The sequence below is a fragment of the Brachyspira suanatina genome, from assembly GCF_001049755.1.
Taxonomy (GTDB): Bacteria; Spirochaetota; Brachyspiria; order Brachyspirales; family Brachyspiraceae; genus Brachyspira; species Brachyspira suanatina.
The window spans coordinates 1-57671 of sequence record NZ_CVLB01000003.1 but is presented as its reverse complement, the minus strand read 5'-3'; the positions used below and the strand labels follow the sequence as shown (position 1 = coordinate 57671).

At 26.2% G+C, this 57671-nt stretch carries 43 protein-coding genes; 20 read left to right on the top strand and 23 right to left on the bottom strand.

Annotated elements, in window-relative coordinates; all coding sequences use genetic code 11:
- The first annotated feature begins 115 nt into the window (after nucleotides 1-115).
- Together BRSU_RS11990 and BRSU_RS11985 are read left to right on the top strand one after the other, a co-directional pair.
- Entirely contained in the window at nucleotides 116-1129 is a 1014-nt protein-coding gene (locus BRSU_RS11990; protein ID WP_425339095.1) for a DUF3298 domain-containing protein, read from the top strand.
- Between the two features lie 85 nt (nucleotides 1130-1214).
- A complete protein-coding gene (locus tag BRSU_RS11985) occupies nucleotides 1215-1631 on the top strand; it encodes a single-stranded DNA-binding protein (RefSeq protein WP_048595754.1) in 417 nt (138 codons plus the stop codon).
- On the opposite strand, the gene tmk is transcribed toward BRSU_RS11985, so the two are convergent.
- The 3 genes from tmk to mnmG form a co-directional block, all read right to left on the bottom strand.
- Nucleotides 1600-2211 (bottom strand): dTMP kinase, encoded by a 612-nt coding sequence (gene tmk / locus BRSU_RS11980; RefSeq protein WP_048595753.1) that lies wholly within the window; start codon nucleotides 2209-2211, stop codon nucleotides 1600-1602. The genes BRSU_RS11985 and tmk overlap by 32 nt on opposite strands.
- Before the next feature lie 277 nt (nucleotides 2212-2488).
- Complete coding sequence (mraY, locus tag BRSU_RS11975; RefSeq protein WP_048595752.1) at nucleotides 2489-3640, bottom strand: phospho-N-acetylmuramoyl-pentapeptide-transferase; 1152 nt, start codon at nucleotides 3638-3640, stop codon at nucleotides 2489-2491.
- A gap of 1076 nt (nucleotides 3641-4716) precedes the next feature.
- Nucleotides 4717-6570: a tRNA uridine-5-carboxymethylaminomethyl(34) synthesis enzyme MnmG gene (gene mnmG / locus BRSU_RS11970; protein ID WP_048595751.1), complete on the bottom strand. Its 1854-nt coding sequence runs from the start codon at nucleotides 6568-6570 to the stop codon at nucleotides 4717-4719.
- A gap of 299 nt (nucleotides 6571-6869) precedes the next feature.
- Here mnmG and BRSU_RS11965 point away from each other — a divergent pair, with 299 nt between their 5' ends.
- On the top strand, nucleotides 6870-7439 hold the full coding sequence (locus tag BRSU_RS11965) for a hypothetical protein (RefSeq protein WP_048595749.1): 570 nt from the start codon (nucleotides 6870-6872) through the stop codon (nucleotides 7437-7439).
- A 213-nt stretch (nucleotides 7440-7652) separates the two neighbouring features.
- A complete protein-coding gene (locus tag BRSU_RS11960) occupies nucleotides 7653-8372 on the top strand; it encodes a hypothetical protein (protein WP_245158100.1) in 720 nt (239 codons plus the stop codon).
- A 348-nt stretch (nucleotides 8373-8720) separates the two neighbouring features.
- Here the strand turns inward: BRSU_RS11960 and scpB are convergent, their stop codons facing one another.
- The 6 genes from scpB to BRSU_RS11930 all read right to left on the bottom strand — a co-directional run bounded on the left by scpB (nucleotide 8721) and on the right by BRSU_RS11930 (nucleotide 16383).
- A complete protein-coding gene (gene scpB, locus BRSU_RS11955; RefSeq protein ID WP_048595745.1) occupies nucleotides 8721-9392 on the bottom strand; it encodes an SMC-Scp complex subunit ScpB in 672 nt (223 codons plus the stop codon).
- 139 nt (nucleotides 9393-9531) lie between these two features.
- Complete coding sequence (locus BRSU_RS11950) at nucleotides 9532-11829, bottom strand: tetratricopeptide repeat protein (RefSeq protein ID WP_048595744.1); 2298 nt, start codon at nucleotides 11827-11829, stop codon at nucleotides 9532-9534.
- 75 nt (nucleotides 11830-11904) lie between these two features.
- Complete coding sequence (locus BRSU_RS11945) at nucleotides 11905-12156, bottom strand: DUF167 domain-containing protein (RefSeq protein WP_425339094.1); 252 nt, start codon at nucleotides 12154-12156, stop codon at nucleotides 11905-11907.
- On the bottom strand, nucleotides 12156-14213 hold the full coding sequence (locus BRSU_RS11940; protein WP_083997912.1) for a DUF262 domain-containing protein: 2058 nt from the start codon (nucleotides 14211-14213) through the stop codon (nucleotides 12156-12158). The genes BRSU_RS11945 and BRSU_RS11940 overlap by 1 nt, the downstream gene beginning before the upstream one ends.
- 1 nt (nucleotide 14214) lies before the next feature.
- Nucleotides 14215-15696, bottom strand: a complete 1482-nt coding sequence (locus tag BRSU_RS11935) for a DUF262 domain-containing protein (RefSeq protein WP_048595737.1) — start codon at nucleotides 15694-15696, stop codon at nucleotides 14215-14217.
- A 69-nt stretch (nucleotides 15697-15765) separates the two neighbouring features.
- Entirely contained in the window at nucleotides 15766-16383 is a 618-nt protein-coding gene (locus BRSU_RS11930) for a carboxymuconolactone decarboxylase family protein (RefSeq protein WP_048595735.1), read from the bottom strand.
- A gap of 185 nt (nucleotides 16384-16568) precedes the next feature.
- Between BRSU_RS11930 and BRSU_RS11925 the strand changes: the two genes are divergently transcribed.
- Entirely contained in the window at nucleotides 16569-18317 is a 1749-nt protein-coding gene (locus tag BRSU_RS11925; protein WP_048595733.1) for a tetratricopeptide repeat protein, read from the top strand.
- Between the two features lie 51 nt (nucleotides 18318-18368).
- On the opposite strand, the gene BRSU_RS11920 is transcribed toward BRSU_RS11925, so the two are convergent.
- Complete coding sequence (locus BRSU_RS11920) at nucleotides 18369-20219, bottom strand: methyl-accepting chemotaxis protein (RefSeq protein ID WP_048595731.1); 1851 nt, start codon at nucleotides 20217-20219, stop codon at nucleotides 18369-18371.
- A gap of 221 nt (nucleotides 20220-20440) precedes the next feature.
- Here BRSU_RS11920 and BRSU_RS11915 point away from each other — a divergent pair, with 221 nt between their 5' ends.
- Nucleotides 20441-21433, top strand: coding sequence for a hypothetical protein (locus tag BRSU_RS11915; RefSeq protein ID WP_048595730.1), 993 nt, complete (start codon nucleotides 20441-20443; stop codon nucleotides 21431-21433).
- A complete protein-coding gene (locus BRSU_RS11910) occupies nucleotides 21426-22721 on the top strand; it encodes an AAA family ATPase (RefSeq protein ID WP_048595727.1) in 1296 nt (431 codons plus the stop codon). Before BRSU_RS11915 ends, BRSU_RS11910 begins: the two co-directional genes overlap by 8 nt.
- A gap of 10 nt (nucleotides 22722-22731) precedes the next feature.
- Here the strand turns inward: BRSU_RS11910 and BRSU_RS14515 are convergent, their stop codons facing one another.
- Nucleotides 22732-22953, bottom strand: coding sequence for a hypothetical protein (locus BRSU_RS14515; protein ID WP_157031490.1), 222 nt, complete (start codon nucleotides 22951-22953; stop codon nucleotides 22732-22734).
- Nucleotides 22954-23128: 175 nt separating this feature from the next.
- Here BRSU_RS14515 and modA point away from each other — a divergent pair, with 175 nt between their 5' ends.
- The gene (modA, locus tag BRSU_RS11905) at nucleotides 23129-23905 is read left to right on the top strand and encodes a molybdate ABC transporter substrate-binding protein (protein WP_048595726.1); all 777 of its coding nucleotides are present in this window, start codon (nucleotides 23129-23131) and stop codon (nucleotides 23903-23905) included.
- A gap of 140 nt (nucleotides 23906-24045) precedes the next feature.
- Nucleotides 24046-25164: a leucine-rich repeat domain-containing protein gene (locus BRSU_RS11900; RefSeq protein WP_048595724.1), complete on the top strand. Its 1119-nt coding sequence runs from the start codon at nucleotides 24046-24048 to the stop codon at nucleotides 25162-25164.
- Nucleotides 25165-25526: 362 nt separating this feature from the next.
- Here the strand turns inward: BRSU_RS11900 and BRSU_RS11895 are convergent, their stop codons facing one another.
- From BRSU_RS11895 to BRSU_RS11870, 6 genes are all read right to left on the bottom strand, one after another.
- A complete protein-coding gene (locus BRSU_RS11895; RefSeq protein ID WP_048595722.1) occupies nucleotides 25527-26915 on the bottom strand; it encodes an MATE family efflux transporter in 1389 nt (462 codons plus the stop codon).
- Nucleotides 26916-27004: 89 nt separating this feature from the next.
- The gene (locus BRSU_RS11890; protein WP_048595720.1) at nucleotides 27005-28390 is read right to left on the bottom strand and encodes an MATE family efflux transporter; all 1386 of its coding nucleotides are present in this window, start codon (nucleotides 28388-28390) and stop codon (nucleotides 27005-27007) included.
- A gap of 462 nt (nucleotides 28391-28852) precedes the next feature.
- Complete coding sequence (locus tag BRSU_RS11885; RefSeq protein ID WP_048595719.1) at nucleotides 28853-29512, bottom strand: hypothetical protein; 660 nt, start codon at nucleotides 29510-29512, stop codon at nucleotides 28853-28855.
- A gap of 33 nt (nucleotides 29513-29545) precedes the next feature.
- Complete coding sequence (locus BRSU_RS11880; protein ID WP_048595717.1) at nucleotides 29546-29929, bottom strand: hypothetical protein; 384 nt, start codon at nucleotides 29927-29929, stop codon at nucleotides 29546-29548.
- A 63-nt stretch (nucleotides 29930-29992) separates the two neighbouring features.
- Complete coding sequence (locus BRSU_RS11875; RefSeq protein ID WP_048595714.1) at nucleotides 29993-30814, bottom strand: histidinol-phosphatase HisJ family protein; 822 nt, start codon at nucleotides 30812-30814, stop codon at nucleotides 29993-29995.
- A 130-nt stretch (nucleotides 30815-30944) separates the two neighbouring features.
- On the bottom strand, nucleotides 30945-32033 hold the full coding sequence (locus BRSU_RS11870; RefSeq protein ID WP_048595713.1) for an NAD(P)-dependent alcohol dehydrogenase: 1089 nt from the start codon (nucleotides 32031-32033) through the stop codon (nucleotides 30945-30947).
- 495 nt (nucleotides 32034-32528) lie between these two features.
- On the opposite strand from BRSU_RS11870, the gene serS reads away from it, so the two are divergent.
- The 3 genes from serS (at nucleotide 32529) to BRSU_RS14510 (ending at nucleotide 38183) form a co-directional block, all read left to right on the top strand.
- Nucleotides 32529-33809 (top strand): serine--tRNA ligase, encoded by a 1281-nt coding sequence (gene serS / locus BRSU_RS11865; protein ID WP_048595712.1) that lies wholly within the window; start codon nucleotides 32529-32531, stop codon nucleotides 33807-33809.
- Between the two features lie 144 nt (nucleotides 33810-33953).
- Entirely contained in the window at nucleotides 33954-36683 is a 2730-nt protein-coding gene (locus BRSU_RS11860; protein ID WP_048595710.1) for a class I SAM-dependent DNA methyltransferase, read from the top strand.
- 93 nt (nucleotides 36684-36776) lie between these two features.
- On the top strand, nucleotides 36777-38183 hold the full coding sequence (locus BRSU_RS14510; RefSeq protein WP_053082767.1) for a DUF2971 domain-containing protein: 1407 nt from the start codon (nucleotides 36777-36779) through the stop codon (nucleotides 38181-38183).
- A 364-nt stretch (nucleotides 38184-38547) separates the two neighbouring features.
- Here BRSU_RS14510 and BRSU_RS11850 read toward each other — a convergent pair whose 3' ends face one another.
- Entirely contained in the window at nucleotides 38548-39534 is a 987-nt protein-coding gene (locus BRSU_RS11850) for an aldo/keto reductase (protein WP_048595708.1), read from the bottom strand.
- Nucleotides 39535-39699: 165 nt separating this feature from the next.
- Between BRSU_RS11850 and BRSU_RS11845 the strand changes: the two genes are divergently transcribed.
- The gene (locus BRSU_RS11845; RefSeq protein WP_048595706.1) at nucleotides 39700-40230 is read left to right on the top strand and encodes a hypothetical protein; all 531 of its coding nucleotides are present in this window, start codon (nucleotides 39700-39702) and stop codon (nucleotides 40228-40230) included.
- A gap of 79 nt (nucleotides 40231-40309) precedes the next feature.
- Here the strand turns inward: BRSU_RS11845 and BRSU_RS11840 are convergent, their stop codons facing one another.
- Nucleotides 40310-40735: a hypothetical protein gene (locus BRSU_RS11840; protein ID WP_048595705.1), complete on the bottom strand. Its 426-nt coding sequence runs from the start codon at nucleotides 40733-40735 to the stop codon at nucleotides 40310-40312.
- A 279-nt stretch (nucleotides 40736-41014) separates the two neighbouring features.
- Here BRSU_RS11840 and BRSU_RS11835 point away from each other — a divergent pair, with 279 nt between their 5' ends.
- Nucleotides 41015-42220, top strand: a complete 1206-nt coding sequence (locus BRSU_RS11835; protein ID WP_048595704.1) for an MFS transporter — start codon at nucleotides 41015-41017, stop codon at nucleotides 42218-42220.
- Between the two features lie 4 nt (nucleotides 42221-42224).
- On the opposite strand, the gene BRSU_RS14890 is transcribed toward BRSU_RS11835, so the two are convergent.
- The gene (locus BRSU_RS14890) at nucleotides 42225-43937 is read right to left on the bottom strand and encodes a DUF2971 domain-containing protein (protein WP_048595702.1); all 1713 of its coding nucleotides are present in this window, start codon (nucleotides 43935-43937) and stop codon (nucleotides 42225-42227) included.
- Nucleotides 43938-44201: 264 nt separating this feature from the next.
- Between BRSU_RS14890 and BRSU_RS11825 the strand changes: the two genes are divergently transcribed.
- The 3 genes from BRSU_RS11825 (at nucleotide 44202) to BRSU_RS11815 (ending at nucleotide 47957) form a co-directional block, all read left to right on the top strand.
- Nucleotides 44202-45008 carry a M55 family metallopeptidase gene (locus BRSU_RS11825; protein ID WP_048595701.1) on the top strand — a complete coding sequence of 269 codons (807 nt, stop codon included), beginning with the start codon at nucleotides 44202-44204 and terminating at the stop codon, nucleotides 45006-45008.
- A 112-nt stretch (nucleotides 45009-45120) separates the two neighbouring features.
- The gene (locus BRSU_RS11820) at nucleotides 45121-45627 is read left to right on the top strand and encodes an NUDIX hydrolase (protein ID WP_048595700.1); all 507 of its coding nucleotides are present in this window, start codon (nucleotides 45121-45123) and stop codon (nucleotides 45625-45627) included.
- A 26-nt stretch (nucleotides 45628-45653) separates the two neighbouring features.
- Entirely contained in the window at nucleotides 45654-47957 is a 2304-nt protein-coding gene (locus BRSU_RS11815; RefSeq protein WP_048595699.1) for an RNA ligase, read from the top strand.
- A 332-nt stretch (nucleotides 47958-48289) separates the two neighbouring features.
- Here the strand turns inward: BRSU_RS11815 and BRSU_RS11810 are convergent, their stop codons facing one another.
- Nucleotides 48290-49468 (bottom strand): tetratricopeptide repeat protein, encoded by a 1179-nt coding sequence (locus tag BRSU_RS11810; RefSeq protein WP_048595697.1) that lies wholly within the window; start codon nucleotides 49466-49468, stop codon nucleotides 48290-48292.
- A gap of 175 nt (nucleotides 49469-49643) precedes the next feature.
- Here BRSU_RS11810 and recJ point away from each other — a divergent pair, with 175 nt between their 5' ends.
- Nucleotides 49644-51803, top strand: a complete 2160-nt coding sequence (recJ, locus tag BRSU_RS11805) for a single-stranded-DNA-specific exonuclease RecJ (protein ID WP_048595695.1) — start codon at nucleotides 49644-49646, stop codon at nucleotides 51801-51803.
- A gap of 176 nt (nucleotides 51804-51979) precedes the next feature.
- Here the strand turns inward: recJ and BRSU_RS11800 are convergent, their stop codons facing one another.
- Nucleotides 51980-53137, bottom strand: coding sequence for a variable surface family protein (locus tag BRSU_RS11800; protein ID WP_048595693.1), 1158 nt, complete (start codon nucleotides 53135-53137; stop codon nucleotides 51980-51982).
- Nucleotides 53138-53716: 579 nt separating this feature from the next.
- On the opposite strand from BRSU_RS11800, the gene BRSU_RS11795 reads away from it, so the two are divergent.
- Together BRSU_RS11795 and BRSU_RS11790 are read left to right on the top strand one after the other, a co-directional pair.
- Entirely contained in the window at nucleotides 53717-54811 is a 1095-nt protein-coding gene (locus BRSU_RS11795; RefSeq protein ID WP_048595692.1) for a cell surface protein, read from the top strand.
- Between the two features lie 405 nt (nucleotides 54812-55216).
- A complete protein-coding gene (locus BRSU_RS11790) occupies nucleotides 55217-56302 on the top strand; it encodes a variable surface family protein (protein WP_048595690.1) in 1086 nt (361 codons plus the stop codon).
- Between the two features lie 885 nt (nucleotides 56303-57187).
- On the opposite strand, the gene BRSU_RS11785 is transcribed toward BRSU_RS11790, so the two are convergent.
- The coding region (locus BRSU_RS11785) for a tyrosine-type recombinase/integrase (RefSeq protein WP_048595687.1) at nucleotides 57188-57671 on the bottom strand (484 nt) is incomplete at its 5' end.

Here is a 57671-nt window from a genome sequence, read left to right as displayed (position 1 = left end):
GATGATTTGTATTGATTTATTGGCATTAATTTATATATTAACTTATAGTATGATAGTAAAAAATTAAGGGTGAGTATATATGTTTAAGAAGTCTTTGTATGTATTTATTCTTATTATGTTGTTTATTTCATGTAAGAATAATAATCAAAATAGTTCATCAGAAAAAAATAAAAATAGTTCTGAAATACAAGAGTCTAAATTCTATTTGCTTGAAGGTAGCATATCCGGAGAAAAGGCCGATATGTATCTTTATGTAAATGAAAAAAATAAAAAAGTAAGCGGTTATTATTATACGAAAAATAAAAAATCAGTGATTACAGGTACTATTAATAATAAGAAATTGAATTTACAAGAAGTTGATGAAAACAATAATATGCATGCTTCTATAGTTGGTAATTTAAGCGATGATATAGTATTGAGTGCTGAAATAAGATATGAAGAATCAGAGGAAGTTAAAGATATGGAGTTTTCATTAAATAGAAATCTCCCTGTATATTATGCTGATATAGTTGATTATTATAAAAATGAAAGCATAAGTAATTCTATATTCTCTTATCATAGAACTTTACTTTTATTCAGTAAAAGCAGCGATATGAATTCTGTTGATATGGAATCATCTATTAATTATGTTAAAGAAGAATGTGATAATTATTATAATGAATGGAAAGGACTTTTATATGTAGGTGATAGCAATACCACTTATGAAATAGATAATACTGTTAATGTGGGATATATAGATAATAGGGTAATAGCACTTGATAATTATTCATCTATGTATACTGGCGGTGATCATGCAGCAAAGGCAAATATTCAGGAAGTATTTTCATTAGAAAGTTCTAACCTTATCACTATAAGAGATTTAATATTAGACTTTAATAATGCTGATCTAATATCATTAATGAGAGATAAAATATTAAAAACTGGTTCTGCCAAAGAAGACTATTATGAATTTAATTCTATAACATTGGAAAGCTCATCTTTTAGAATACTTCCTAATTCTATAAATTTTGTATGGCAGGCTAATGATATATCTCCATATACAGTAGGAATAACAGAGATAAGTTTTACATTTGAAGAATTAAAACCTTATGTCAAAGAAGATTCTCCTTTATATTATTTATTTTTATAATTTTTTTATTAAAATTAGGCTCAAATTGATAAAAAAATTTGTTTAACTATTAGCATAAAGACAATAAATTAATAGGAGTTTTTATATGTCAGGAAATGCTAATATTATAGTAATAGAAGGAAGATTAACAAAAGATCCAACTTATATGAAAACTAAAAGCGGAAAATCTCTATGCAAATTTTCTATAGCTAATAACAAATTCTATTATACAAACGGAACTTTGCAAAAGGAAGTATATTTCTTTGATTTAGTTACTTGGGGATATAATGCTGATAAGGCAGCAGTTAGTTTATTTAAAGGAAGACATGTACTTGTAAGCGGAGAATTAAGACAAAATATTTATACTGCAAAAGACGGTACTAAAAAAAATGATATTTATATACTAGCATTGGATATAAAAAATTTAGACAAGAAATCTATAGGAAATACTTCTTATACAAAAACTGCCAATAATCAAATAGTATCAGATTTTATAGAAGAGAATCTAGAGGAAGTATTTTAGATTCTTTTATAGTATTTAAAATTTCATCGCAGATTGATTTTTGATCTCTAGATGCATCTATATGATGTATGTATGGCGCATTAAAAGATGAGAATATTTTATCAACCTCTTCTAAATAATGCTTGTTTTCAAATCTATCTACGAATCCTCTTTTTTCCATGATTCTGTTTAAAGCAGTTTCTATATTAAGATGTAATATAAATACTAAATCAGCTTCTAATATAAAATCTTTATGCAGATTGTATATGTATTCTTTATCAATTCCTTTAGCACCCTGATATGCTATAGATGAATACATATATCTGTCTAATACTATTACATATCCGTCATTAATAGCAGGTCTTATCATATGTTTTATATGTTCTTTTCTATCGGCTATAAATAATGATAATTCCTCTTCAGGTTTTAAATCTTTAGAGAGCATACTTTCTCTTAATTTAGAACCATAATAAGCATGAGTCGGTTCAAAAGTATATATGGATTTTATTCCAATACTATTCAAAGCATCAGTGAGCATCATACCAATGCTTGATTTTCCTGAACCATCAATACCTTCTAATACTATTAATTTTCCTTCCATAATTATTTTTCCTAAATTATATTTACACCCTACCCGTATTATAAATATAACAATTATTAAAAATAAATCAAATTATTTAATAAAAAATTATTACATAGTTTTTCAAAATGTTTGTCCGATTTCGGTTAATTTGAAAAACAGTCAAAATTTTTATGTTATTGATAAAAAAATATTTATTTGTTATTTAAAATATTTATCCTAGTTCGGAATAATTTTTGTTTTATTGTTATGTTAGTCTAAAACAAATTGCCAATCGCTATGTTTTAATTATATATAATTATCTTATTTTAAGTGTAGCTATACCAATAAGAGCCATTATTATTCCTATAATATAGAATCTAAATACCACCTGAGTTTCTTTCCAGCCCGATTTCTCAAAATGGTGATGTAAAGGAGCCATTTTGAATATACGTTTTTTATTAAAGAATTTATAAGAAAATACTTGTAAAACTACACTTAAAGCCTCTGCCACATAAACGGCACCTATTATAACAAGAAGCAATTCATGTTTTATGAATAAGGCTATAATCCCCAAAACTCCGCCTAAAGATAAACTTCCAACATCCCCCATAAATACCTGAGCAGGGTGAGCATTAAACCATAAGAATCCTAAACCTGCACCTATTAAAGCACCTACAAAAACTGTAACCTCTCCTGCATCTGATATGAAAGGTATTTTTAAATAAGTTGCTATTAATGAGTTTCCTGATACATAAGAGAGAACAGCCAAAGCCATAGACATTATTATTAAAAGTCCTATAGCAAGTCCGTCAAGTCCATCAGTTAAATTTACAGCATTACTCATACTCACTACTACAAATGTAGCAAATGGTATATATAAGATTTTTAAGTCTATATATATTGTACTTGCAAATGGAAGGAATATTGTTGAAGAAGGAACTTGAGCCACTTTTACAGCTTCCAATACTCCTATGCCTTGATTTAGTTCAAATGTCATTAAAAAAGTTGATTTATCAAAATAGTATAAATAAACCCCTATTATAATTCCTACAAAAGTTTGAAAAAATATTTTGTATTTTCCAGGTAGCCCTTTTGAGTTTTTATATTTTATTTTTAGAAAATCATCTAAGAAACCTGCTATTGAAAGTATTACCAATGATAAAGTGAGGAGTATTATTTTTAAATTATCTAATTCAGCCCATAATAGTACGCTGATCAATATGCTTCCTACTATAAATATACCTCCCATAGTAGGTGTACCTGTTTTTACTAAATGTGTTTCAGGGCCATCATCTCTTACTACTTGTCCGAAATTTAATTTCCTTAATTTCTCTATGATATTAGGGGCGAATAAAAGTACTAATATCAATGCAGTAGCTACAGCACCTGCAGTTCTGAATGTAATATATCTAAATAGGTTAAAACCAAAAAATGATTCTCTTAGTGGGTAAAAAATTTGATACAACATAATTATTTACAACCTTTATATAATTAAAAAAGTTAAATATTTATTTTAAATATACTATTATATATATAAGGTTTTGTCAATTAAAAAATATTATGTTAATTAATAAAATTTTAATTATTATATTATTTTTTTACTATAAAAAATCAGACTGCCATTTATAATAACAATTCGATTTTATTTTTTATTATGTATATATCTCATTAATCAATTACTTTATCTATATGAAATGTTCTGTATGTTAAACTATACCTTTGATATTTAATAGAAGAGTTAAAGTTAGTAGCTTTATTTAAAGTAAGATCTACAATCTATGCTGCTGAAGCAATCACTCTTGCATTATTATTAGCAGTGCTATAAACTACTAATGACTTAGGCAATAAAGGTATTTTCAATTAATATTAAAGTTTCGATCAGTTGGATCTATAAGGCTATCGTTATTCATTGAACTTCACATTTATTTACTCCTTCTATCCAATCAAGCAAAACAGTATTCATATCATTTCCAAAACCATATTTTGATAAAATATTCATAAGTCTTTGTTCACTTTTTAATGAAGAATCAGAATGTGCTATTTCTTTATAAATATTAAAGTTTTCTCCTGTTTTAGTATAAATCTATTTCATAAACATTAATACAGGTGTATAACTTGCCTAATCCATAGGTCTTACAAATATATTACTATCACTACATCCTATTTGATATTTAAACTACCAAGAGTATAAAGAATAATATTGAACTTGATTTTAGTGATTTAAGTATTGAATCGCTAATCTATTTAGAAAATATATGAGATGTAGATTCTAAAAGACATTCATTAAGCCAAACATATATTACTTTTCCAGTGTTAAAATTATTTACATTGAAATTAATTATTTTATTACTGTATGAAACAATGAACATGAAAATAATGAATAAAAATATATAAGTTTTTCTCGTAATTGTTCTTTATAATTATATTTTACTATATAAAAAATCATGAAAATAGTAATAACAATATTAAATTTTTCAATATATATTTATTTAGTATAATATACATGTTTTCATAATTAATAAAATAGCATGACAATATAATAAATTATTTTTTCTTATTAGTAAGTGCAAGTATTAGTATATGCACAACTGATTTATCTACTTCAGGTATTCTCAAAGCCTGTGATATATTATAAGGCTTGTACTGTTTCAATTTATTAATAGCATCAATCTTAACGCTTTTTAAAGTAGAGTAGTCAAAATCTTCAGGTATAAGCATGTTTTCGTATTTTTCAATGTCTTTTATTTCATTTAAATATCTTGCAATATAGCCTTCATATTTAATAGCAATTTCTGCATTCTCCAAAACATTTTTATTATAATCGCCGTCTATTAAATGTTTAAGCATTTCAATACCGCATTCAGGACGCTTTATTATAGAGGCCAAACTCATAGTACGGTACTCTTTAGCCTCTTTTGTGAATCCTAAATCTTCTGTTTCCTTTTGTGTGAGCGTGCGTTTATTTAAATATTCCACAAGTATTTGAGTTTTCTGTTTTTTATCTCTTACCTTGTCTAGTCTTTCTTTGCTTGCAAGCCCTATATTATAAGAAAGTTCTGTTAATCTTTCATCGGCATTATCTTGTCTTAAAAGCATTCTATGTTCTGCCTGTGAAGTGAACATTCTATGAGGCTCTTTAGTTCCTTTAGTTGTTAAATCATCGATTAAAACGCCTATATATCCGTCGCTTCTTTTTAATATTAATGGAGCTTCTTTTTTAATTTTTAAACTTGCATTTATTCCTGCCATAAGTCCCTGACATGCAGCTTCTTCGTATCCGCTTGTGCCGTTAATTTGTCCTGCTAGAAATAAGCCTTCTATTTTTTTAGTTTCAAGTGTAGGCTTTAATTCTATAGGGTTCACATAATCATATTCTACTGCATAAGCTGGTTTTAATATTCTTACTTCCTCAAGTCCTTTCAATGATCTTATCATTTTTATTTGTACTTCTTCCGGCAAACTTGAAGAAAATCCGTTTATATAAACTTCATTAGTTCTGTAGCTTTCTCTCTCTAAATGTAATTGATGTCTTGGTTTATCTGCAAATCTTACAACCTTATCCTCAATGCTTGGGCAGTATCTTGGACCTATACCTGTTATAACTCCGCTGTACATTGGAGACAAATGTATATTATCCTGAATGATTTTATGAATATTTGCGTCTGTATAAGTTATATAGCAAGGCTCCTGAATTATATCAATTCTTTCATCTAAAAAAGAGAATGGTGTTATTTCATCATCACCTTTCTGCATTTCTAATATATCAAAGTTAATAGAATAATAATCAACTCTTGCTGGTGTTCCTGTTTTTAATCTTCCAACCTCAAGTCCTAAACTTCTTAAACTATCAGATAATCCTATTGCAGGCAGCTCTCCGATTCTTCCAGCTTGTTTTTGATATTGACCTATATGAATAAGTCCGTTTAAAAATGTTCCTGTTGTTAGTATAACTGCTTGGCATTCATACTCTCTGCCTCTTTCTGTTCTAATACCTTTAAGTACATTATTTTCTGTAATTATTTCTGTTACTATATCTTGATGAAGTGTGAGATTATTTTGTGCATATAATGTTTTAGCTGCTTCTTCTTTATATGCATATTTATCTGCTTGAGCTCTTGGTGCCCATACAGCTTTACCTTTACTTCTGTTAAGCATTCTAAACTGCATCATAGTTTTATCTATTAAAATTCCCATCTCTCCGCCGAGTGCATCAATCTCTTTAACTATTGTACCCTTAGCTACTCCTCCTATGGAAGGATTGCATGACATTTGTCCTATAGTATCCAAATTAATAGATATAATTAGAGTTTTCATTCCTAGTCTTGCAGATGATAGTGCTGCTTCTATTCCGGCATGTCCTGCACCTACTACTATAACATCGTATTTATTATTATTCATTAGGATTTCTCTCTATTTTATTGATTGTTTTATAATTACTAAAGATGATATATTAAAAATAGTATATTGTAAAGGTATATTTTAATAAGTTATTTTTATATAATTAAACTAATAATTAAAAAACTTTTATAGTAAGTTTGGTTTATAATACTATTTATACTAGCAAAAAATTATATTAATAATATCTTTTTTATTATATTCATTTATTTTGCATTATTTGCTGAAATAGTATATAAATTACATAATGTCAGTATTTTATTATTTTATAATATAAAAAAATATATATTTTAAGGTTTTTTATGATTAAAAATATATTATTAATAGCTTTTTTAATGCTCTTTATGACTTCTTGCAGTAATGTAAAAATACTAGACTCTAATGAAAGAGATGTTGAAGTTCAGTATGTAGAAAATGGATATATTTCCCAAAATGTAACTTCTACAATGCAATTTAAATTAAAAGATTTTTCCGATGATTTTACAAATATATGGTGTTTAGAATTGGGTACTAGTACATCATACGATTTATATATAAAAAATGATCTATTTACTATAAATTTTAACGGAAATGATTATAAAAATATAGACTATATACTTTATGCTTCTTATAGAGATATTTGGTTAACAGGTAATTTTAGAATTAATAATGTAAGTATAAACGGTAGTCAATTAACATTAACTTTTGACAAACAAGTTAATGGAAGTAATACTGTAATAATAGATTTGGGAACAGATTTAGACAGCTTAATGAACAGCATTAAAACTTACAGCTATTTATCAGATAAAGAAAATTATAATTATAAAGTTGTTATCCTTACAATACTTATATATTCTTCGCTTCAGGCAAATGGTATAATACCAGTTTATTAATTTTGATAAAGATGCAGAATAATTTTTTAAATTAAATAATTAAGGAGGATTAAATAAAAATTGTTAGCCTCGAATGCCATATGGTTATAAGTGAACAATTTTTATTAGCAATAACTATAAAATTATAGGCTTATAGAAATTTATTTACTATAGATTTTAAGCGAACAATTTTTATTTAACAATAATATGAAAGCAGTAATTATTTTTTTAATTGTGAATATAACTTTATTTGCTAAATTTGAAGTAAATGCATTTATCCCTTTTGGTATCAATGGGAGTTTTGCGTCTATAACATTAAATCGTTCTAGTCATACTTATGAAAGTATAAAAGGAAATTTGGGAGGAGAGTTTGGAGTAATTACTCAGCTTGGTTATAATTTGGTATTGAATAAAAATATATCTATAAGCTCTATAAGTTTTCTTTTTGAATTGGGATATTATTTAAATGCTAATATTATAACTTATGAATATCCTTATGCTGATTCATATAATTATTTTAAAGTTACAGAAACTTTAACATTTCATAATATTTTAATTGGCTTTAATCCTAAAATCAATTTTAATAATTTTTCATTAGGAATAGGTGCTGGAATAAAAATACCTTTATATGCTCAAATTGATAAAGATAAAAAAGAAGGATTTTTTGAAGGCTCTTTAATGTATCAGGATAAAAAAAGTTGGAATTTTGATACTATAAAAACAATATATAAAGTTCCTGTATCTCCTTATGTAAAAATAAACTTTGACGGACTTTCTTATATCACCGAAAAATTAGCTTTTTTATACGGAGCTTATATACTTTATGATTTTTCAATGCCCTATAATACTGATAATATAAAAATAATTGATAAAACTTTAATAAAGAATTATCAATTATCTTCTTTATCATTTATGTTTTATATAGGTGTATCTTTTGGCAGAAATAATGATTAGTATATAAAATTTTTTAATTGACAGTGTATTTAAATTTTTAATTACATTTTCCGCCCTATAGGCTTATAACTTTAATTTGTAATTTTTACTTTATATTTTCTTGTTGCTTAATTAGATTTATATCTTCCCACCCAGTATTTTTTTAATTTATAGTGTACTTACCGCACTCAGAATAATATTTTAAATATAAGATATATTTGAATTATAATATTAATGATAAATAAAAATCAGCTCATCGTGCGTTGAATAAATTTTATTAAAAAATACAAAAATAAAGGCTTCACTCTTATAAAGCAAAGCCTAATCATTTATTAATATTTTATTCTCAATTATTTTCTATTTTATTGATTATTCATCTTTATTGAATTCCAAATCTTTAAGCTCTCTTAATTTTGGAAGATCATCTAAACTATTTATACCAAAATGCATTAAGAATTTATCAGTAGTACCATAAGTTTGTCTTTTATCTAAATAATCCTTTCTTCCTTTCCAAGCAATGAAACCATCTTCCATTAAAGCTCTTAAATGATAACCGCTGTCGCTTTGTCTTATATCATCAATCTCAGCTTTAGTTAAAGGCTGTTTATATGCTATTATAGAAAGAGTCTGAAGCATTGCTTTTGATATTTTTTTCTTTCTTTTTTTGTCATATATTGCTGATAAAGTACCGAATGTAGAAGGTATTATAGTCATAAGTATAGAATCTCCTACTTCAAGTATCTCTATAGCACTTTTAGCATTTCTGTATCTATTATTAATATTTTCTATATGAGTTCTTATATCAGAATTTTCGCATTTGAAGAGTGTTCTTAATCTGCTTATTGGAACATTGCCCTCAACATATATGATAGCTTCCATAATCTTTTCAAGTTCTTCTTCATTTGCAAGTATAGAATCGTCTATCTCTAAAGCGTTTTTATTTTCAGTATTTACCGCCTGAGTATCTGCATTATTTTCAGAATTCTTTTCTGAAATTTCATTCTCCAAAAGAGCACCGCTTGTTTCAATCATTTCATCCATAATATTTATATCCCTAAAAAATAACTTCCTTTTTATTTTTTAATATATTCAGATTATAGCATATTAAAAACTTTTTTCAATCGTTTAGACATAATTTTGTGTATATATTTTTATGGGAAAATAAATTTATTTTCAATTATTAATTATTTTCTTTGCATAGTTTAATACTTTCATCATTGATTATTCTTCTTATAATTTCTATATTGGAATCATCAAAGTTTTTAGGGAAGTATATACTTTTTATTTTTATGTTATTGTTATTTAAAATTGCTCTGTAATCATCATTTCCAGAATTATAGCTGAATATAGAAAGTAAAGTGTCATAATGAATATTATCTTCTTTAGTGATAAACTTAGCCGTTTTTCCATAAATATTCTCTGCTTCACTATAATTTTTTGTTTTAATTATAATTGAATCTGAAGCTTCATACTCTATGCATATGCTATTATTATCATCTAAATTATTAATAGATGAACTAAATGAAGCGAAATCATTATTAAAATGTTCTATAACAGGTTTTATTGCTGTTAGTTTTCCAGCCTCCATAGTTTTTTCTAAAATATTAAATATATTTTCTGTTTCTGTTTTTTTATCTAATAATAATTTAAGAGTGTCTGTATTATAATTAATATTTTTGTATAGAGTGCAATAATTATTATTATTATGTATATTATGGAACTCTATAGTTTTATTTAAAGATTTTTCAAATAAGTCTAAAAAGTCATTATATTTTATTATATTTACTTTCAATAAAGTATATGATAATAAAAATATATTGTAGCTTGCAAAATTATCTTCTCTTAAATCGAAATTATCTATATATCTATTGTAAGTATCAATAAGTGAATCATAATCTTTTTTCAAATAATATATAACAGCCAAATTATTATAAAGCTCGAAAGATGATTTTTTATTTTCTATTAATTTATTATAATATATAGAGGCATTATCATAATCTTTTATTCTATAGTATGACTGAGCCAGCATATTATAAATATCATCATCTCTTTTATCAGTTCTTAATGCATATTCTATAACTTTATTATAATCTTTATTATCAAAACATATTGAAAGTAATTTATCATAATGTTTAAATGAATTAGGATTTGCTTCTATAATTCTATCTGCAATACTCAAAGCATTATCATATTCTTCTAAATCAAAATATATATTAAATAATATTTCGTAAGAATTGCTGTAAGAAGGATTAAGCTCTAATGCCCTGTTTAAATAAATTAATGATTTTTCTTTTTCTCCTAAATTGTAGTATGATAAACCTATTCCGTTATATGAATCTGCATTATTATTATTGATATCTATTGCTTTATTGAAATTCTCTATTGCATTATTATAATCTTTTAAATTATAATAGGCTAGTGCCAAATTATTATAAGCCTTATAATATCTGTCATTAATTTCTATAGATTTATTGAAGTAGTTTATAGCTTTATCATATTCTTCATTAGATGAGTAGCATATACCTATAAAGTTATAAGCCTTATAAGCATTTGGATTTTTTTCTATCACTCTTTCAAAACATTCTATAGCTTCATAATAATATTTTTTAGAATAATAGCTTATTCCTAATTTATTATAATCGGTAAAAGTATTAATATCTAATTTTTTAGCCTTATCAAAATAAAGTGCCGCCTTATCGAACATCTTTCTATTGAAATAAACTAAAGCTAAATTATTATAAGCATTAGCATATTTAGGATTAATATCTATAGCTATATTGAAATATTTTATTGCATTATCATAATCTTTTAAGAATGAGTATACTGCTCCTAAAGTATTAGCTATTTTGCATGACTTACCATTATACTGAAGGAATTTAGTAAAGCATTCTATTGCCTTTTCATAATTATTAATATTATAATAGCTCATTCCAAGCATATCATAAGCTTTAAAAACTCTTTCATCTAAAGATTTTGAATGTTCAAAAAATTCTATTGCTTCATTATATTTTTTATTTTTATAATAGAATAAAGCTAAATTATTAAAGGCCTTATCATATTTAGGATTAATTTCTATAGCTTTATTAAAATTTTCTATAGCATTAGTATAATCTTTTTTTTCAAAATAACTTATTCCAAGCAGATTATATGCTTTAAAAGAATTAGGGGTGATTTTTAAAGTTTCATTGAAACATTCTATAGCTTTGTCATACTGTTTTATAGCATGATAACTTATACCAAGAAGATTATAAGATTTAAAAGTTTTTATATCTACTTTTTTAGCTTCTTCAAAATATCTTACAGCATCTTCATACTCTTTAAGCTCAACGCATACCTGTCCTTTATATAGATTTGCTCTATAATTTTTAGGAACTTTTTTTAATATAACATCTAATATTTCAAGAGTCTGATGATAATCTTCATTATTAAGTCTGTATGAAACTTCATTTAAAAGATTTTCCATCTTTGTATTGTACATAAAAACCCCGTATACAATTATTGTAATTATTTTACAATGAATATGTATATTATGTCAACATTAAAATGCAATTTTTTATTTATTAAAATACTTTTTTAAATCATCATCATTGATATTAATAGAGATAAGTTTTTTGCTGTTTTTCTCACCCTTTAATATTTCAATATCTCTTTTTTTGATATTAAGCTCATCAGCCAAAAAATCAATTATAGCCTTATTAGCTTTGCCGTCTATAGCCTTAGCCATAATGCGAATGGAATAGGCCCCATTCTCAAATTTAAAACTGTTGGATTTAGCTCCCGCTGTTACTTTAACTTCTATGTTCATCATTTTGTATATTTTTCATAATACTCTTTATATAATTCGATAACTTTGTTTAAATGTTCCTTACATGCATTTTCATCCCATTTATTGTTTTTTAATATCAATAATGATTTTAATGACTGTACATCTCCTTTTTCAAGTTTATCTTCTAATATAGCAAATTTATATGATTTATTATTTAATTCTGAATTTAAACTTCCACTAATAAGAACTAAATTTCCAAAACTATTTAAACATTCTTCTTTTGTTTCATCAGACCATTTATAATTGTTTGATACTTGTGTATCATTTTGAGGATATACATGTTCTATAGAATTTTTAGAAGTAATTCTAAATTTATTTAATATCTCTTTTATTTTTTTATTAATATTTTCATCATTTTGATTAAAAATATTAGAATCTATATTATTATAATAATTATACCATAAAATAAATTCTAATTTATAAAACCAATACCTACTGCATCCGTAATAATTTAAATTTTGTAATTCCGCTTCTAATTTCTCTACTATATTTACGGGATTGTTATGGTAATAACTATATATATCATCAATAGCGGATATTTCAATAGTTTTTTCACTTAAAGTTTTTGATGTTTCAATTTCATAAAAATTTAATATATTATCCATTCTTTTTAAATATTCATATAACTCATTTGCATCATTCATTTTTATACATTGATATAAAAAAGGAGTAAGCCAATACTGCGTTATTGATTCCTGAGTGTAGTATAATATACTTTGAAGCATAGATAAAGCTTTATTATTTTTATCTATCCTTCTTTCTATACTCCTACTATTTTTTCTATAAATAATATTACATATAGATAATACTTCTCCATCTTCATTATCTGACACAAATTTAATAACATATTTATCAAATAGAACTCTTATTTTCCATAAAAGCTTAAAAAAATAGGATGTCTTTTTAGATATATTATCATCATCAAAAATATGTTTGAATATATTGATGAGCTCTTTTTCTTTTACATCTACTGTTTTTGCTATTTTATTTTCTATTAAAAAAATTCTTAAAGTATGTAATAAAAGCATTGGAAAACTTATTATACTTCTTATCTTTGGTGCTTCATAATTACTTTCTGAATCATTATATAAATCATTTTCAAATTGATTATCTAAATCTTCAAAATCAGAATTCCTTTTTAAATTTAAAATGTCATAAAAATCAAGTCCTCTTTTACTTTTTAAATTATCTTGATTTTCTGTTTCCTTTATTATAGATTTCAAATATTCTTCAATATTTTCTGATACGCCTACATCTTTCTCATCAGCCTTTCCTCTGTCATTAGCATTAACTAATGTTTGCAGTGTTTTATTATCTAATTTTAATATATCTTTTAAATTTTTTTCAATATAGTTATCCATTATGGAACATGATTCCCATATTATAGAATAGATATTCCTATTTTTTACTTTTGACAGCAAATAAGATTTTAATATTTCATGCTGTTTTAATTGTCTACCTCTATTATTAAATGTTTCAAATAATTTATTTATATACATCTGATTTTTATTTGGCATTTTATTAATTACAAAAGTTAAATTTTTAGCAATATATTCTATAAAACTATTTAATGTTATTATGCTTTTATCAGAATTAATCCTATTCAGAAAATGATTTATTTCTTTATTTGCTATATAAAAATCTGAGTTTTGATTTTCTTCATTAAAAAGGTTAGCAAATTTCCTAGCTCTAAAAATTAATCTTTCTTTTTTATTTTTATCTAAAAACTTTAATACAAATTCATTGTTATCAATAATTTTTTTTATCTGAATTAAAAGTAAGCATATTGTAGTAAAACGCTGCTGTCCGTCTACCAAGTCATATCTATTGTCATCTTTTCTATAAAATACAATTAATGAACCTATATAATATTCATTATTATTATTTATAATGGCATTTTCTATATCTTCTAAAAGTTTTCTTATTTGCTCTTCTTTCCATACATAGTTTCTTTGATAATTTGGTATACTAAAATACATTTCTTCATCTATTATTTTATTTAAACTAAATGTATCTGCTGCAACTTGATTACTCATATCATTGTCCTTTGGAAATTATTTCTAATATACTATTTTTTCTATCTTTTAATTTATTCATTTTATATTTTATATTTTTTTTATCTTTCATCCATGTTATGTTTATATCTATACCTTTATCTTTAATAAAATTTGAATAGCTGATAATATATTTAGAAATTACTCCTGATTTTTTTATATCTATATTTTCTTTTATTTTAGGAGTGATTTTGTCTATGAATTTTATAATTTCATCTGCCTCAAATGACATCTGTATAATATCTAATAAATTATCTGTTTCTTTTTCTTCTATGTCAAATTTTAATATTTTAATTATAGTTTCTTTTGATATTCTAGCTTTTAATATACGATAATTTCCTATTAAATAATCGCAATATAAAGCGAATTTAAATAAATCTTTTTCTCCATATTTATCATAATAAACAACACAAAGCAGTTCAAATAAAGATTTTAAATATTTACTTATATTTGTTTTATATATATCTGTATATAATTTATTAAATTTTTTAATTTCATATTCATCTGATATTTCATCATTGTAAAATAAATATTTATATATCTCATTATATTTATTTGTATATAGAAAAAAGTTAATACCTTCCATAATTGGCTGACGTATTTTAAATGGATAATATTTTTTATCTTTAATTTTAATGTTTTTTTCTTGAATATTAAATACTAAGGAATTAATATCTTTAGTAATATTTTTATCAATATACATAATATTTTCAATATTTGTATAATATAAACATTGATCATTATCATTATGTTTAGTATTTTTTTCAAATTCTCTTTTTATTTCTTTTATATTTTCATAATGTATATTGCGTCCTGTCCATCTTCTAGCTTTCCATAGTATTTCGTTAAATAAAATATTTAAATTATTATGTTTTTTATTTTTGTTATATCTATTATTTTGATCCCAATCTTCAGCAATAATATCTCTATAATCATCATCTTTTATAGCTCTTAAATGATATGATTTCAAATAATCTATTGCATCTAATGTAACGCCTCTCCCATTTTGCGTATCAAAAAATATAAAAGCCTCATCTTCTGAGTCAGTTTCTATTTCTGTAAATATAATATTGTTTAGTAAAGTAATTTTATTATTTTGATTATTATCTAAATATTCTTTTACATATTTATAATTATTTCTTATGTTTTGCATGGTTATTTTATTATTAAATTTTCCTTCAATATTATATTCTTGTTGTTCAAAAACATATAGTATTATTAATAAAGTTAAGATACGCTGCTGACCATCTATAATATTGTATTTTTTATTTGTTTTATCATTATGAAGAATTACTGTTCCTAAATAATATTCTTCATTCTCATTATTTAGGAAAAAATCTTTTAAGTCATTTAAAAGATCATCAACATTTTCTTTATCCCATACATAAAATCTTTGGTATTCAGGAATAACCAATTGTTTTTCTAATAATTCTTTTAGAGTTAATATATTTACATGAATACTCATATATAAAAACCTTTTATATAATATGTTAAGTATAGTAAATTTCTAATTTGCAGTCAATATTTTTATGCTTTATTTATTAATCTTACATATATTAGTAAACCCAGCAGTAGGAACTCCTAACCCTCTTATAAGCCTTGCCCAATAATTAACCTGTGCAGCAGTGGAAGCTAGTATTAATATGGCACGCTCTGAATACTCTTTTTTTATTTCTGTGATTAATTCTTCGGATATTATTACAGGCGTTTTTGTTATGGCTGAAATATATTTTAAAGCTGTTTTCTCTTTGTTTGATAGAGTAGGGCAGGAATCTATATCTTTATTTTGTAAATATTTTATTTCTTCATCAGTTACATTTTCTTTATCATATTCAAAGCTGTTCATGTCTATACAAAACGGACATGCTACATCTATTGAAATCTGTATCCTTATGAGTTTTAAAAGTCTTTTATGTACTTCTTTATCATCATGAGTTATTAAGGCTTCCATTATCCCAGAACTTATTGCAGTTTTAGGATTCCAAGCTAAAATCTTTGGAAGGAGTAAATCTTTTTTAACTTTCTTTTTTGCTATCCACATAGGCAGTTTTAAAAAGAAAGGGATTTTTTTAGGAGGATTAATATATGCAGTAGTTTCACTTTCAAAATAATTTTCTTTAGTGCTTTGTATATCAAAGTTTATATTATACATTTAATTATCCTTTTTTCAAAAATTTTTTGTATATTATTATTGTTTTTAAGCTATAAAAACAACTATTTTTATATATATTAAAATAAAACAATTTTTTATAATAATGTGTATATAATTATTTACAAGTAGTTTCAAATTTATTAAATATGATTTATAATATATCACTAATAGTGTAAAAGGAGCTTATGGAAAATATTAATAAATATCTGCATGAAGTAGATGAACATATAAAAAATAAGAACTATAATAATGCATTTTCCTTATGCAATGATATTTTATTAATAAATCCTAATAATATAGAGGCAATGTTTAAAGCTGGATATTGCTGTTATAGATTAAAAAAATATGATATATCTATGATGCATTTTATAAAGGCTTCTTCATTAGAAAAATTCAGTACCAATAAAGCTATATATAAATATTATATAGGAAGATGCTACTATTCTTTGAGAGTATATAAAGAGGCATTAGAATATTTTAAAGAAGCCTACAATCTGGATAATAACAATAAATATTACACTTTATGGCTTGGAATAACATATTCTAAAATAGCAGTAAATGATAATGATTATAATACAGCCTTAATGTATTTGTCTATGTCTTTAGGTTCAGAAGATTATTTAGTATACGGATATATAGGGTATTGTCATATTCAATTAAAAAATTATGATAAAGCTATTATGTATTTAAATAAATCTGTAAATTTAAAGGATAATGATTATTTAAGCAGATATTATTTAGGTAATACATATTTTATAATGCAGGTATATGATAAAGCCCTGGAGCATTTAAGTGAATCTGTGAAATTAAAAGATAATGATTTTGATAATTGGTTTGCCTTGGGATTACTGTATAAAGTTATAGATGAAAATGATTTATCAAATGAATGTTTTGAAAAAGCAAGAAATATTGCTTTGGATAATAATGATATTGATGAGGAGCTTGATTGCTTTATTAAACTTACAGATTCTCAAAATGATGAATATTTAAATTATTTATATCTTGGTATTTGCTATGCAAAGCTTGAAAGCTATAAAAATGCTGTGCATTATTTACTTGAATCTATAGAAATAAATGAAAAATATAGTAATGAAAATAACTATTTAGCATATTATTGGATAGGCTATATCAATTATGTGGACAGTGAATACGAAGATGCAGTAAAATATTTTGAAAAGTCTTTAAATTTAAATGATAATAATGAAGAAAATTATTTAGTTTTATTATGGCTTGGAGATTGTTATTTTAGATTGGGTAATTATAAAAAAGCTTTATTTAATTTGAAAAGATCTATAGAACTTAAAGATGATGATGCAGATGCCTATAAATTAATATCTGAATTGTATTTAAAAGCAGGAAAAAAAGAAAAATATAATAATTATATGACTAAATATAAAAAACTTATAAAGAATATAAATATATATGATAATAGGTATTCAAAAAAGTATAATGATCTTGAAAATATAATTGTTTATAATGAAACAGAAAATATTTATCAAAAGGAAGAAATATCAAATAACGAAGAAATTTATTCTAAAAAAACTGATATTGATCATTTTATTAATCTTTTGTTTCAAGATATAGAAAAGAATGATTTATACAATTTATATTCATCTAATACAGAAAAAAAAAGTTATATAGATTTTAATGATTTCAATAAAGATAATTTTTTATCATATAAAAATATTATTAATAATGCTGTAAAAGATAATTTTGATAATTCTGATAAAATAACGACAGTAAGAAATATTATAACAAATTTTGATATTATAAATGATTCAGAAATAGAATATGCCAAAAAGATAATAGATGATATAGATGAATTATTCAGCTATACATCTGAGAGTATATTAAATACTATGCATTATTATTATAAAAAGAAAGATATAGAACTTTATTTTATATTGATGAAAATAATAGAAAATAATTTATAAACAAAAAAGCACATATATTTTTATATATGTGCTTTTTTAATTATTTATTATTTATAGTTTGAAAAACTTCATAGCTTGCTGTAATGAATTGGCCTGAGCAACTAAGTCTTTTGAAGCATTTTCTGCATCATTAACTAAAGCATTATTCATTTGAGTGGCTCCGTCCATTTCGGATACCGCTCTATTAACCTGCTCCACGCCTGACTGCTGTTCCACTGCCGCTGAACTTATTCCTCTCATTATATTAGCAGTTTCATCGATTTTTGATCTTAAATCTGCAAATATTTCCTGAGAATGATGAGCTGTTTCAGTTGCTTTATTAATTTTATCATAAGCATTTTCTACTAAGTCTGTGATATCTTTTACTGATGACTGAGTAGTTTGAGCAAGATTTCTTACCTCGCTTGCTACAACAGCAAAACCTTTTCCCTGATCTCCAGCTCTTGCTGCTTCTACAGATGCATTCAATGCTAATATATTAGTTTGGAATGCTATATCTTCTATTATTTTAGTAATATTTTTTATTTTTGTACTAGCATCATATACTTCTTCTATATTTTTTGTAGTTTGTATAATGATATCACCTGCTTCATCTATAGAAGATTTTGAAGATATCATCATATTATTTCCTGTTATAGAGTATTCAGTAGATGATTTTATAGTAGAAGCCATCTGTTCCATAGAAGCTGCTGTCTGCTGCAAACTAGCTGACTGAGCTTCTGTTCTTCTTGATAATTCCATATTACCTTTAGCTAATTTTTCTGAAGCATTCATTATACATATAGAAGCATCATTAACTTCTTTTATAGTTTCAACTAATTTATGTCTCATATTAGCAAAGCTATCTGCCAGTATTCCAATTTCATCTTTTCTAGGTTTTATTTTTCCTGTGAATTCTGTTAAATCGCCTCTTTCTATCTTTTGAGCTTCATCTACTACTAAAGATAAAGGTTTTGTTATAGACCTTATAAATATATTAATGAATATTGCTATTGCTACTATTGTAATAATTCCCAAAACTATTCCGCTTAATATAGCTTTTCTGCTTTCAGCGAATATTTCTTCTGAAGTCATAGTCATAGAAGTTATCCAAGGTACATATTTCATTTTTGTATATGACCCCATCATCTTATGATTATTAGCAGTATATTCAACAACTCCTTTTGATAATTTTTTATCAAATACTTCTTTATAAACTTGAGGAGCATCTGTATTAACTTTATTATAATCAGTATTCATAAGAACTTTCATGTTAGGACCTATTACATCTAGTCCGCCTGTATCTCCTAATTTTATGCCTTCTATATAATTTTTATAAAATTCTTTCCAGTTAAAAACAGTATATAAATAACCTATTTCTCTATTCTCATATTTTATAGGAGCAGCAAAAATAAATGATAATTCACCATTAACTACTGAAGGAGCAAGACCATTTCCATAGCTTACGCTGCCATATCCATATTCTTTATTATGAAGTTTATTCCAAACATTTATGTTTCTGTCTGTGAATTTAGTTCCTATCCATTTAGGGTAATCGCTGTCTGCTATTATAATACCATTTCTATCAACTATTCCTACATGTATAGCACAGGCATTTTTTTCTCTGAATGTTCTTAAAGTTGAAGTTAATGTTGTTAAACTATTTTCATTAGGATTAGACACCTGTTCTACTATTATTGGAACAGAGGCATAAGTTTCAAGTATATAAGATTGAGTTCTAAACCAAGCATCAAATACTGAAGCATAACCCATTACTGTTGTTTCAAAACCTTCGAATCTGCTTTTAGATATTCCGTTTTCTGCTATTGTAAGCGAAATAATAAGCATTACTGTTATCAATATAGTGGTAACAATACAAAGAATTACAGGAACTTTTACCGCCAAACTATTAAATTTACTCATCCATATACTCCATATATTTTATGAAAAAATTATCAACGCTTTGAATTTAATAATTATTTTTACATAGTCAATAAATTTTTTTATATTTTTACATTTTTTCTAAAAAAAATTTAGATATTTTTAATTTAATTAATAATTAAAAAGTAATCATTAATGATTGATAAAATCCGAATATTATCGATGATATAGAATTTTTAAATATAAATTATGGTGCGAAAATTATGAATATTTTTATTAACGGCAAAGAATTATCAGTAATGCTTGAAAATGAAACTAATGCTTATGAAGTATTAAAACCCATAGAAGAATGGTGCAATTCTAATGACTTTTTAATAAATAAAATCATTATAGATAATAAAGAAATGCAGCCTTATATAGATGAAGAATATGAAACTATACCGGTAGAAAATATACAGAAAATAGAAGTTGAAGCATTAAGTCAGGCAGAATATTCTTTGTATTCTATTATGTCTATTGTTGAGTATATAGAAAAAGTATCAAATACTGTTTCAGTTACTGCTAAAGATATAGAAGATTTGAAAGACGGTATGTATTGGGTATTAGATTCTATACCTAGAACTATATTCCTTTTTAATATGAGTTTGGATTCTTATGGAATCATTCATATATTAAAAATGCTTGAAGTGAAGTTAGAAAAATTTAACAATGCATCAGATAATATAGATAAATTCAATGAGTTTTTTAATAATGAGTTTAAGCCTTTCTTAACTGAAAAAATGCTTCCTACTATGTACACAGTAATAGAAGAAGCTAAAATAAATACAATATTCCTTTTTGCGGGAAATATCACTGGAAGTAATGCTTTATATAAAGTAGGAAGTCTTCCTAAATTTCTTCCTCTAATATTGGATATACTTGATTCTATAGTTAATAAACTTCAATCAGGAAATGATAAAGAGGCTTTTATATATGCGGAGAAATTCTCACGTATAGTAAGTTATGCATTCAGCATACTTTCAAATGTGGCTTCTATTTATTCAATAGATTATTCTCAAATTTCTTTAAATTCTGTAACTCTTACAGATGCTATAAACGATTTTAATGAAATGATGAATAATGTTTTAGATGCTTTTGCTAATGAGGATTATATATCAATAGCCGATTTGCTTGAATACGAAATCAAAGAAAGAATAGAAAATATTATGAATTATATACCGCTTGTAGAGGAACATATTGAAAAACTCAATGTTTGATTTTGAAGAGGACATTAATAATTTCAGACCTATGGCTGAAAGAATGCGTCCTCTCACTATAGAAGAAGTTTTTGGTCAGCATCATATATTAGACAAAAATAAAACTCTAAGGAAAATGATAGATAATGATAAAATTACGTCTATGGTTTTCTTTGGCCCTCCTGGAGTAGGAAAATCAACTGTTGCATCAATTATAGCTAAAAAAACTAAAAGCGAATATATAAAACTCAATGCTGTACTTTCAAATGTTTCTGAAATAAGAGAAGCTATAAAAAAAGCCGAAAAGAATTTAGAAAACAGAAAAAAGACTATACTATTTATAGATGAGATACATAGATTCAATAAGAGTCAGCAAGATGCTTTACTTCCTGCAGTTGAAAACGGATCTGTTATACTTATAGGAAGCACAACATTAAATCCTTATTTCTATCTTAATAATGCCCTTCTTTCTCGTATAATGCTTTTTGAGTTTAGGAATCTTGATGATAATGATATAAGGGAAGCTGTATTAAAAGCTATTACAGATAAAAGAGGACTCGGTGAAGATGATGTGGCTGTTGAAGACGAGGCTGTTAATTTAATAGTACGTTATTCTCATGGCGATGTAAGAAAGGCTTTCACATATCTTGAAGCATCATACTTGGCAACTCAAATCGACGAAACTAAAGAAAAACTCACTATTACAGAAGAAATTGTAAGAGATGTTACAAGCAAGCAGTCTATAACTTTCGATGAAGATGAGCATTACAACACTATAAGTGCATTTATAAAGAGTGTAAGAGGAAGCGATCCTAATGCTGCCATTTACTATTTGGCTAGAATGCTTGAATCTGGAGAAGACCCTAGGTATATAGCAAGACGTTTATGTATATTAGCTTCTGAAGATATAGGGCTTGCCGAGCCTAATGCTATGAATATTGCTTCTTCTCTTCTGAGCATTGTTGACTTTATAGGTATGCCTGAAGGAAGAATACCTTTAGCTGAGGTTACTATTTATTTAGCATTATGTCCTAAATCAAATTCCGCTTACAATGCCATAAATAAAGCTATTAGAGATATAAGAAACGGAGAATTATATTCCATTCCGAACTATTTAAGAGATAATCATTCAGCAACATTCGATAAAAAAAGTAATGAAGAATATAAATATCCTCATGATTATCCTTATCATATAGTAAAGCAGGATTATTTAGAGCATGGCATAAAAAAAGAATATTATGAACCTGTAGATATAGGCGAAGAAAGAGAGCTAAAAAAAAGGTATGAGTGGATTATAAAGCATATATGATTCATTTTACTTAAATAAAGTAAATCTGTTTTATCTTATTATTATAATAAAAATAGATGTTCATGCTATTTATTATTATATGTTCCATATTATGTGGCTCGCTTCCTTTAAATTTAAAGTTCTCTTTATCTTTTTTGGAGGTAAATATGCATGATAATATGATTCTGGAAGATGGGGGATATGGAAGTAAATCTACAGAAGTATGAATATCTAACAATAAATAGCTATACATATGTCCCCGCTTCCACCATAATATTTACAAAATTCTATTATTTATTTTGATATATCTTAAAACAAATTCTGTTTTTATAACTTTAATATGAAAAAATCTCATACAAATATAGACTAATTCTATAAATTATATATAATTAAAAAATAAATTTGTACATCATATATTGGAAATATTTATGAAAACAAATAAATTAAAAGTAATTTTATACTTTATTGTTATATCAATATTTTTATTCTCATGTTTGAAAAATAAAGAAGAAAAAGATGATATTATTATATTTGCTTCTGCTAGCTTAATGAATCCATTAATTGAAATATGCACTAATTATGAAAAAGAAACAGGTAAAAGAATAGGCTGTACATTTGATTCATCTGGAAGGTTAAGAAAACAGATACAATCCGGAGCTTATTCTGATTTATATTTTTCAGCCTCTGCTAGAGAAATGAATATATTAAAAAGTATAGATTTATTATATAATGATAGTATAACAAATGTACTTAAAAATGATATAGTATTAGTTGTGCCAAAAAATTCAAATATATATCTTGACTCTTTTTGGGATTTAACTAATGATTATGTAACGAAGATAGCCGTTGGAGAATCAATGACCTCTTCTATAGGACAATATACAGAGGAAATATTAAAAAAATTTGATATATATGATATGATTTCAGATAAAATTATATATGGTAAGGATACTAAAGAAGTAATTGATTTGGTAAAAAATGATAAAATAGACTGCGGAATAGTTTATATAACAGAAGCTATACTTAATAATAATAATGATTTACAAATAGCTGCTGAGCCTAAAACTCATACAGATATAGTTTATAGTATTGCTGTACTTAAAAAATCTTTGAAAGAAAAAGAGGCAAGAGATTTTATTAATTATTTATTTTCAGAAAAAAGCATTAATATATTAAAAGATTATGGATTTGGAATGGTTATATAATCAATTATTTAATACTTAATATTATAAATTTTATTTTCAATAACTAATTCAGTTTTTATCAGATTAAAATAATATGATATATATTAATATTTTTTAAAATAAATTTATTATTTGTTATAATTAAATAATAAGGGTTAAATATGAGAAAAATAATATTAATAATTTTAGCTTTTATGATTTTTTTATCATGCAGAGGATCAGTAACATCTCCTAATAATATTGATAATAACGGAAATACCACTGAACCACCAATAACTGAAGAAGAATTAAATAAATATGGTATAGAAATAGACACTGCTACTGCTAAAAATATAAGGGAATCATTAGAAAAATATTATAATGATAAAGGCGAATATAAAGTAATATTTAAAGGTACTTCTACAAAATATTATGATAAATCTAGCACTCTTGGTACTATAATAAATGAGATTAAAGACATTAAAGATATAATAGTGTCATTTGAAAATGTGCAATTTCAAAATAATAAACTTCCTGATTATATATTAGTAAATACTTCTCTTGACAATTATAATATAGCAAAAGTTATTCTTCCTGATTATATAGCTATTTTGGGAAACGAAGTATTCTTTAATTGCAAAGTTTTGACAGAAGTAAATATGCCTAAAAGTTTAATAGAAATAGGAGGCAGTATTTTTTATAATACAAAAGTAAAAAATATTAATTTACCTAATGGATTAAAAACTATAAATGATTATGCTTTTGAAATTTCTGCTATAGAAAGTATTGATATGCCTGATTCTGTAACAAGTATAGGAAAAGAGGCATTTGAGGCATGCAGGCAATTACAAAGCATGAAATTATCTAAAAATTTAAGTGTTATACCTAAATCTGCTTTTGCTAGCTGTTCTGGATTAAAAACTATAACTATACCAGAGTCTGTTACCTCTATAGAGGATTTAGCTTTTTATGCATGCAGCGGTGCTGAAAGTATTGTGTTTGAAGGTGCAAATCCAAAATTAACAACTATAGGGGACTCTGCTTTTGGATATTGTAGAAAATTAACAACTATTACAATACCTGCTAATGTTATAAGCATTGGAGATCTTGTTTTTTCTACCTGTGAGTCATTAACAAGCATAACATTTTTGTCAGCTAATCCTCCTTCAATAAATGGAGATAATACTTTTAAAGGTACTATTTTAAAAACTATATATGTGCCTACAGGTGCATCTGCAGCTTATCAATCTTTAAAAGGCAAACATGGTATTTCTGCAGATGTAGTTATAACTGAGATATAGTTTATTTAACGCACGCTGAATAAGTTTTTTTATATAATTTAAATTGTAATTATCAATCAGCATATATTTTAAATTCTGCTCTGCGTGCGGTTAGTACATAAAAATTTTAAAAAAAATCATGGGTGATCAGCTAAAATAACAGTTTAAAACAAAAAAGAAAAATAATCTAGAAATGACTTAACGATGTAAAAAGTATAAAGGGTGGGCAAGTGTAATTAATTTTTAAAACTTTATTCACATACCCCGACCTTTAAAATTTACAGCTTTATTTTAAAGTTTAGTGTTATTTATATTTAAAGCCAAATTAAAATTTATTAGCACCCGCCCAAGCTTTATTTAAATTTAGAATTTATTTTAATGCTTTAATTATCATCTTTAGAAGGAGAATTCAATGTGAGATTAGCATTCTTTTGCCATTTATTTGAATAATAATAAACTAAATGGAAAACCATATTGAAGAAGTTACTAACAGACATAGAAATCCACACTCCCCATAAACCTATTTTTGGAGATAATAAATAAACAACAGGAATTCTTACTAGAAAATGAGTAAATAAAGTAAACAGCATAATTACAAAAGTTTTTCCGGAAGCATTAATAATACCATTTGCTGAAAATATAATGGCAACTAATATTGTTGAAGGCACACCGGCATATATATAACTTTTCATATACGGCATTATATTATCATCTTGTACAAATATTTTTATGATAAACTCTGGAAACAGCATACATAATGCAGTCATAATCAATGCTATAGCTAAAGAAATTTTTAATCCTGTACTAAATATCTCTTTTATTCTATACATTTTATCAGCACCAATATTCTGAGCAGCCATAGTTCCTACACCTGAAAGAATAGCAGAAAGCGGTACGAATGATAAAGCATCTATTCTAGCAGCTACAGCAAAAGATGCTGAAGCTAATTCTCCATAAGAATTAATAACTTTATTTAAAAATAGCCAGCTTATAGAAGATATCAGCTGCATAAGAGTGAAAGGCAAACCTATTTTTATTATTAATTTTGTTATGTTTAAATCAAATGTGAAATTAAGCGGATTAGCCCTTACAATACTGTTTTTTGCTTTTAAGTAAATCATACTTACTATTACAGATATGGCTTGTGCAAATACTGTGGCATAAGCGGCGCCTTCTACACCCATAGCCGGAATTGGTCCTATTCCTTTTATTAAAATAGGATCTAATATTATATTTATCACAGAAGATATTATCAAAAATATTAAAGGCCTTACAGTATCTCCTATACCTCTAAGCAAAGCAGAAACGAAAGTATAATAAAATACAAATGGAAAACCAATCATACTTATTCTAAAATAACTTACAGCATCTTCCATTATACTATCAGCAGTATTTAAAAATACCATTAGATTAGGTGCAAATACGTATCCTAATATAGCTAATGTTAAAGCAGTTATTAAACTTACAGTAGTTGAAACTTTAGAAATATATGTTACATATTCTTTATCATTAGCACCGAAATACTGCCCTATTAAAACATTAACAGCAGTTGCTATTCCTGATGCTATAGCTGTAATAACCATTGTAAGAGGAAAACTTATTGAAACAGCTGCAAGTCCTTTAGAACCTACAATCTGTCCTATCCAAATGGCATCAACTGTAGAGTATGCCACATTTAATAAGTTTCCCAAAACCATGGGGATAACTAATATTAAAAGCCCTTTAGCTACATTACATTCTGTTAAATCTAATAATTTTTCTTCTTTTGCCATTATCAATTTACCTAAATTATTTTTATTTTATATAAAATAATTCAGTAATTCTATATAGAAGATATATAAAAGTCAATAAGTTTTAGTATTTATAAATTATGTTCAGCTGCGGAATGAGAGGCAATATTTGCATCTTTTTTCCATTTGTTGGAGAAGTAATATAATAAACTTAAACTCATACTAAAGAAGTTGCTTACAGCCATAGCAGTCCAAATTCCCCATAATTCCATTTGAGGAGATATCATATATGCAAGAGGCACTCTGATTATTATATGTGCACAAAAAGCAAATAGCATAAGCATAAAAGTTTTTCCAGCTCCATTAATAACACCATTAGCAGTAAACATTACAGCAAGCATTACTATAGAAGGCATAACAACATAAATATAGCTTTTAGTATATTTCAAAACACTCATATCTTTAGTAAACATTCTTACAATAATCTCAGGAAACAATACAGAAAAAATAGCCATAAATGCAGATATTCCTACAGAAAGTATCATTCCGGCTTTAAATATTTCCTTTACTCTCTCCATTTTTCCTGCTCCAATATTTTGAGCTGTCATAGTGGCAATACCAGCAGATAATGCTAAAAGCGGAAGAAATGATAAAGAATCCACTCTCATAGATACAGCAACAGATGCAGAAGCAGCTTCTCCGTAAGTGTTTATAAGTCTATTTAAAAATAACCAGCTTACAGATACTATTAATTGCATAGCAGCAAATGGAAGCCCTATCCTAAACATTAACTTAGTTATATTAAGATCGAAAGCCAAATCAAAAGGATTAGCTTTTACAATACTGTTTTTCATTTTTAAATATATCATAGATACGGCAACTGAAACAAATTGTGAGAAAGCTGTTGCATAAGCGGCACCATCAAGTCCCATAGCAGGAAAAGGCCCTATTCCTTTTATCATAAGAGGATCTAATATTAAATTTAATACAGAAGAAATAGCTAAAAATATCAAAGGTCTTACAGTATCTCCAATTCCTCTAAGCAGAGCAGACACCAAAAAATAATAAAACATAAATGGAAAACCTATCATGCTTATTCTGAAATAGCTAACAGAATATTCCATTATACTATCTGCAGTATTTAAAAATCTCATCATAGCAGGGGCAAATATATATCCTATAATAGCCAAAGCTAAAGCAGTGATCAAACTTATAGTAGTTGAAACTCTTGAAACATATATTACAGAATCTTTATCATTAGCACCGAAATACTGCCCTATTAAAATATTGGATGCTACTGTAACGCCTGAAGCTATAGCCATAAGTATTAATATTATAGGGAAACTAACAGCAATAGCACCAAGTCCTTTAGGGCCTATCATCTGACCAATCCAAATAGTATCAACTATATTATATGCAATATTTAAAAGGTTTCCTAATATCATAGGTATAACTAAGTTTATAAGTCCTCTGCTTACATTACCCTCAGTAAGCTCCAACATCTTATCTCTTTCCATGATTGTCCTCATTCATAAGTTTTTATAATTCATAGTGTTTTTATTTTATCATAATGTTTTCATAAAAATGAGGCTTGAAACATATTATTTTCAAAACCTATTAATAACTTTTTTATTATTGCATTGTTTATAGAAAAAAGTTTAAAAAGTATAAAAGCATTCAAAAAAGATAAACATAATGCAAAAGATTATGTTTATTAGACTTAATCATATTCTCAATAAGAGATAGAAATAAATGACGCTTTACTGCAATAATATCAAATACAGATATTTGATAATATGAATCAAATTGCGGTAATTTCATACAATTTCCTATATGATTATAAGTTATAAAAACGGAATATATGTTTTCTATTAAAAACTAATTAGTAATCTTATATTCTTAAAAAATAAAGTCAATATCAAAAATGTATTATTTATAAAAATTTAATATTTTATAGTATAAAACATAAATTACTGATATTATCTTCTTCTCCTAGTAGAAGATCTTCTGAAAGTAGATTGTTTTCTTGTAGAGCTTCCTGAGCTAGGTTTGAATAATGTTCTTCTTTTAGTAGTAGAACTATTATTGTTATTTACTGTTGTTTTTTTAGTTGTAGATCTTGAATTATTGAATATGCTTCTTCTTGTTGAAGTTCTATTATTATATTTATCATCATAATAATCTCTATTAATAGTTCTTCTTTTACCATAATCATCATAATATGTTGGTCTTCTATCGTCCATCATATTCATAAGCATCATATATGTAAAGAAACTGCTTCCATAACCTCTGTTATTTACCGTTCTTTGGGCTGTTTCAGGCTCAATTTCATCAATGAAATTTGTGTATTTAGTGAAACTATTTGTAGGAAGAGGAACATTAAATTCATATTTTCCTTTATCAAACATCATAGGACCTATTTGCGACATAGAAGTATTAACTATTACATCATCATCATTTAAAAATTGAGAAACTAAAAATATATTTTCTGATTGTCTGCCTGACTTTTTAGCTTCTACTATTACTTTTATACTATCATTTTCTTTATTTGCTGATACAACATTAAAATATGATTTTGATGGAGCAAAACAAGAAATAAAAATAAAATTTAAAAATAATAAAATATAAACTTTCTTCATAATCATAAACCTCATAATTAACTTATATATTTTTTATCTAGTCCAAATTAGTATAAGCAATTTTTTTATACTTATTTCTAATTCCATAAAGTTATTGGATAATGTTTTTCTTTCGCTTTTTATTAATAATTTCTGATATAAAATTTCATTAAGAAGATAAACCAAAAAGTCTTCAACACTTGAATATACTTCTCCGGCACTTTCTGAAGTATAAAAAACTATTTCATTGTTATTTTTTAATTCATTTGACACAGCATTTCTGATTCTTTCTTTTTCATCATTGTCTAAATCGTATATATGATTTTCCAATTCTTTTTCATTTTTTAAAACTTCAAATTGAAAATCATCTTCATAAAGGGCTCTTAATTCAGAATATTCAACCAAATCAAAATATTTTTTTACTTCGTCTAATATCATACAACCTCCATAAACCTGATTTTATTATAACCGATATTTTTTGCCTGTCAATATTTATATACTTTAAAGATTATGAAAATATGGAATCATTTTATCATAAGTGCAGAATTGTTTAAATCCTATGTCTTTTAAAATTTCTTTTGCTTCATTTATGTGAAATCCCAAATGACTAGGCTGATGACTGTCGCTTCCTATAGTGATAATATTTCCACCCAATTTATGGTACAGATTTAATATATCTATGGAAGGCGTAGTATCTTTCAAACCGTATCTATGATATGAAGTATTAAATTCTATTCCTTTACCATCTTTTATAACTATTTTTAATATATCTTCTATAATCGGTTTTACTTTTTTAAAAGGGTAAACACCTTTTTTATCGTATCGTATAATCAAATCTAAATGCCCAAGCACTGAATAATTTGTAAACATTTTTACAACATTTAGCATTTCTTCATAATAGGCTTCATTGTATTCTTTTTGAGTTTTGTTTCTTTGAAAATCCTGAGTCCAGAATTCTTTATCATTTACTTGATGAACTGAAAATATAATAAAATCGAAATCGTATTTTTTTAAAAGCGCTTCATATTTATCTATAGTATGAGTTTGTATGCCGCATTCAAGTCCTGTTTTTATATTAATTTTATTTCCGTATATTTCTTTCATTCTTTTTATATCTTCTACATACTTTGGATAATTGACATTTGATATAGTTTTTTCATCTCTTATTTCAATTTCGTACCAATCTTTTTTTATGCCATAATCCACATGATCGGTAATACAAATATCATCTATATTTAGTTTTATAGCATCTTTTATAACTTCTTCTAATGGATAATTAGAATCGTCGCTAAACTCTGTATGTACATGATAATCGGCAGTCATATAATAATCCTTTTTTATATTAATACTAATCAATAATTTATTTATTATATCATTTACAATAAAAAGAGACAGCATATTCTTAATGCTGCCTCAAATTTATAAAGAATATTATGAACAAAAATTTTTTTACTTATTGAAGAGTTTTCATATCAATTACATATCTGAATTTTGCCTGACCTGTTGTAAGTTTTTGATACGCTTCATCAATTTGATTTGCTGCGATAATTTCAGTTTCAGGGTATATTTTATGTTCTAATGAGAAATCCAACATCTCTTGAGTTTCTTTAATACCGCCTATCATAGAACCATAAACTTTTTTTCCACCTGAGAATATTAATCTTGCCAAATCTATGCTTTGTTTCAATTCTGCTGGAGGAAGTCCTACTATAGCCATTTCTCCGCCGTATTTCAATAGATCAACATAATTGTTAACATCATAACCTGTAGGAATTGTAGATATGATTAAATCGAAACGTACAGGAACATCTTTTGTAGAAGTAAATAAATCTTTTGCTCCCATTTCCAAAGCTTCTTTTTTCTTCTTATCATTTCTAGCAAATACATAAACTTGAGCACCCATATTAACAGCATATTTTACAGCCATAGAGCCAAGTCCTCCGAAACCTGCAACGCCTACTATATCTCCTTCTTTTACTCCTGAGAATTTCAAAGGAGAATAAGTTGTAATTCCTGCACATAGTAATGGTGCTACTTTTTCCATTGGGGCATCTTTTGGTACAGTAATAGCAAATTTCTCGCTTACTACTATATTATTAGAATATCCTCCGTAAGTAGGTTCATTATCATGAAAATGGTCTTTACAGTCATAGGTTAATACAGTCTGACCTCTTTCGCAGAATTGTTCATGGCTTCTTTTGCATGCTTCGCATTCTCCGCATGAGTTTACCATACATCCAACACCAGCATAATCTCCTACTTTAAACTTAGTAACATTTTTTCCTACTGCTACAACCTTTCCTGCAATTTCATGTCCCGGAACCATAGGGTATATTCCTTCATGCCATTCGCTTCTTGCTGAGTGTATATCGCTATGGCATATTCCGGCATACATTATTTCTATTAATATATCATTATCTCCCATAGAATGTCTTGAAAATTCAAATGGTTTAAAAGTATCTGTTTTGCTATGTACGGCATAACCTTTAGCATTTATTCTCTGACCTGAATTAGCTTCTTCTAAGTTTTTATCAAGTAACATAAATAGCTCCTTTTTATAAATATGGCATTATTATAACATTGAAGTGTACTCCAATGTCAATAGGCAATATACATATTTTTGAATTTTTATTACAAATCCCGCCCCTTATTTTTGTTAACTTTATTTACAATTAAGAGCTTTATTCATATTTAAAGCCAATTCAGAAAAAGCATGCCAGCCCAAGTGGTTATTAGATTTAAAGCCTATTAACCGCACGGTGAGCGTATTTTTATATATAATTTGATTTTGATTAATAACTTATTTATATTAATAGTTTTACTCTGCGTGCGGGTGTATAAGCTGAAAATTAAAAAAACTTGGGTGGGTGCTGAAATTTCTAATGAGATTAACAAATATACTAAAAACAAAATATTCTAATAAAAATTATCAAGACTAGAGGGTGGGGGAGGTGAGAATAAAATTTAATAAAATACAATTTACTATTTTTAAAAAAGCTGTATAATTTAATACAAATTTTATTTAAGGATTTTTATTATGATAGATGTAAAATTAATAAGAGAAAATATTGAATTAGTAGAAGATAACTTGAGAAAGAGAAGAAGCAAAGTATCTTTAGACAAGTTAAAATCATTAGAACATGAAAGACTAGATTTATTGAAAGAAGTAGAGCAGGATAGAGCTAAAAAAAATGAATCTTCAAAAAAAATCGGCGAATGCATGAAAGCCGGAAATAAAGAAGAGGCAGAAAAAATAAAAGAAGAAATGAAAAACTTCACAGAATCCTTAAATAAAAAAGAAGAGAAGTTGTCGCAGTTGGAAGAGGCTGTTAATAATGAAATACTTTATTTGCCTAATATGCTTTCTGAAGATGTACCAGACGGAGATGATGAAAAAGCAAATAAAGAAATCATAAGATGGGGAGAGCCTCGTAAATTTGATTTTGAAGTAAAAGACCATGTTGATATAGCTATGGGTTTAGATATTCTTGATATAGAAAGAGCTGTTAGAATGTCAAGAACTCGTTTCTCACTTATGAAAGGAAAAGGTGCAGCATTGGAAAGAGCTTTGATTAACTTCATGTTAAAGAAACACACTTCAGAGCATGGTTATACAGAATATGTACCTCCTATACTTGTTAATGGCAGAACTATGACAGGTACTGGTCAGCTTCCAAAATTTGAAGAGGATTTATTTAAAACTACAGATGATCCTGCTTTATACCTTATACCTACAGCAGAAGTTCCTCTTACAAATATATACAGAGAAGAAATTATACCAGAGAACATGCTTCCTTTATATTGTACTGCTTATACACCTTGTTTCCGTTCTGAAGCTGGTTCTTACGGACGTGATATGAGAGGCTTAATAAGACAGCATCAATTCGACAAAGTAGAGTTAGTAAAAATATGTGCAGCTGATAAATCTAAAGAAGAACATGAAAAAATGCTTAAAGATGCAGAAAGTATTTTACAGGCATTAGAACTTCCATACAGAGTAGTAGTTCTTTCTTCCGGAGATATAGGAAATGCTGCTTATAAAACTTTTGATATAGAAGTTTGGCTTCCTTCACAAAACATGTACAGAGAGATTTCAAGTGTAAGTAACTGTTGGGATTATCAGGCAAGAAGAATGCAGATGAGAACTAGAAGAAACGGCAAAACAGAATTAGTACATACATTAAACGGTTCAGGTATTGCTGTTGGAAGAACTTGGATTGCCATACTTGAAAATTATCAGCAGGCAGACGGAAGTGTTATCATACCAGATGCTTTAAGACCGTTTACAGGATTTGATAAGATAGAAAAGACTAATTAATGTTGTTAGATAAATAGTTTTTAATATAATATTGATAAAATAGGGACTAATAAAAATTTATTAGTCCCTTATTTTTGTTTTTTATATTTTTAAGTTTTTATAAAAATATGTTATAATGTAAAAATATATTAGGAGTTTATATTTATGGCTAATTTATCTTGGAATGAAATAAAAAATAGGGCTTTAGATTTTCAAAAGAAATGGCAGAATGAAAAAAGAGAGAATGCAGAAAAGCAAACTTTTTATAATGAGTTTTTTGAAGTTTTTGGATTAAGCAGAAGAAGGGTTGCAAGTTTTGAAGAACCTGTGAAAAAATTAAATAACAGACAAGGATTTATAGATTTATTTTGGAAAGGTGTTTTAATAGTTGAGCATAAATCATTAGGAAAAAATTTAGATGAAGCGAAAACACAGGCATTTGAATATTTTGAAGGATTAAAAGAAGGCGAACTTCCAAGATATATATTAGTTTCTGACTTTAATAATTTTGAACTTTTTGATTTAGATGAAAATCAAGAATACAAGTTTGAGTTTAAAGATTTTTATAAAAATATAAAATTATTCGGTTTTATAGCAGGATATCAGAAAAGAGTTTATAAAGATTTAGAGCCTGCCAATATAAAGGCTTCAGAACTTATGGGAAAGTTATATGATAAACTTGCCAAAAATAATTATAAACAGCATGATTTAGAATTATTTTTAGTAAGGGTGCTTTTCTGTTTATTTGCTGATGATACAGGAATATTTAAAAATGAAGATTTTAAATATTTAATAGAAGATAAAACAAAAGAAGACGGAAGCGATACAGGAATATGGCTTCATCAATTATTTGAAGTACTTGATACAAAAATAGAAGATAGACAGACAAATTTAGATGAAACATTAAAAGAGTTTCCTTATATCAATGGTTCTTTATTTGAAAATACTGTGAGAATACCTTCATTTGATAAGGATATGAGAAATGCTTTGCTTGAATGCTGTTATTTTGATTGGAGTAATATATCACCTGCAATATTTGGTTCGCTTTTTCAATGTGTTGCTGATAAAGAAAAGAGAAGAAGTTTTGGAGAGCATTATACAAGTGAAAACAATATAATGAAAACTATAAGTGCTTTATTTTTAGATGAATTAAGAGAAGAATTTGAAAAAATAAAGACAAACAAAAATAAATTAAGAGAGTTTCATCAAAAAATATCAAAATTAAAATTTTTAGACCCTGCATGCGGATGCGGTAACTTCTTAATTATAGCATATAGAGAAATAAGACAATTAGAAATAGATATATTAACAGAGATTCATAAAGAAGATTTACAAGACGGAATACTATCTATAGACATTTCAAATTTATCTTTAATAGATGTTGATAATTTTTACGGTATAGAAATAAATGAATTCCCAGCAAAAATTGCTGAAGTGGCTTTATGGCTTATGGATCATTTAATGAATTTAAAACTTTCTATAAAGTTCGGAAGGGCTTTTGAAAGAATACCATTAAAAAAATCTGCAGTTATAAAAAATGAAAATGCTTTAATAATTGATTGGAAAAATATAATAGATGTAAAAGAACTTTCGTATATACTCGGCAATCCTCCTTTCGTAGGTGCTAGAATGAAAAGCAAAGAACAAAGCGAGGAGATGAAAAAAGTATTTAATAATATGAAAGGATACGGCGATTTAGACTATGTAAGTGCTTGGTATAAAAAGTCAGCCGAACTTATAAAGGGTACAAAAATAAAAGCCGCTTTTGTTTCAACCAACTCTATAACACAGGGTACACAGGTTAGTATATTATGGGAGAACCTTATAAAAGAATGCGGAGTGCATATACATTTTGCCCATAGAACTTTTGAATGGAATAATGAAGCCAAAGGCAAGGCACATGTTTACTGCGTAATAATAGGGTTTGCCAATTTTAATATTGATAAGAAAAGACTTTTTGACTATGAGGATATAAAAGGCGAGCCTCATGAAATAATAGCAGAAAATATTAATCCTTATTTAATAGATTTTGAAAATATTTTTGTAGTAAGCAGAAAAGAATCAATATGTAAAGTACCAAAAATGGTATTTGGAAGTATGCCTAATGATAATGGTAATTTTTTCTTTAAAAATGAAGAAAAAGAAGAATTTATAAAAAAAGAGCCAAATGCAGAAAAATATATAAAAAGATTTATAGGAAGTGAAGAATATATAAATAATAAAAAAAGATATTGTTTATGGCTTGAAAATATTTCACCTGCAGAATTAAAAAAAATGCCTTTAGTAATGGAAAGAGTAGAAAAAGTAAAACAGTACAGATTAAGCTCTACAAGAGAGGCAACAGTTAAACTTGCAAACACTCCGTATTTATTTGGGGAAATAAGACAGCCAAAAGATGATTATATTTTAATACCTAGAGTTTCTTCTGAAAGGAGAAAATATATTCCTATAGGTTTTATGGATAAAAATACTATAGCTGGTGATTCTTGTCTTATAGTTCAAAATGCCGATCTTTATCATTTCGGGGTGCTTACATCAATTATGCATATGGTTTGGGTTAAATATGTTTGCGGTAGGCTTAAGAGTGATTACAGATATTCTAAAGATATAGTATACAATAATTTTCCTTGGCCTTTAAATATATCCGAAGAAATTAAAACCAGCATAGAGATTAGGGCTAAGGGTGTGCTTAGTGCTAGGGCTATGTTTCCTGATTCTTCGCTTGCTGATCTTTATGACCCTTTGACTATGTCTAAGGCTTTAATTGATGCACACAATAAGTTAGATTTAGAAGTTGACAAGGCGTACGGCGTTAAGAAAAATGAATTAAAAAATGAAAGTGATAGAATTAAATTCCTATTCAAAATGTATGAGAAATATATTGATAATTTATGATTTTGTTTTTATCAACTTTTTTCGTTAAAAACAAAGCAAAAAAACAAATTATTTTTACTATAAAATATACTGTTTAGTGTTTAGGATATAATTATGAATGATAAAGAAAATATTATTAAAGAAATAGAAAATTTAATTGATGAAAGAAAATATAAAAAAGCTATTAAAATTTGTAATAAATATTTAAATAATAATAATATAGAAATATTTTTTTATAAAGCATTTGCTATTTTTAAATTAAAAAGATATAAAAAAGCTATTATGTACTTTTTAGAAATCATAAAAAAATTTAGTAATTCTCAAAATACAAAATATTTTTATACTTATTTATTTACTGCATTATCTTATCTCAAAGCTAATAAATATAAATTATCTATGAAATATTTAAAAGATGTTATAAATAAAAATAAAGATTTTTCAGAAGCATATTATTATATAGGATTAATAGAACAACATTATAGAAATTATAATGAAGCACTTAATAATTATAATCTTGCTATAAAATGCTGCAAATATCCATATAATAAATTAACGATGTATGTAAAAAAAATAGAATTACTTATAAAATCAAAATATGATGAAAAAGAAATAATTGATTCATATAATGATATGAAAATTGTAATTAATAATATAAAGAAGTATGGTAAAATAAAATATACTTTTATTATATTTAATGAATTATCATCTATATATAATAATATATCATATATAATTAATAATTATGATAAAAATAAATTTATAGAAATTATAAATGATATAATTTTAGTTGATTTTAATAATAAAATAAAAAAATATGACATAAAAAATAGTACTTTATATCATTATACAAAAGTTAATAAAGATACTTTAAGAAGTATATTAAATAATACTTTATGGTGCAGTAATACAAAAGAATTTAATGATCCTGTTGATCCTTACATAAGAAACAATAAAAAAGAAAGTTCTAGTCAACTTTATAATTATTTATTAGAGAAAATAAAAGTCGCCTGTTTAACTACACATAATGATAATACTTTAATGTGGAGCCATTATGCTGATAAACATAAAGGTATTTGTATTGAATACAATATTGATAATATATTTAATATAAATTTTACTATATTGCAAAAAATAAATTATCATAAAAATATGTCAAAATCAAATATATTTTATGATGACAATGTTATATTAGGGAATAATAAATCAATAGATAATATAACAGATATATTTACAGTAAAATCTAAAGAGTGGAAATATGAAGACGAGTACCGCATACTTTTTTATGATGAAGAAAATAAAAATCCAAATGGAACACTTATTAATTTACCAATAAAAAGTATTTGTTTCGGTGTAAAAACTTCAGATGATGATAAAGAACTTATATATAATATCGTAAATTCTATAAATGAAAAAAGACTTGATTATAATAATGATATAGTTAAATTGTATCAGGCGGAACTAGATGATAATGAGCTTTTTAAGATTAATATTAAGCCTTACAAACATGAAAAAATTAAGTAATAATTTTAATTTATCTATATTTTAAGATATTAATATTTATAAAAATGCAGTCTTTTTGGTTCTTTTGGTCACAAAAAGAACTGGGGGTGTGGGGGCTAGTCCCCACAAATAATTTATTAGTTATAATTATTTTTCTGCTGTATACTTTGAACTTTATCAAATTTTAATAATATACTAACTACAAAAGATTTAATTTTTATTTTTATATAATAAAATATTTTAAAACTGTTTTACGAACTAGATGATAATGAGCTTTTTAAGATTAATATTAAGCCTTATAAGCATGAAAAGAAAAATGATTAAAGTTGTCAGCAAATTTTTTATTATAAAACTTGCTGACAAAAATTATTTTTAGGAATTGATATTATAAACTAATATCATCAATCTTTCTTAATTCCTCATCGGAGAAATTATTCTTGTTAATGATTTTCAAATTCTCTATAATCTGGCTAGGTCTTGAAGCTCCTATTAATACGCTTGTTACTTCTTCATCTTTCAAAACCCATCTTAATGCCATTTGAGCCAAACTTTCGCCTCTTTGATTAGCTAATTTGTTTAGTTCGCCTATTTTTTCTAATTTCTTTCTGCTTAGAGCATCTTGCTTTAAATATCTTCCGTCTGCTGCCATTCTGCTGTCGCTTGGTATGCCATTCAAATATTTATCAGTTAATAACCCTTGTGCTAATGGACTGTAAGCTATTATTCCTTTTCCTAATTTTTTAGCTTTTAATTTTAATCCGTTATTTTCTATAGTTCTGTCAAATATAGAATATCTGTTCTGATTAATAATGAATGGTACATTTGCCATATATAATAATTTAGAAGCTCTTTCCATTGTAGGGCCGTCATAATTTGAAAGCCCAACATATAAAGCTTTTCCGCTCTTTACTATTCTAGTCAATGCTTCAAGAGTTTCCTCAAGTGGTGTTTCAGGATCCATTCTATGATGATAGAATATATCAACATATTCAAGATTTAATCTTTTTAAACTTTGATTTATGCTAGCTATTAAATATTTTTTGCTTCCAAAATCTCCGTAAGGCCCTGGCCACATATCGTAACCGGCTTTAGTGCTTATTATAAGTTCATCTCTGTATTTATTAAGCCCGTCATTTAATATTTTACCCATACTAATTTCAGCAGAACCATAAGGAGGGCCATAATTATTAGCTAGGTCAAAATGTGTGATTCCATTGTCAAAAGCAGTTTTTATCATATCTTTCATATTATCATAATCGCAGTTAGCACCGAAATTATGCCAAAGTCCTAAAGATACAATAGGTAATTTCAAACCGCTTTTTCCGCATCTGTTGTATATCATACTGTCGTATCTGTTTTCAGAAATATCCATTTTTTATCCTTTTAGCCTAAGTAATTAGTTCTATATTTATAAGTATAGATCTATTATGACATTATTCAAGTATAATATGTAAAAATTATTTTAATATTACTAAAATAATTTCCGATAGTTATATATAATAGAAAATTTTATATTGGATGATTTGCGGAGGTATGGATGTTAAAAAAAGTTTTAATAGCTGTTGGTTTAATCATTGTAATGATAAGTTGCGAGACTACAAAAAATACTGTTGTTAAAGATAATGCGGCTGATAATAATGAAGATAAAAAAGAAGAAACTATAACTAGAGAAGATACACCAAAAAGAAAAGTTACAGTTTATGGAGCTGATAAAGAGGTTCAGGCTGTAGAAATAAATGATAAAGTTTATTATGTTATAGGTGGAAAAGATGTTGAAAATATGACAGATGCAGAAATAAAAAGCTCATCTCTTGTAGCACCTTTAAAAGTTACAGAAGAAACAGTTAATGGTTCAAGAGGTATAGTTGTTACATATTATGATGTAAAAGTATTCTTAGGTAAAAGATCAGGAACAGGAACTATTGTAGGAATATTTGAGCCTCAGAAAAATGATTGGACTACAGGTAATGATATAGATAGAAGTTTATCTATTCAAATTAAATTATCTAGAAATATAGCAGGTCCTATAGATATAAAAAGAGGAAGCATATCTTTAGCATTTAATTAATTTAAATTAGAATTAAATATTTGATAATAAAAAAGCTGATTTTTTAGTCAGCTTTTTTTATTATATTTGAAATGATTCTTTATTTATTTGTATATAATTTATATAATTCATTTGCTACTATATCTATAGTATATGGTGTTTTATTTATTTCAAATGCATACAATTCCCATCTGTACTGATCTGTTACTTGAAACTGTATTATATATTCATTAGTATCATATCTTGCTACTATATCTATATAACGGTTATAATCATCTTCAGATATAAAGTCCTGCCATTCTACAGAGCTAAAAGGTGATAAAAGTTCATTTATTGTTATATTTGGATACGCTGTAAATGAACTGTTTTTTATTAAGCTTATTCCATCAAAGCTTCTGCTTTTTATATCTATTACTTCATTTGTTTCTTCTATGTTTAATCTGTATTGTTTACTCTCCAATTTTTTATCATTACATGATGTAATGAGCAGCATGATTATTATGGATGCATAACAAATTTTATACATAGTTAAAAGCCTAATAATTAATTTAATTTATTATCGGTCAAATTATTTTATTTATTGAATTATCAAATATAATTAGGAGTATTTTATAAAATTAATCAATATAAATCAATACATTGTGTAATTTTATTTTTTATTAAATGGTGATAATATAAGTTATTATCTGAAAATAAAAATAATTAATCAAAAAAATAAAAAAATTGTAAAATGATATACATTTTTTATAAATAATATATATAATACTTCATCATTAAAATAATATATTGTTAGGAATAAATAATAATGACTATATTGGTGTATTCTATGCCGTTTCTTCTTTATTTATGCTCAAGCATATTCAGTACGGTTTTAGTTATAAATGCTTCTATATCAGGAGCTAGTCCTTTTTTTGTATCATTGCTTGGGGTTTCTTATGGTATGGGTATGATGCTTACTGCCGGCACTTTCTCACGCATCAAAATACAAAAGAAATATTATACAAATTTAATATATGTTGAAGCTATACTTCAGCTTATCATTGCGGTTGCTTGTTTGATATTTCTTCCGCCTGAAATGTCTTTATTTTATTCATTTTTATACGGATGCTGTGCTACTATATTTTTTGTATGCTTTCAATCTTCATTAGATGTAGTTTCAAAAGATTTGCCTGTTACATTAAGCGGGGCTTTATTTATATTTTCTTGGTCTTTAGGTTTTGCTGTTGGTCCTACAGTTACAGGGCTTATATATAAATTTGATTATAAATTAGGTTTTTACTTCGTTATAGTAGTAAGTGTAATAATGTTTATACTATTTTATCTTTCAAGACATTTGAGATTTAAGGCTAACAACAAAAAGATAAAATGGAATATACCTTTTATGCGTGCTCCTAGATATAAAGTGCATATAGGCTGGCTTGTAATATTTGTAGGGGCTATGGTACTGCATACTTTAAGATTTATGTTTCTCGATTATGGAATAAAGGTAATTGGTTTTTCTGAGGCAGATTCTTCATTATTGGTAGGAAGTTTATCAGCTTTTATGGCTGTAGGTTCTTTATCATCTGCTTTTTGTTTGAGATTTTTGGAGAAAAAGAGAGTATTTACTATAGTAGGTCTTCTTACTCCTGCGGCTTTGCTTTTAATAACATTCACTAGGAATTTCTGGTTATTTTTAATAGCGTTTATGTTTTTGGGTTTTGTAAGCGGTTTCGGTTATTTCTTTGGTCTTTATTATGCTTTGGCGGACCAGGATAATGCTCCTAGAAATGTTGCTGTTAATGAGGCTTTGACAGGTGTTGCTGCTTTATTCATACCTTTTGTAATGGGGTATTTGGCTTCTAATTTCTCATATTTTGTTGGATTTTTGTTTATGATGACAGTATCTTTAATATGCTACATTATAGCTATATACACTATGTGGCAGAAGAAAAGAAGGGCTTTGCTTAAAGAAAAATTTAACAAGATGATAGATGATATAGACAGTAAATATATAAATAAAACTCTTTAATATATTAACTATTATTTTTATGTTTATAAGGCTTGATATTAATCTTAAAAAGTTCATTATCATCAAGTTCAGCATAATATAATTTAATTCTTTCATACTTTTTACCGTTTTTATTTCTGTTATTTTCATTTATGTATTCAACTAAATTGTATACAAGTTTTTTATCTTCTTTTGATGTCTGTATACCGAAACAAATACTTTTTATTGGCAAATTAATAAGTGTTCCATTGGTATTTTTATTTTCTTTATCATAAAACAGTATACGATATTCATCTTCATACTTCCATTCTCTAGATTTTACTGTAAATAAATCTGTAATATTATTTATTGAATAATTATCTATTTCAATGTTTATGTTTTGTAAAATACTCTTATAATAATTAATGAAAAAATCATCAATATTCATTTTATTGCTATAATTAATTCTTTTTATTACTATATTTTTTTTATTTATAATTTTTCTTATGTCATACTCTACACAAATACCTTGATGTTTATCAGCATAATGACTCCACATTAAAGTATTATCATTTTGTGTAGTTAAACAAGCAACTTTTATTTTTTCTAATATATAATCATTTAATTTGTTATATGTATTTTTCTTTATATATGGGTCAATAGGATCATTAAAAGTTTTTGAATTGCTAAGCCATAATTGACTATTTAATATATTTCTTAATGTATCTTTATTAACTTTGGTATAATTATATAAATTTGATTTTTGAAAGTATGATTTTTGATTTTCAAAATTAGTATTTATTAATTTATTTATAACTTCTTGATCTATTGATATATTCTTTATTGTATCAAATATTAGTGTAAATAACGTAAAGAAATTAAAGGTATACTTTAATGTAACTTTTGTATTTAATATATTTTTACATATGCTTTTATGCAATTTAATTATATCATCATACTTATTACATTTTATTAATGTTCTGATTAAAGCATTGTAAACAAATATTTTATTATCAAAATTATTACTATAATATTTAATAGATTTTTGATATTCTGCAATTGATTTATCATATTTTTTTATGTAGAAATAAGCTATTCCTTTATAATAATAAACAACACCGCTATTACCATTAATTTTTATATCTTCATTAAAGTTATCTATAGCTTTTATATAGTCTCCTATTTTTAAATATGCCATACCTTTGCATCGATAAGCATAATTGTAATTAGGTATTGCAAAGTTTCCTATAATCATATTTTCAACTTCTTTATCAAATTTCATTAATTCAATAACTTTATCAAAATACTTTATACTTTCATAATAATTTTTCAAATATAGATTTGACAGTCCTATTTGAAAATAAGCCATTTTATCCTGTAAAAAAACAATTTTATTTTTTTCATTATTTAATATATTTAAGAATCTATGCCCATATTTTATACATTTTTTATACTGACCAGTATATAAATATGATGTAAGTATATATCCATAAAAATATTCTTCTTCCATTATACTTAAATTAATTTTTTTTTGCTTATTTAAACATAAAACTTTATGACACAATTTTATTAATTTTCTATAATTCCTTGATGAAAATAAAATAACACTATTTAGATAAAAAGAGGTAACTTTATTATCTCCTTCTATTCTCTTATGTAATAGTACATTTATAAGTTGGACATATAAAGCAGACATAGATATTTTACTTATGTCAAAATTCTCATCTTTTTCTATAAGTTCATTTATATTGTTTTTCATATATTATATCCTTGTATTAAATAAACTATAAAAAATAATAAATTACTAATATGGTTGTATAAATTTTGAAATTTATTTAATTGTTTTATAAACTACTAATAAAATATATTCTACATCATATAAATAAAAATGAAACCTTTTATAGTTAGTATATTGAAAGCTGTAAAACAATAAAAAAATCAATGATTAACATATTGAATAAAATAAAAAATATAATATAGTTTTTAATCATTAAAATAATTTTTAAATATTAGAGGAATTATTATGAAAGTTTTTATTAGTGCGGATATCGAAGGAATTACCACAACTACACAATGGCCTGATACTGATGCAGGAAGTTTAACTTATAAAGAGCATACACTTCAAATGACTAAAGAAGTTAATGCAGCATGTGAGGGAGCTATTGATGCAGGAGCAAAAGAAATATTTGTAAAAGATGCACATGACTCTGCTATGAATATAGATCAAACTGCTTTGCCTGAATGCGTGAAAATACATAGAAGATGGAGCGGAGATCCTTATTCTATGGTAGAAGGTATTGATGAGAGCTTTGATGCTGTAATGTTTATTGGATATCATAATGCAGCTTCTATAGGAAATAATCCGCTTTCACATACTATGAACACTAGAAATGTTTATGTAAAGCTTAATGAAGTTTTGGCAAGCGAGTTTATGTTTTTTAGTTATGCGGCAGCTTATAGAAAAGTACCTACAATATTTTTGTCAGGCGATAAGGGATTATGCGAAGTTGCACAAAATATGCAGCCTAATCACCCTAATTTGGTAACTCTTCCAGTTAAAGAGGGTATAGGTTATTCTACTATCAATTATTCACCTAATTTAATGGTTAAGATGATTAAAGAGAAAACTAAAGAGGCTTTGAGTCAGGATTTTAAGGGTAAATTATTAAAATTGCCTAATAATTTCAAATTAGAGGTATGTTATAAGGAACATGGCTATGCTCATAAAGTATCATTTTACCCCGGAGCTAAAAAAATTAATGATACTACGGTAATTTTTGAAAATAATGACTATTATGAAATACTAAGAGCCTTGAAATTTATATTATAAAATAATATAATATAGCAATCCGATAACTTATGAAAGCCCCCTTAAAAAGCAGCATCCTTTTAAGGAGGCTTTTTTTATTGTTAAATATATTTGAAAAGTTTGGTAAAAGTTTATGAAAGAGATTTGGGATATATATGATATTAATAAAAATAAAACAGGAAGATTTCATCAGAGAGGAATACCGTTAAATAAAAATGATTATCATATAGTTATACATGCTTGGGTAGTTAATAGTAAAGATGAAGTTATAATCACAAAAAGACATAAGAGTAAAAAAGTATGTCCTGACATGTGGGAATGCACAGAAGGTTCTATATTAGCCGGAGAGGATAGCTCTGACGGAGCTTTAAGAGAGCTTGAAGAAGAAATTGGATTATCATTCAAAAAAGATGAGGCAGTATTTTTAACTTCTTTTGTACTTGAGTTTTCAAATACAATAGTAGATTCTTATATGTTTAGAAGAGATGTTAATATTGAGGATTTAGTTTTGCAGGAAAATGAAGTCAGTGATGCTATGATAGTAAATAGAGAAAAATATTTAGAGATGTGTAAAAGCGGAGAGATAATTTCTTCTATAAGATATTTCTATGATATTTATGATAAATTAAATAATAAGTAAGCATATCAAGTAAATTAGGAATTATAATGAAAGTATTGATATTGACAGTAGGACCTCAAGGAAGCGGCAAAAGTTATACTATAAAGAAAACTAATATTGATTATTATAGCGTAAGTTCTGATAATTTAAGAATATTATATTCAGGTGTTTTTCCAGACGGATATAATGGGCTTTCTATTTCTGAAAAAGACAATGCTTATATTTGGAATAATTTAATATTAAGCATATTAGAAAATAGATTTAGATTAGGTCAATTTACCATATTAGATAGTACAGGGCTTTTTAATCTTAATAGTATTACAGAGCTTGCCAAAAAATACGGATATAGAATTATAGCTGTTTTATTTGATCATTTATCGCTTAAAGAATGCATTGAAAATGTTAGAAAAAGAAAAATAGGCGGTAATATAGCGGAAGAAGTTATACAAGACTTTTTTATGCGTATGAAAAATTTCAAATTGAGCGGTGCTAATATTTTTAGAGCTTCAGATTATGATAGTGCGGAAACTGCATTGCTTGAGGCTTGTAAATGGGATAGCTTTTATCTTAATGAAACAGAATTTGAAAAGTATGATAATATAAAAGTGATACCTGATTTGCATGGTGAGTATGATGTGTTTAGAAAATTTTTAGAGAAAGAAAATTATTTTCAGGATAAAAAAACAGCTTATATATTTGTAGGCGATTTAATAGATAGAGGCTCAAAGTCAAAAGAATTACTTGATTATTTTCTTAATAATGATATAGGAAATAATGTTTATTTTACTGAAGGAAATCATGATGTAAATATAAATTTCTTTGCCAATGATATAAAAGTTACAAGTCAGGAATTTTATAAAACAACATACAAAGAAATAAAAAAAGCATTTACTATAACTAAACAAGTAAAAGATGATAGTGATAATCTTGTAGAAGAAAAAATACTTAATGAAAGCGAATTAAATAATTATAAAAAGAGAATAAGAAATTTTTATAAGAAGTTCAGACTTTATTATTTTTTCACTTTTAAAGGAAAGAAATTTTTTATTAATCATTCAGGTGTAGATAAAATGTATGAGCATATTCCAGCATCACTTTTGAATGGTATTGTAACTTATGGATATAGTGAAGATGATAACAGTTATAAATCTTATATAGAAGTAGGAAATAAATTTAAAAATAATCATTCAGATATTATTCAGATATTCGGACATAGAAATGTGCTTCAAGAAGAATTGGAAGATAATCTATGCAAAATAAATGATAATGCCTATTGTATAGAAAATTCTGTGGAATATGGAGAGGATTTAATAATTCTTAATTTAAAAGACATGTCTATTGAAAGTTATAAAAATGACAGAGAAATAGAAAACTTATTTGGCAAAGAAAAAACTGACAGCGAACTTGTTCGTCATAAATATTATGATACAGTTTATTCCACTAATTTTTCAGACAGAGTATTCTATAAAAGATTATGGAATGAACAAACTATCAAAGCTAGAGGATTATACAGATACAATGAAACAAATGAAATAGCAGGAAGAAGTTATGATAAATTCTTTAATTATGATGAAGTTAAAGAAACAAAATTAAAAGCCTTGCAAAATAATATAAAGTTTCCTGTGAGTGTTTATAAAAAATATAATGGATATTTGTTTTTAGTGTTTTTAGATAAAACAAGAGATGAACTTATATATGCAACCAAAAGTTCAATAGGAACAACTATGGCTTCTTGGGCAGAAAGTTTACTCACTGAAGAAAATAAAAATTTTATAAAAGAATATTGCAATAAAAATAATACTACATTTGTTTTTGAATGTATACATTTAAAAGATTCAGCACACCCTATAGTTTATAATGAATCATTTTTGATTTTACTTGATGTGATATACAATGAGGAGAGTTTCAGAAAACTTTCTTATGAAGAATTATCAAGTAAAGATATAACAGAGCAATTTCAAGTAAAGGAAAGAATAGAAATATTTGAAGCTCCTAAAGATGATATTTCAAAAGATGAATATAATAAATATGTAGTACTAATGCTTCATAAATATGTTGATGATTTTAGTATAGATTATGAGGGAGTGGTATTTGAGGATGCAAATGGCTTTATGGTAAAAGTAAAATGTCCTTTTTATATTATCAAAAAGGCATTAAGATCAGAATCAATGCGTTTGAATAGGCTTAGTTATTCTTTAAATATTCATTATCCTAATAATCATGTTATTTTTACAGGAAATAAAATATTCTTAAAATACAAAAGAGAAAATAAATTAAAAGAGTGGAGAAGTTTAGAAGTGTCAGAAGTTGTAGAAGCCTTTAATGAAGTTTTAAAAGAATTAGGTAAGTAATTTTTAATATTCCTACTGCAAAATATAAATTGCAGTAGGTTAATATTTTTTTAACTTAAATAAAGCTTGGGCGAGTTTTATATTTTATAATCAGGCTTTAAAAAATAGATAAATTAAAAATTTCAAACTATAGTATTAAAGAATAAAGGGCGGGGTATGTAATTAAATTTTAAAACCTAAATTACATTTGCCCACCCTTTATATTTATAGTTTCAATCTGCCATCAAAACTATTATTTTTTATTATTGCCAAATTATAATTTACAGCTACCCACCCAAGATTTTTTTAAATTTGTTGTCTGATTACCGCCCAATAATAGAAAAATATATTTCTTATTTTATATCATGCTTCTTACAAAAATTGTCAGCAGCTTCCATATTAAGAAAAGCCAATTTTTTAAGCCCCTCTGATATTATATGCTTTATATGTTCATTAGCTAAATCATAAGCTTTATCAAAATCATCTTCTGATTCTTTAACTAATTTATTATATTCATCTTCATTTATTTTTTCTTTTTTCATATAGGCAGTTTTTGATTTGGATATTCCTCGGTTGAAATAGCTTTCAGAATAATTCGGATTTAATTTTATAGCCTGATCATAATAAAGTATAGCCTCATCATATATACCCAAATGATTAAGAGCAACCGCTTTATTGTAATATGCATCGGCAATGTTTGTATCTAATTCTATAACTTTATCAAAGTCTTTAATAGCCTCCTGATATGCTTCCATAGTCATAGCAATTATACCTCTGTTTAAATACGCCTTTGTATATTTAGGATTTATTTTTATTAATTCATCAAAGTCTTCTACAGCACCTTTATAATCTTTTATATGAAACTTAGCATTTGCTCTGTTGAAGTATCCATCTGCAAATTCTCTGTTAATATGAATAGCATTTGTATAATCATCTATAGCCTCATTATAATTACCGAGCTTTTCTTTTACATTTCCTCTGTTATTGTATGCATCAATGAAATGAGAATTATATTCTATGGCTTTGTCATAATCTTTTATAGCTTCTTTATATTCACCCAATGCATTTTTTGACAATGCTCTGTTATAATATGCATCAGCGAAATGCGGATAAACTTCAATAGCTTTGTTATAATCTTCTATAGAACCTTTATAATCTTTAGAGCTTGCTTTTGTATTTGCTCTTACATAATAAGCCTCTTCAAGATTATAATTAAGTTCTATTGCTTTATCAAAATCTTTTAAAGCTTCTTCTATATTTCCCAAACTTCTGTTCATTATTCCTCTGTTATAATATGCAGCTGCAAATTTATCATTTAATTTTATAGTCCAAGTATAATCTTCTACAGCACTTTTATATGAATCTTCATCATTTATATTTGCCTTAGCATTTGCTCTGTTATAGTATGCTTCGTAAATGGTTGAATCTAGTTTTATAACTTCAGAAAAGTATTCTATTGCTAATTTATAATTTTTACTTTTAAAAGCATCATAAGCTTTATTAAAAAAGTTTTTAATATCTTTTTCAGCCATAAATTAAAACCTTATATTATATTATTATTTTATGATATATTAATATCGAAAAAACTCAATTATAAATATAGCAAAATATATACCACTTGAAAGAATATCATAAATAAAATATACTATTTTAGGATATTAGAATATATTATTTTTTTTATTATTAAATAAGTGATAAAGACAAATTATGGATATAAATAACTTAAATACAACAATATTAGAGCTTTTAAAATTAAGAGGCATAACTTCCAAAGAAGATATTTATGATTTCTTTTTTCAGGATATATATTCATTATCTAATCCTTTTAATATAAGAGATGTTAATGTATTTGTAGACAGAATAAAAGAAGCCATAGAAAATGATGAGAAGATATTAGTATACGGTGATAAAGATGCAGACGGTATAACAGCAGCATCTATTATATATAATACATTGAAAGTAGTTACAAAGAATGTTGAAGCATTTGTACCCAATCATACAACAGGATACGGACTTTCTAAGGCAGTTATAGAGGAATATGCTAATTCAGGAGTAACCCTTATTATAACAGTGGACTGCGGAATATCTAATGCTGAAGAAGTAGAGTTTGCAAGGGATTTATCAATAGATATTATAGTAACTGATCACCATGATATACCGGAAATACTTCCGAATGCTTATGCTGTATTTAATCCTAAAATTTCAAATACAGGTTTTGTATCAAAGAACTTTTCAGGCTGTGCGGTTGCTTTTAAGCTTATGCAGGCTTTCGTATTTTCTTATACTAAGTTATATAATAAGGATATAATAGTATTGGATTATGATATTGATAAGTCAAAAAATGTATTAAAAAGAATAAGGGCTTTGAAGGCTACTAATTTTGTTATAAGCGATGAGGTGTTCGGGTTTGAGCTTATTAATGATAATAATTGCTATAAATCAATATATGCTGATTATTATGATGAGCTTATGAGTGAAGATGAGGTGCTTGAAGAGCTTGCTACTTATATGTTTGAGGGCGACGGCTGTGTATTGGTGCTTACAGGAGGAGAGGAGAGATTAAAGAAACTTCTTAATTTTTATGAAAGGTATGAGATATATTTGCCTGAATATGACAATGTATATGACCTTCTTCAATTAGGTGCTAAATATGGTAATGTTAATGTAAAAACTACAAAGACTTTGGATGATTTTGCTTTGGCTCTTAATGTTAATATTTATAGATATGATGATATAGCCTATAGAGATTTAATTATAAAAATGGAAATATTCAGAAGACTATTTTATATAAGTCAGAAACAGCTTCAGAGTTATATAAAGAAAAAGTCTATACTTGTATTATTTGGAAGTGTTGCTGATGTTGTTCCTCTTATAGAAGAAAATAGGGCTTATGTGAAATGTGCATTGAAGGAATTAGAAAAGCCTAGTCATATAAGATACAATATAATACTTGAGAGAATCAATTTACTGAATACAAAGATAGATACTCAGGCTATAAGCTGGAGACTTGCTCCTTTTATAAATGCGGCAGGAAGAATGGGAAGCCCTGAAACAGCTTTGAAACTTCTTACATGCGAGATAAAAGAGGAAGCTTTGAGCCTATCAAATGAAGTTTATAATATGAATGAGACTAGAAAATCTTTGACAGAGTCTAATTTCAGTATTGTAAATGAATATATAAAGACTAATAGCTGTTTGAAACTTCCTATTATAGTTGTCAAAAGTAAAAAGATAGAGCAGGGGCTTACAGGACTCATTGCAGGAAAGGTATTAAGCGAATATGGTAAAACAGCTGTAATTATGCATGAGAGCGAAGACGGTATTTGCATAGGCAGTATAAGGAGTAGGGGAGATGATAATGCCAGAGATATGCTTGAGTATGCCAATATTTATTTAACTAAATTCGGAGGACATAAGAATGCTGCCGGATTTACTTTAAATACTGATAATTTTGATAAGTTTCAAAGTAAGATAATAAAGTATGCATCGAGTCAGAATTTCCAAACTGAAAAAAAAGATGATGTATTTGATTTGGAAATTAGTTTTAAAGATATAGATATAAAGTTTGCAAGATTATTGGAAATGTTTGAGCCTTACGGATTCGGTAATGAGGAGCCTTTATTTATGTCTAAAAATGTAAAAGTGAACAGCATAAATAAAATGAAAAAAAATAATAAGACACATTTAAGACTTGAGTTATTGCAGGATAATAAAAAAGTCAATGCCATTATGTGGGATAAAAGTGATGAAGAAGCTCAAAAATTACTGTCTTCTAATTATATAGATATTATTTATAAATTAAAGGTTAATCGTTTTAATGGAAGCGAAGATGCTAGAATATATGTAGAAAGCTATAAAATATTCTAGTTTTTTACACATGATATTTAGTGTAATTAGACTTTATAAAAGTATATCATAATATTTTTTATAGTTTGGATTCCCATTTATATTAAACAAATATTTTTAATGAATACTAAATTAATAAAAAGAGACTGACTTTATTAAAGCCAGCCTCTCATTGATCTGTATTAATTAACTTCTAATTAATTGAAAGCAGGTAAATACCAAGTTATACCTGTAGTAGTTTCAAAGTATACAGGGATATTAGATGGTTGTCTTGTACCGCCATTATTAACATCCATATCGAAGTACCATTCAAGATCTTGAACAGGTCTTACATAAAGTTCTGCATAAGCACCCCAAGCTAAGCTATGTTGTACTTTAGAATCTATATTTAAATCTGGATCTGCAGATGTGTGTTTTCCTAAATATGTAGCTTGATAACCTAAAGAAGGCTCAACATAAAGAGATACTACATCGCTGTTAGCAGTGATACCTAATACAGCCTGAGCTTTTACATCATAAGGATTTGAATCCCATTTGAAATCTTTATCAATGTTTCTACCAGCAAATGCATCTAATTTAGAATTAGGATCATAACCAGAAACAGTATTTTGTACAGCTTCTCCAGCTCTTACAGTTCTACTTACACCTTTTAAAGCTGTGTTATAAACAACTTTGATGAAAGGATTGATAGTTACGTTTCCAACAGGAGTATTCAAGAAATAGAATCTAGCTTCAAAACCTAATGACTGAGCAAAATACTCACTAGCTCCGTTAGCTGTTTTAAATCCAGCTTGTCCGTATTTGAAGTATACTCTTATAGCATTGAAAGCATCTATACCAGTATAGTATCTTAATTGTATATCAGTGCTTATACCCATATAATCTTTTGTAGATGATGAATAAGGGAATTTAGCAGAATCATTGAAAGGATCATGACTTACAGCTATTTGAACAGGAACTGCTATTCTTAAGTTGTTGTTTAAAGCATTGATCATAAGTACAGGAGTATGAACGCCTAATCTAGGATTTACATAAGTGTAGTTATAACCTACGCCAATACCGAAAGGCTCAGAAGTATAACCTATACCAGCAGAAATAGTAGTTTTTAAATCTACATTTCCAGTATTACCTGAAATGATATTACCTAATGCTGTTCCAATAGCTTGAGATCTAAAACCGAAAGTACCTTTAATAGTACCGTTACCTAAAACGAAACCTAATTGATCCATTCTAGCTCTGAACTGATTACCATGAGTAAGGAAGTCGATCCAAGAATCTCTGTCGCCATACATACCGAAAGCAGATGCACTAGCTATAGTCAATAATGCCATAGCTGTCAATAAAACTTTTTTCATTGTTTTTCTCCTAAAATTTTATATAGTTAATACTCATTGTAAGTAGTAACTCCAAAATAATTTTAGGAAACAACAAAGACAGAGGATCTTTATTGTTTCCAGATGCGTTAGAACATCTATATAATTCTAACGGATTATAAAAAATCAGTGAGAATAATAAGATTTAGAGGATCTTTATTCTCCGTAAAAACAGATATTTAAATGGAAAAATTATGCTGTTTTTACTAATGTGTCAATTGGAATAATAAGGATTTAGAGGATCTTTATTGTTCCTAATATTGGTTATAGACATTATAAGCAATCTTTTTTTAATGTCTATATCTTACCAACACTTTTATTCTAATGAATTTACATAAAAAAGTCAACACTAATATAAATAAAATTATTATTTTTTATGAAAAAAATATGTAAATATGTTCTTTAATGGTGATTTTTTTATATAATTCTATACATACGTATTGACATTTTATAACTTTTCACTATAATGAAATGCAGAGGATCTTTAGGTGTCTATTGAGTTTTTAAGCAATCTCTCAATAGACACTGTCAAAAGATTATAAAAAAATTAGGAGAAAAACAATGAAAAAAGTTTTATTGACAGCTATGGCTATATTAACTGTAGTTAGTGCATCTGCTTTCGGTATGTATGGAAGAGGCGATTCTTGGATCGATTTCCTTACTCATGGTAATCAGTTTAGAGCTAGAATGGACCAATTAGGTTTCGTTTTAGGTAATGGTACTATTAAAGGTACTGTTGGTTTCAGAGCTAATACTATTAACTTAGGTAACTGGGGAAACATACTATCTGATACAGGAAGCGGTACTTCTTTGAACTCTACTCTTTCTGCTGGTATAGGTTACACTTCTGATGTATTTGGAATAGGTGTAGGATACAACTTCACTTATATAAATAAAGATATTCAAGTTCATACTCCTGTATTAACTATGAATTTCTTAAATAACAATTTAAGATTATCTATACCTATACAAGTAGCTGTTACAGATAAACAAAATGGTACAAAAATCAATAATTTCAAATATACTGGCGTTGCTTTTGACAATATACAGTTAAGATACTATACTGGTATAGATGCTTTCAATGCTATAAGATTCTATGTATATTATAGAAATAATACAGTTGATACTGGAAGCTTTAAAGGAGTTTCTGAAAGCTTAGGTTTCCAATTAAGATTATACTTCTTAAATACTCCTGTTGGAAATGTAACTATCAATCCTTTTGTTAGAATTGAATATCATACTGCTCTTAAAGGTTCTGCTGCTAAAAACTATACAGCTGAATATTCATATAAGAATAATGACTTCATAGATAATAATTCAAAACAATCAGATATATATGATGTAAGTCCTTATGAATTTAGCATCAAACCTATACTTGGAATCACAGCTAACAGTGATGTAGTATCTCTTTATGTTGAGCCTTCTTTAGGTTATACTCTTACAGGTTATCAGAAAAAAGGTATAGAATCAACTTCTACTCATAAATTATCTTGGGGTGCTTATGCAGAACTTTATGTAAGACCTGTTCAAGATCTTGAATGGTACTTCGAGATGGATGTTAATAACAGCGGTAATAGCTATACTACACCTGTTTCTGTTCCTGTATACTTTGAAACTACTACAGGTATAACTTGGTATTTACCTTCTTTCAATTAATTAAAAGTTAATTAAGAAAATTAATGAGGCTGACCTTTAATAAGTCAGCCTCTTTTTTATTATTTATATAACTTATATATTTAATCTATATAAATAATAGAAGAAAAATAAAAAAGTTTTAAAACTGATATATATTATTTTGTATATAGAAAATAGCAGATTTTTAAATTTATTTATCTATGATAATTTAATAAATATAATTATAATAAGCAAATTAATAATTTAAAAACATATTAATCTATCATTAAGATATCACCTTTTATTGTTTAAATTTTTTATAAAAGTATAGTAAATTTGTCAAGATAATTATATTTTTATTTATAGTAAGTGTACATTTTATAATTTTATTATATAATAATTATTATATATAGAAGAGAATAATTTTTTATATTTTAGGAGAGGAAAATGAAAAAAATTTTATTGACTGCTATTGCTTTGTTGGCTATGGCAAGTACATCTGTTTTTGGTATGTATGGCGATCAGGATGATTGGATTGATTTTCTTACAGCTGGAAATCAATTAAGAGCCAGAATGGATCAATTAGGATTTGTACTTGGAAACAATACTATTAAAGGTACTTTCGGACTTATAACTCAAGATGCCGTAACATCATTGGGAAGTATAATTTCAGGTGAAACAGATAATTTAGGATTAGATGCTACTGTTTCTATGGGAATAGGATACACTTCTGATATTTTCGGCATTGGCTTAGGATATAATTTTACATATTATAACAGCACTTTAGGCGTTCATACTCCTGTACTTATGGTCAATGCTTTAAATAATAATTTAAGAATAGCAATACCTATACAAATAGCTGCATCAAAAGATCCTTTCGGAAAATATACTATCAGTCAATATAAAGACTATTTAGGAATAAGCACAGATATACAAATAAGATACTATACAGAAATAGATGTATTCAATCAAGTAAGATTATACATAAAATATGGACAGTCAGGTTATAAAAATGTTAAAAATAATTTTGATATGTTTGCTCAATCATTTGGTTTTGAAACTAGACTATATTTCTTAAACCGCACAATTGGAAATGTAAATATTAATCCTTTTATTAAAGTTTCATATAATACAGCTTTAGCCAGCAGTGATGTAATGGTTAGAGCAGGAGAATCTCTTGTAAATACTACTTATAGTAAAAAAGAAAATAAATGGGAAAAAAATCCTTATAATGTAACTGCTGCTGCTGTATTAGGATTAACTGCTAACAGTGATATGCTATCTCTTTATGTTGAACCTTCTTTAGGATACAATGCCGTTTATAAAGGAAAATATAAAACTGATAGTAAATATTATAAAGTACAGCATAATTTATATTGGGGAGCTTATGCAGAACTTTATATTACTCCCGTTCAAGATATTGAATGGTATTTTGAAATGGACATTAATAATGGTAATTCAAGACAGACTTCTTCTATACCTATATACTTTGAATCTACTACAGGGATAACTTGGTATTTGCCTGAATTATAATAAAAATATTATTTTGTATAATTTAAACATTTATTGAATAAAAAAAATAAAAAATTAATAATTCTATAAAAAATTTAAATTAATACTTTACATATTTAAATAAATAGCTGTTTTTATTAAATCTAAGTATTATTTTAAAAAAAATAATAATTTCAACGAATTTGAGATTTATGAAAAACGGTACAAGTATATTTTTATTGCGATATAAAATACAAGGTAAAAGAATATTGAGAAAAAAGCTTTTACTTACTTGTACCGTATTTCTAGCTATTAAAGAACTATTTCTAAACTTGCTCAAAGTATACAACATACCAGAGCATAATATTACTATTTGCTTTTTCATTCCATATCCTTTTTATGCCTAAAGGTTTCTCACACCTTTTTTGATTGGCATTCTTAATTTTATATCGCATTAACTAATATACACAAAAATATTTTAAAGTCAACAAAAAAACATTTTTTTTAAAATTAAAATACTGCCTTAAGCGGTGTTTTTTAGTAAAGTATATATAAATGTATACCTAAATAAAAAAAGCCTTGTATAAAGCCTCTGTGCGTTAAATAAAGCTATTCTATTAAAGACTTGAAGGCAATATTTGCATTATGTTATCGTAACAGTTTTCAAAAACTGATTTAACTTTTCAGGTTATTTCTAAATAAACTAAAATATATTAACTCTTATTCTTTTTTTAAATTTAAAAGTCTTTAAATTATCTTTAAATTCATACTGCATTTTGCAGGGTAGCATACTGCAAAATGCAGTGTTGCACATAATACAATTTGCAGTCCACACATCAAAATGCAGTGTTTTACATAATGCAATATGCAGTCTGCACTGCAAATTGATGTGTTGCACATAATGCAATTTGCACGATGTACCACACTTCAAGCCTTTTTAATATCCGTTTCTCTCGGCAGATGATTTATAATGTCATTCATCTTGTTTGTTAAATCTTCAAACATATTTTTTATTGCAATCACCTCATCGCTTTTTATATTTTTGTCCGAATTAGTAAAGTCTTTTTTCGTACCATATTCAAACTTAGCAAACGGATGATTTTCCATAGCTTCTTTTATCATACCAGCCAAAACATAAATATATCTTGACACGGTTGTATTTATATTTTGATGTCCTAGCATTTTTGATATAACATAAATGTCAGTTCCGTTTTCTGCCATGTCGGTTGCAAAGCCTCTTCTTAATGAATGACATGTAACTTTTGTATTTGTCTTTTTAGAAATGAAATGCATTATTGTGCTTATAGTATTTATATTCAAAGGCTCGCCGTTTGTTTTAATAAATAGCATATTATGTATTTTATTTCTTTGCTTTAATATAGATTTTCTTAATTTTAAATATTCAAATAGC

What these genes read in the sequence shown, in the direction of transcription:
- BRSU_RS11990 (WP_425339095.1), top strand. Translation starts at nt 116, where the DNA reads ATGTTGTTTATTTCATGTAAGAATAATAATCAAAATAGTTCATCAGAA.
- BRSU_RS11985 (WP_048595754.1), top strand. Translation starts at nt 1,215, where the DNA reads ATGTCAGGAAATGCTAATATTATAGTAATAGAAGGAAGATTAACAAAA.
- tmk (WP_048595753.1), bottom strand. Translation starts at nt 2,211, where the DNA reads ATGGAAGGAAAATTAATAGTATTAGAAGGTATTGATGGTTCAGGAAAA.
- mraY (WP_048595752.1), bottom strand. Translation starts at nt 3,640, where the DNA reads ATGTTGTATCAAATTTTTTACCCACTAAGAGAATCATTTTTTGGTTTT.
- mnmG (WP_048595751.1), bottom strand. Translation starts at nt 6,570, where the DNA reads ATGAATAATAATAAATACGATGTTATAGTAGTAGGTGCAGGACATGCC.
- BRSU_RS11965 (WP_048595749.1), top strand. Translation starts at nt 6,870, where the DNA reads ATGATTAAAAATATATTATTAATAGCTTTTTTAATGCTCTTTATGACT.
- scpB (WP_048595745.1), bottom strand. Translation starts at nt 9,392, where the DNA reads ATGGATGAAATGATTGAAACAAGCGGTGCTCTTTTGGAGAATGAAATT.
- BRSU_RS11950 (WP_048595744.1), bottom strand. Translation starts at nt 11,829, where the DNA reads ATGTACAATACAAAGATGGAAAATCTTTTAAATGAAGTTTCATACAGA.
- BRSU_RS11945 (WP_425339094.1), bottom strand. Translation starts at nt 12,156, where the DNA reads ATGAACATAGAAGTTAAAGTAACAGCGGGAGCTAAATCCAACAGTTTT.
- BRSU_RS11940 (WP_083997912.1), bottom strand. Translation starts at nt 14,213, where the DNA reads ATGAGTAATCAAGTTGCAGCAGATACATTTAGTTTAAATAAAATAATA.
- BRSU_RS11935 (WP_048595737.1), bottom strand. Translation starts at nt 15,696, where the DNA reads ATGAGTATTCATGTAAATATATTAACTCTAAAAGAATTATTAGAAAAA.
- BRSU_RS11930 (WP_048595735.1), bottom strand. Translation starts at nt 16,383, where the DNA reads ATGTATAATATAAACTTTGATATACAAAGCACTAAAGAAAATTATTTT.
- BRSU_RS11925 (WP_048595733.1), top strand. Translation starts at nt 16,569, where the DNA reads ATGGAAAATATTAATAAATATCTGCATGAAGTAGATGAACATATAAAA.
- BRSU_RS11920 (WP_048595731.1), bottom strand. Translation starts at nt 20,219, where the DNA reads ATGAGTAAATTTAATAGTTTGGCGGTAAAAGTTCCTGTAATTCTTTGT.
- BRSU_RS11915 (WP_048595730.1), top strand. Translation starts at nt 20,441, where the DNA reads ATGAATATTTTTATTAACGGCAAAGAATTATCAGTAATGCTTGAAAAT.
- BRSU_RS11910 (WP_048595727.1), top strand. Translation starts at nt 21,426, where the DNA reads ATGTTTGATTTTGAAGAGGACATTAATAATTTCAGACCTATGGCTGAA.
- BRSU_RS14515 (WP_157031490.1), bottom strand. Translation starts at nt 22,953, where the DNA reads ATGTATAGCTATTTATTGTTAGATATTCATACTTCTGTAGATTTACTT.
- modA (WP_048595726.1), top strand. Translation starts at nt 23,129, where the DNA reads ATGAAAACAAATAAATTAAAAGTAATTTTATACTTTATTGTTATATCA.
- BRSU_RS11900 (WP_048595724.1), top strand. Translation starts at nt 24,046, where the DNA reads ATGAGAAAAATAATATTAATAATTTTAGCTTTTATGATTTTTTTATCA.
- BRSU_RS11895 (WP_048595722.1), bottom strand. Translation starts at nt 26,915, where the DNA reads ATGGCAAAAGAAGAAAAATTATTAGATTTAACAGAATGTAATGTAGCT.
- BRSU_RS11890 (WP_048595720.1), bottom strand. Translation starts at nt 28,390, where the DNA reads ATGGAAAGAGATAAGATGTTGGAGCTTACTGAGGGTAATGTAAGCAGA.
- BRSU_RS11885 (WP_048595719.1), bottom strand. Translation starts at nt 29,512, where the DNA reads ATGAAGAAAGTTTATATTTTATTATTTTTAAATTTTATTTTTATTTCT.
- BRSU_RS11880 (WP_048595717.1), bottom strand. Translation starts at nt 29,929, where the DNA reads ATGATATTAGACGAAGTAAAAAAATATTTTGATTTGGTTGAATATTCT.
- BRSU_RS11875 (WP_048595714.1), bottom strand. Translation starts at nt 30,814, where the DNA reads ATGACTGCCGATTATCATGTACATACAGAGTTTAGCGACGATTCTAAT.
- BRSU_RS11870 (WP_048595713.1), bottom strand. Translation starts at nt 32,033, where the DNA reads ATGTTACTTGATAAAAACTTAGAAGAAGCTAATTCAGGTCAGAGAATA.
- serS (WP_048595712.1), top strand. Translation starts at nt 32,529, where the DNA reads ATGATAGATGTAAAATTAATAAGAGAAAATATTGAATTAGTAGAAGAT.
- BRSU_RS11860 (WP_048595710.1), top strand. Translation starts at nt 33,954, where the DNA reads ATGGCTAATTTATCTTGGAATGAAATAAAAAATAGGGCTTTAGATTTT.
- BRSU_RS14510 (WP_053082767.1), top strand. Translation starts at nt 36,777, where the DNA reads ATGAATGATAAAGAAAATATTATTAAAGAAATAGAAAATTTAATTGAT.
- BRSU_RS11850 (WP_048595708.1), bottom strand. Translation starts at nt 39,534, where the DNA reads ATGGATATTTCTGAAAACAGATACGACAGTATGATATACAACAGATGC.
- BRSU_RS11845 (WP_048595706.1), top strand. Translation starts at nt 39,700, where the DNA reads ATGTTAAAAAAAGTTTTAATAGCTGTTGGTTTAATCATTGTAATGATA.
- BRSU_RS11840 (WP_048595705.1), bottom strand. Translation starts at nt 40,735, where the DNA reads ATGTATAAAATTTGTTATGCATCCATAATAATCATGCTGCTCATTACA.
- BRSU_RS11835 (WP_048595704.1), top strand. Translation starts at nt 41,015, where the DNA reads ATGACTATATTGGTGTATTCTATGCCGTTTCTTCTTTATTTATGCTCA.
- BRSU_RS14890 (WP_048595702.1), bottom strand. Translation starts at nt 43,937, where the DNA reads ATGAAAAACAATATAAATGAACTTATAGAAAAAGATGAGAATTTTGAC.
- BRSU_RS11825 (WP_048595701.1), top strand. Translation starts at nt 44,202, where the DNA reads ATGAAAGTTTTTATTAGTGCGGATATCGAAGGAATTACCACAACTACA.
- BRSU_RS11820 (WP_048595700.1), top strand. Translation starts at nt 45,121, where the DNA reads ATGAAAGAGATTTGGGATATATATGATATTAATAAAAATAAAACAGGA.
- BRSU_RS11815 (WP_048595699.1), top strand. Translation starts at nt 45,654, where the DNA reads ATGAAAGTATTGATATTGACAGTAGGACCTCAAGGAAGCGGCAAAAGT.
- BRSU_RS11810 (WP_048595697.1), bottom strand. Translation starts at nt 49,468, where the DNA reads ATGGCTGAAAAAGATATTAAAAACTTTTTTAATAAAGCTTATGATGCT.
- recJ (WP_048595695.1), top strand. Translation starts at nt 49,644, where the DNA reads ATGGATATAAATAACTTAAATACAACAATATTAGAGCTTTTAAAATTA.
- BRSU_RS11800 (WP_048595693.1), bottom strand. Translation starts at nt 53,137, where the DNA reads ATGAAAAAAGTTTTATTGACAGCTATGGCATTATTGACTATAGCTAGT.
- BRSU_RS11795 (WP_048595692.1), top strand. Translation starts at nt 53,717, where the DNA reads ATGAAAAAAGTTTTATTGACAGCTATGGCTATATTAACTGTAGTTAGT.
- BRSU_RS11790 (WP_048595690.1), top strand. Translation starts at nt 55,217, where the DNA reads ATGAAAAAAATTTTATTGACTGCTATTGCTTTGTTGGCTATGGCAAGT.